This window comes from Geomonas sp. Red32 (genome assembly GCF_023652955.1).
Taxonomy (GTDB): domain Bacteria; phylum Desulfobacterota; class Desulfuromonadia; order Geobacterales; family Geobacteraceae; genus Geomonas.
Genome location: NZ_JAKLOY010000002.1, coordinates 1 through 57,671 on the forward strand (window position 1 = coordinate 1; position 57,671 = coordinate 57,671).

At 60.3% G+C, this 57,671-nt stretch carries 55 protein-coding genes (1 of these 55 running past the window's edge); 51 read left to right on the top strand and 4 right to left on the bottom strand.

What is annotated here, in order from left to right:
* Positions 1–192 precede the first annotated feature (192 nt).
* The 13 genes from L4X63_RS06970 (at position 193) to L4X63_RS07030 (ending at position 13,297) form a co-directional block, all read left to right on the top strand.
* Positions 193–621: a hypothetical protein gene (locus L4X63_RS06970; protein ID WP_250677896.1), complete on the top strand. Its 429-nt coding sequence runs from the start codon at positions 193–195 to the stop codon at positions 619–621.
* 187 nt (positions 622–808) lie between these two features.
* A complete protein-coding gene (locus tag L4X63_RS06975) occupies positions 809–1,228 on the top strand; it encodes a hypothetical protein (RefSeq protein WP_250677897.1) in 420 nt (139 codons plus the stop codon).
* A 200-nt stretch (positions 1,229–1,428) separates the two neighbouring features.
* Complete coding sequence (locus L4X63_RS06980; protein ID WP_250677898.1) at positions 1,429–2,103, top strand: DUF2845 domain-containing protein; 675 nt, start codon at positions 1,429–1,431, stop codon at positions 2,101–2,103.
* Positions 2,104–2,144: 41 nt separating this feature from the next.
* Positions 2,145–3,038 (top strand): hypothetical protein, encoded by an 894-nt coding sequence (locus tag L4X63_RS06985; RefSeq protein WP_250677899.1) that lies wholly within the window; start codon positions 2,145–2,147, stop codon positions 3,036–3,038.
* Between the two features lie 192 nt (positions 3,039–3,230).
* Positions 3,231–4,145 carry an aldo/keto reductase family oxidoreductase gene (locus L4X63_RS06990; protein ID WP_250677900.1) on the top strand — a complete coding sequence of 305 codons (915 nt, stop codon included), beginning with the start codon at positions 3,231–3,233 and terminating at the stop codon, positions 4,143–4,145.
* 390 nt (positions 4,146–4,535) lie between these two features.
* Positions 4,536–5,663 (top strand): toxin-antitoxin system YwqK family antitoxin, encoded by a 1,128-nt coding sequence (locus tag L4X63_RS06995; RefSeq protein ID WP_250677901.1) that lies wholly within the window; start codon positions 4,536–4,538, stop codon positions 5,661–5,663.
* Positions 5,664–5,852: 189 nt separating this feature from the next.
* Positions 5,853–6,857: an RDD family protein gene (locus tag L4X63_RS07000; RefSeq protein WP_250677902.1), complete on the top strand. Its 1,005-nt coding sequence runs from the start codon at positions 5,853–5,855 to the stop codon at positions 6,855–6,857.
* A gap of 287 nt (positions 6,858–7,144) precedes the next feature.
* On the top strand, positions 7,145–8,038 hold the full coding sequence (locus tag L4X63_RS07005; protein ID WP_250677903.1) for a hypothetical protein: 894 nt from the start codon (positions 7,145–7,147) through the stop codon (positions 8,036–8,038).
* A gap of 104 nt (positions 8,039–8,142) precedes the next feature.
* Positions 8,143–8,751, top strand: a complete 609-nt coding sequence (locus L4X63_RS07010; RefSeq protein WP_250677904.1) for a hypothetical protein — start codon at positions 8,143–8,145, stop codon at positions 8,749–8,751.
* Positions 8,752–8,849: 98 nt separating this feature from the next.
* Positions 8,850–9,446 carry a hypothetical protein gene (locus tag L4X63_RS07015; protein WP_250677905.1) on the top strand — a complete coding sequence of 199 codons (597 nt, stop codon included), beginning with the start codon at positions 8,850–8,852 and terminating at the stop codon, positions 9,444–9,446.
* A gap of 178 nt (positions 9,447–9,624) precedes the next feature.
* Positions 9,625–10,443 (top strand): hypothetical protein, encoded by an 819-nt coding sequence (locus L4X63_RS07020; protein WP_250677906.1) that lies wholly within the window; start codon positions 9,625–9,627, stop codon positions 10,441–10,443.
* Positions 10,444–10,673: 230 nt separating this feature from the next.
* Positions 10,674–11,885, top strand: coding sequence for a hypothetical protein (locus L4X63_RS07025; protein ID WP_250677907.1), 1,212 nt, complete (start codon positions 10,674–10,676; stop codon positions 11,883–11,885).
* Positions 11,886–12,286: 401 nt separating this feature from the next.
* The gene (locus tag L4X63_RS07030; protein WP_250677908.1) at positions 12,287–13,297 is read left to right on the top strand and encodes a transposase; all 1,011 of its coding nucleotides are present in this window, start codon (positions 12,287–12,289) and stop codon (positions 13,295–13,297) included.
* Between the two features lie 429 nt (positions 13,298–13,726).
* On the opposite strand, the gene L4X63_RS07035 is transcribed toward L4X63_RS07030, so the two are convergent.
* From L4X63_RS07035 to L4X63_RS07050, 4 genes are all read right to left on the bottom strand, one after another.
* Positions 13,727–14,923, bottom strand: coding sequence for a hypothetical protein (locus L4X63_RS07035; RefSeq protein ID WP_250677909.1), 1,197 nt, complete (start codon positions 14,921–14,923; stop codon positions 13,727–13,729).
* Between the two features lie 203 nt (positions 14,924–15,126).
* A complete protein-coding gene (locus L4X63_RS07040) occupies positions 15,127–15,543 on the bottom strand; it encodes a hypothetical protein (protein WP_250677910.1) in 417 nt (138 codons plus the stop codon).
* Positions 15,543–16,865, bottom strand: coding sequence for a vWA domain-containing protein (locus tag L4X63_RS07045; RefSeq protein WP_250677911.1), 1,323 nt, complete (start codon positions 16,863–16,865; stop codon positions 15,543–15,545). Before L4X63_RS07045 ends, L4X63_RS07040 begins: the two co-directional genes overlap by 1 nt.
* Positions 16,866–16,869: 4 nt before the next feature.
* Positions 16,870–17,931 carry a hypothetical protein gene (locus L4X63_RS07050; protein WP_250677912.1) on the bottom strand — a complete coding sequence of 354 codons (1,062 nt, stop codon included), beginning with the start codon at positions 17,929–17,931 and terminating at the stop codon, positions 16,870–16,872.
* 238 nt (positions 17,932–18,169) lie between these two features.
* Here L4X63_RS07050 and L4X63_RS07055 point away from each other — a divergent pair, with 238 nt between their 5' ends.
* The 38 genes from L4X63_RS07055 to L4X63_RS07240 all read left to right on the top strand — a co-directional run.
* Positions 18,170–18,523, top strand: coding sequence for a YtxH domain-containing protein (locus L4X63_RS07055; protein ID WP_250677913.1), 354 nt, complete (start codon positions 18,170–18,172; stop codon positions 18,521–18,523).
* A gap of 149 nt (positions 18,524–18,672) precedes the next feature.
* Complete coding sequence (locus L4X63_RS07060) at positions 18,673–19,104, top strand: Fur family transcriptional regulator (RefSeq protein WP_250677914.1); 432 nt, start codon at positions 18,673–18,675, stop codon at positions 19,102–19,104.
* A gap of 228 nt (positions 19,105–19,332) precedes the next feature.
* The gene (gene feoB, locus L4X63_RS07065) at positions 19,333–21,324 is read left to right on the top strand and encodes a ferrous iron transport protein B (protein ID WP_250677915.1); all 1,992 of its coding nucleotides are present in this window, start codon (positions 19,333–19,335) and stop codon (positions 21,322–21,324) included.
* A 66-nt stretch (positions 21,325–21,390) separates the two neighbouring features.
* Positions 21,391–21,582 (top strand): hypothetical protein, encoded by a 192-nt coding sequence (locus tag L4X63_RS07070; protein ID WP_250678330.1) that lies wholly within the window; start codon positions 21,391–21,393, stop codon positions 21,580–21,582.
* A gap of 108 nt (positions 21,583–21,690) precedes the next feature.
* Positions 21,691–22,335 carry a metal-dependent transcriptional regulator gene (locus tag L4X63_RS07075; protein ID WP_250677916.1) on the top strand — a complete coding sequence of 215 codons (645 nt, stop codon included), beginning with the start codon at positions 21,691–21,693 and terminating at the stop codon, positions 22,333–22,335.
* 208 nt (positions 22,336–22,543) lie between these two features.
* The gene (locus L4X63_RS07080; protein ID WP_250677917.1) at positions 22,544–24,319 is read left to right on the top strand and encodes a methyl-accepting chemotaxis protein; all 1,776 of its coding nucleotides are present in this window, start codon (positions 22,544–22,546) and stop codon (positions 24,317–24,319) included.
* A gap of 18 nt (positions 24,320–24,337) precedes the next feature.
* Entirely contained in the window at positions 24,338–24,700 is a 363-nt protein-coding gene (locus L4X63_RS07085) for an STAS domain-containing protein (RefSeq protein WP_250677918.1), read from the top strand.
* Positions 24,700–25,065 carry a response regulator gene (locus L4X63_RS07090; protein WP_250677919.1) on the top strand — a complete coding sequence of 122 codons (366 nt, stop codon included), beginning with the start codon at positions 24,700–24,702 and terminating at the stop codon, positions 25,063–25,065. The genes L4X63_RS07085 and L4X63_RS07090 overlap by 1 nt, the downstream gene beginning before the upstream one ends.
* Complete coding sequence (locus L4X63_RS07095) at positions 25,062–27,152, top strand: chemotaxis protein CheA (protein ID WP_250677920.1); 2,091 nt, start codon at positions 25,062–25,064, stop codon at positions 27,150–27,152. The genes L4X63_RS07090 and L4X63_RS07095 overlap by 4 nt, the downstream gene beginning before the upstream one ends.
* 10 nt (positions 27,153–27,162) lie before the next feature.
* On the top strand, positions 27,163–28,041 hold the full coding sequence (locus tag L4X63_RS07100) for a CheR family methyltransferase (RefSeq protein ID WP_250677921.1): 879 nt from the start codon (positions 27,163–27,165) through the stop codon (positions 28,039–28,041).
* Complete coding sequence (locus L4X63_RS07105; protein WP_250677922.1) at positions 28,038–28,532, top strand: chemotaxis protein CheD; 495 nt, start codon at positions 28,038–28,040, stop codon at positions 28,530–28,532. The genes L4X63_RS07100 and L4X63_RS07105 overlap by 4 nt, the downstream gene beginning before the upstream one ends.
* A 1-nt stretch (position 28,533) precedes the next feature.
* Positions 28,534–29,598, top strand: a complete 1,065-nt coding sequence (locus L4X63_RS07110) for a protein-glutamate methylesterase/protein-glutamine glutaminase (RefSeq protein WP_250677923.1) — start codon at positions 28,534–28,536, stop codon at positions 29,596–29,598.
* A gap of 67 nt (positions 29,599–29,665) precedes the next feature.
* Complete coding sequence (locus L4X63_RS07115; RefSeq protein ID WP_250677924.1) at positions 29,666–30,901, top strand: EAL and HDOD domain-containing protein; 1,236 nt, start codon at positions 29,666–29,668, stop codon at positions 30,899–30,901.
* 192 nt (positions 30,902–31,093) lie between these two features.
* Positions 31,094–31,849: a 3-deoxy-manno-octulosonate cytidylyltransferase gene (kdsB, locus tag L4X63_RS07120; RefSeq protein WP_250677925.1), complete on the top strand. Its 756-nt coding sequence runs from the start codon at positions 31,094–31,096 to the stop codon at positions 31,847–31,849.
* Positions 31,850–31,986: 137 nt separating this feature from the next.
* On the top strand, positions 31,987–33,591 hold the full coding sequence (pyrG, locus tag L4X63_RS07125) for a CTP synthase (protein WP_250677926.1): 1,605 nt from the start codon (positions 31,987–31,989) through the stop codon (positions 33,589–33,591).
* Positions 33,592–33,594: 3 nt separating this feature from the next.
* The gene (kdsA, locus tag L4X63_RS07130; RefSeq protein WP_250677927.1) at positions 33,595–34,416 is read left to right on the top strand and encodes a 3-deoxy-8-phosphooctulonate synthase; all 822 of its coding nucleotides are present in this window, start codon (positions 33,595–33,597) and stop codon (positions 34,414–34,416) included.
* A 52-nt stretch (positions 34,417–34,468) separates the two neighbouring features.
* On the top strand, positions 34,469–35,434 hold the full coding sequence (locus L4X63_RS07135) for a KpsF/GutQ family sugar-phosphate isomerase (protein WP_250677928.1): 966 nt from the start codon (positions 34,469–34,471) through the stop codon (positions 35,432–35,434).
* Positions 35,435–35,602: 168 nt separating this feature from the next.
* Positions 35,603–36,121 carry a KdsC family phosphatase gene (locus tag L4X63_RS07140; RefSeq protein ID WP_250677929.1) on the top strand — a complete coding sequence of 173 codons (519 nt, stop codon included), beginning with the start codon at positions 35,603–35,605 and terminating at the stop codon, positions 36,119–36,121.
* Positions 36,122–36,209: 88 nt separating this feature from the next.
* Positions 36,210–37,394 carry a GumC family protein gene (locus L4X63_RS07145; RefSeq protein ID WP_250677930.1) on the top strand — a complete coding sequence of 395 codons (1,185 nt, stop codon included), beginning with the start codon at positions 36,210–36,212 and terminating at the stop codon, positions 37,392–37,394.
* Positions 37,395–37,467: 73 nt separating this feature from the next.
* The gene (locus L4X63_RS07150; protein WP_250677931.1) at positions 37,468–38,457 is read left to right on the top strand and encodes a glycosyltransferase family 2 protein; all 990 of its coding nucleotides are present in this window, start codon (positions 37,468–37,470) and stop codon (positions 38,455–38,457) included.
* Positions 38,457–39,845: a flippase gene (locus tag L4X63_RS07155; protein WP_250677932.1), complete on the top strand. Its 1,389-nt coding sequence runs from the start codon at positions 38,457–38,459 to the stop codon at positions 39,843–39,845. Before L4X63_RS07150 ends, L4X63_RS07155 begins: the two co-directional genes overlap by 1 nt.
* A 54-nt stretch (positions 39,846–39,899) precedes the next feature.
* Positions 39,900–40,538 carry an O-methyltransferase gene (locus tag L4X63_RS07160; RefSeq protein ID WP_250677933.1) on the top strand — a complete coding sequence of 213 codons (639 nt, stop codon included), beginning with the start codon at positions 39,900–39,902 and terminating at the stop codon, positions 40,536–40,538.
* Entirely contained in the window at positions 40,531–41,286 is a 756-nt protein-coding gene (locus L4X63_RS07165) for an FkbM family methyltransferase (RefSeq protein WP_250677934.1), read from the top strand. Before L4X63_RS07160 ends, L4X63_RS07165 begins: the two co-directional genes overlap by 8 nt.
* On the top strand, positions 41,283–42,203 hold the full coding sequence (locus L4X63_RS07170; RefSeq protein ID WP_250677935.1) for a glycosyltransferase family 2 protein: 921 nt from the start codon (positions 41,283–41,285) through the stop codon (positions 42,201–42,203). The genes L4X63_RS07165 and L4X63_RS07170 overlap by 4 nt, the downstream gene beginning before the upstream one ends.
* Positions 42,191–43,063 carry a class I SAM-dependent methyltransferase gene (locus tag L4X63_RS07175; RefSeq protein WP_250677936.1) on the top strand — a complete coding sequence of 291 codons (873 nt, stop codon included), beginning with the start codon at positions 42,191–42,193 and terminating at the stop codon, positions 43,061–43,063. Before L4X63_RS07170 ends, L4X63_RS07175 begins: the two co-directional genes overlap by 13 nt.
* A gap of 227 nt (positions 43,064–43,290) precedes the next feature.
* On the top strand, positions 43,291–44,163 hold the full coding sequence (locus tag L4X63_RS07180) for a hypothetical protein (protein ID WP_250677937.1): 873 nt from the start codon (positions 43,291–43,293) through the stop codon (positions 44,161–44,163).
* Between the two features lie 40 nt (positions 44,164–44,203).
* Entirely contained in the window at positions 44,204–45,466 is a 1,263-nt protein-coding gene (locus L4X63_RS07185) for a glycosyltransferase family 9 protein (protein ID WP_250677938.1), read from the top strand.
* 310 nt (positions 45,467–45,776) lie between these two features.
* Entirely contained in the window at positions 45,777–47,276 is a 1,500-nt protein-coding gene (locus L4X63_RS07190) for an oligosaccharide flippase family protein (protein ID WP_284694535.1), read from the top strand.
* Complete coding sequence (locus L4X63_RS07195) at positions 47,273–48,295, top strand: methyltransferase domain-containing protein (protein ID WP_250677940.1); 1,023 nt, start codon at positions 47,273–47,275, stop codon at positions 48,293–48,295. The genes L4X63_RS07190 and L4X63_RS07195 overlap by 4 nt, the downstream gene beginning before the upstream one ends.
* Positions 48,296–49,477 (top strand): glycosyltransferase family 4 protein, encoded by a 1,182-nt coding sequence (locus L4X63_RS07200; protein WP_250677941.1) that lies wholly within the window; start codon positions 48,296–48,298, stop codon positions 49,475–49,477.
* Positions 49,478–49,479: 2 nt separating this feature from the next.
* The gene (locus tag L4X63_RS07205; protein ID WP_250677942.1) at positions 49,480–50,322 is read left to right on the top strand and encodes a class I SAM-dependent methyltransferase; all 843 of its coding nucleotides are present in this window, start codon (positions 49,480–49,482) and stop codon (positions 50,320–50,322) included.
* Entirely contained in the window at positions 50,319–51,560 is a 1,242-nt protein-coding gene (locus L4X63_RS07210) for a glycosyltransferase family 4 protein (protein WP_250677943.1), read from the top strand. The genes L4X63_RS07205 and L4X63_RS07210 overlap by 4 nt, the downstream gene beginning before the upstream one ends.
* Positions 51,557–52,636 (top strand): acyltransferase family protein, encoded by a 1,080-nt coding sequence (locus L4X63_RS07215; RefSeq protein ID WP_250677944.1) that lies wholly within the window; start codon positions 51,557–51,559, stop codon positions 52,634–52,636. The genes L4X63_RS07210 and L4X63_RS07215 overlap by 4 nt, the downstream gene beginning before the upstream one ends.
* Entirely contained in the window at positions 52,636–53,910 is a 1,275-nt protein-coding gene (locus L4X63_RS07220; protein WP_250677945.1) for a glycosyltransferase, read from the top strand. Before L4X63_RS07215 ends, L4X63_RS07220 begins: the two co-directional genes overlap by 1 nt.
* Complete coding sequence (locus L4X63_RS23595; RefSeq protein ID WP_284694537.1) at positions 53,907–54,536, top strand: acyltransferase; 630 nt, start codon at positions 53,907–53,909, stop codon at positions 54,534–54,536. The genes L4X63_RS07220 and L4X63_RS23595 overlap by 4 nt, the downstream gene beginning before the upstream one ends.
* Positions 54,533–55,690, top strand: coding sequence for a glycosyltransferase family 4 protein (locus L4X63_RS07230; RefSeq protein WP_250677946.1), 1,158 nt, complete (start codon positions 54,533–54,535; stop codon positions 55,688–55,690). The genes L4X63_RS23595 and L4X63_RS07230 overlap by 4 nt, the downstream gene beginning before the upstream one ends.
* Positions 55,680–57,026, top strand: a complete 1,347-nt coding sequence (locus L4X63_RS07235; RefSeq protein ID WP_250677947.1) for an O-antigen ligase family protein — start codon at positions 55,680–55,682, stop codon at positions 57,024–57,026. The genes L4X63_RS07230 and L4X63_RS07235 overlap by 11 nt, the downstream gene beginning before the upstream one ends.
* 30 nt (positions 57,027–57,056) lie before the next feature.
* Positions 57,057–57,671, top strand: partial view of a glycosyltransferase gene (locus L4X63_RS07240; protein WP_250677948.1) — the 5' end (the start) only. Its footprint extends 1,635 nt past the window's final position; only the first 615 of its 2,250 coding nucleotides appear in the window; it begins with the start codon at positions 57,057–57,059; its stop codon lies beyond the right edge, outside the window.

The window sequence follows — 57,671 nt, forward strand, 5'->3', positions numbered from 1 at the left end:
TGAGGCTTACACCTGAAGAAAGGTGCCAACCACAACAGGTGGAGGCGGTCTCCGCGGTACGGTGAAGTCGGCAAAGTTTATGAAAGTTAAGCCGCTTCGCCGCTCACCTGCAACCCGTTGGACGGGATGAACCTGTAGGCGAGTGGTCCTGTTCCTGCCTCGACCTGTACTATCCGAAAAAGAAAGATCTGTATGTGCCTTCTATTTATTGCGCAAATAGCACCAGATGCTCCAGCCCGAGTAAGTGCTCGACGACTGTCGGAAGTCTCTGGTCTTCGTATTCAGAAAATAAAAGTTTCTGGCGGTGGATCTGCATTGCATTTTTCAACAACAGGGGACTGCTCTTGTGGGCTGCTCGCAGACCATTATGAAATTGACGCTCCGATCTGGAAACTCGAAGAACGATATTTACCTGCGTTGGTTAAGGCATTGGAAGTTCTTGGCAGAGTAAGTAAAAAATTTAAAATGGTAGCAAAGTTTTTGGGAGGCGAAGTAGAGGAGACTCAGGCTTCTATCCAGTTGGAAGAGTTGCTTGATGCCGTCCTCCACAACCGTGTGCAAAACAATGTCGTGTACACGGTGACTTACGAAAGCCAAAAAGGAGCAGGCGGAAAAAGCTGAGGGGCCTCAGATGGGCTGGTAGCTTACGTAGGTCTTCGGAGCGAAAGAAGTAATCCCAACAAAAAAGTTGGACCGGTCCCAAAGCGGCCGGTCAACTTCCAGCCGTTGTGGGGGGCGATGGGACCGGGTGTTGATATGTGAATAACTTTCCTTTCCCGCCGGGGGGAAAGGTTACAAGAAGGGAGAGATGAAGTTGAGAAGGATTCTAATCGTCACCTTGGTAGCTGCAGCCTACCTCCTGGTCGTTTCCGTCATTCTCGTTTTTCTACCATTTTCAACTGCGCCGAAGCTTTTGCGGGCGGTCATTCCCCAGAGTCATACTGCGGCTCTCTTTTGGATGAAGCTCCGTCACATCGCTGTCGTTGGACTGGTTGCGGGGTTGGTTATGAAGTTGCCGGGTGCGGTGCGACATGATCAGAGAAAGGTGTTGACCGACTCTCTTGCGATCGGGACCGTTGCCGTCCTGTGGGGGATCTTTTTCAGGTCGATTCTCATCGGAAGTGCCGGCACCAGTTGGATTGAAATCACCGACTACCTAACGGTGTGGGCGGCCGTTCCGTTTTGGGCGTTGCTTCGGGTTACCACGAGGCCGAATCGGGCTACCTAGAGCGTGGTAAAAGAAGGCGGCGCCAATGCTTTTAGGATGTCATTCCGGGGACATAATCGGATTAAAGGACACATGAAGAACTGAAACACAGTCTTCAAGGAGTGAAGAAGTTATCGGCATTTTGTCTCCGGGGATTCCCACTTCGTTGAGTTAGTAGGGGCAGGTGGCGGGTAGTTGGTCCGGGGAGGGGCGACACTGATATGAGATGGTTACTTATTGCATTAACGCTTTGCTTGCTTATTCTGTATTTCTTGCTGCCGGCGCCTTACTTGAGCGAGCATGAATCCTCTCCACAACAGGACTCGCAGGTTGATGCGAGCAAGTCGGTGAGCCAGGAGGCTCAGCAATCGCCTACGGCTTCTCCTAGACCACCGACACCGGCGCCTATCAAAGAGTACTACGTACGAACAGATAAAAACGGTGTCATCCATCTGGGTAATACCAAGGGTGGTTCGACAGAGGCGCCGCGTCCTGAGATGCCAAAGAAAGTTGAGCCGCCGGTTTCCCCGACCAGGAATCAAGCAGTGCCTCCGTATGTCACTCCGCCGGTATATCAACAGGTAGCGCAGGGGAGGAGTGGGCAGCAAAAAGCAGTCCCGCCGAATATAACCTTGGCTATGAATGCTGCTGCAAATGCTAATTCAGGTCTCAACGCCTTCGAATCTTGTCGGTGTAAAAACGGGCTGGCAACGAACGGCGACTCAATGCAGGAGGTGATGCAGAAGTGCGACGAACCTGTTGCAAAAAGCGCTTCCTATAGAAGCGGGTGTGCTGAGATCTGGCTCTACAATTTCGGCCCCAACGAGTTCATGCAAGCTGTTTGCTTCCACCGTGGTCGTGTGAGCAAGGTTATCAGCCTTGATCACGGCTACTGATCCACAACGAAGTTCTGAAGGTGCACTTCCCAGAGGGAAGAATGCTGCTTGCTAAAATTATTTATTGGACGACGATGGCAATTCTTTTTTGCGTGCTGGTTAATATTGCCATGGTCGTTGTACTATCGAAGCGGGGGAGGGAGATTATGCTGAAGGCTTCCGTCATTTTAGTGATGCTCTGTCTGCATTTCAATGCCGCTGAAGCGCAGGAGTCAACCTCTCTTCCGGAACCATTTAAAGGTTATAACAAGGTCAGTGTCAGGGACGCTAGCTACCTTGGACCAACGGTGCTCATAGACCCGTCTCTCAAATATAAAAAGATTCACCAGGAGCCAGAGCCGGGCGTTGAGGGAGACTTTTCAGATGATGACTCATATCTGGAGTTCAAATGTGGCAATAATACTTTGCAAATCGGGTTCACTAACGGTCTGAGCGAAGATCCCACCTTCATCTTGCGTACCTCGGTTGGCCCCAAGAAACAAACGGTCACTGCCGATGGCACCTATCTCGCCATATCTAACAGCTGTTTCATCTACATCTCCGGTAATAGCAACCAGTTTTACAACGTAAGGCGAAAGTTCACGGTGAATTCGAAAGGTATAAGGGAAGTGCGCCAACCGTTGTATTTGGTCGATGAAGTCTGCGTAGCGTCGGCGCCAGTTGACTTGCGGACACAAAAATGTGGCAAAGGTGAGAGTGTCGCGAAAATACCTAAAGGCGAAAAGGTTCAAATACTTCTCGCTGAACGGTATTACCACGACGAAGATGGCGCTTCTACCCCAGCATGTCAAGACAGTGGCCTGGGCGTCTTCCCTTATGAAAATTACCTGGTTCGTTCACAGTTCGGTTTGGTCGGTTGGGTTGCGAACTCCGCTGGGTCTATCGCTGGCGAGCCCGGAAATCCTTTGTCATGCATCATCATGAATGGGGATTGATGGCCAGTCAGGAGCAAAGGCTGGGGTCAGGCTTGCAATGTTGCAATCTTTAGCGGTGACTTTGCAACTATGAAAGCCTGACCCCAGTTTCGCCCCCCATGCCGAGACAAGCGAGACTCGATCTGATGAGAGGTGGGGACATGCGATTGGCACCGTCTGACCACCGATTAACCACCTACAAGGGGGATCCCCATGACGACAAATAATAAAACAGTGAATGATGCCAAGCTTGGCGGTCGGTTTACGTTCTCCGGCACATCATTGTCGGCCCAACGAATAGGCTATGGCGCGATGCAGCTCGCAGGGCCCGGGGTATTCGGCCCGCCCAAGGATCATGACGCGGCGTTGGCTGTACTGCGCGAAGCCGTGGCGAGCGGAGTAAACCATATTGACACTAGCGATTTCTATGGCCCCCACGTCACCAACCAGTTGATCCGCGAGGCGCTGCATCCCTATCCCGAGGACCTCGTCATTGTTACCAAGGTCGGTGCCCGACGCGGCAAGGAAGGATCATGGTTGCCGGCTTTCTCACGCGAAGAACTAACACAGGCGGTTCACGATAACCTGCGCAACCTGGGCCTCGATGTGCTGGAGATCGTCAACCTCCGCGCCATGTTCGACGTGCATGGGCCTGCCGAAGGATCAATCGAAGCGCCGCTAACGGTTCTAGCCGAGCTCCAGCAAAAGGGCTTAATACGCCACATCGGTCTCAGCAATGTCACCCCCGCGCAGATTGAGGAAGGACGTCGGATTGTGCCGATTGTTTGCGTGCAGAACTTTTACAATATCGCTAACCGAAATGATGATGGCCTAATCGATTCTCTCGCTGCACAGGACATCCCTTACGTGCCTTTTTTCCCACTTGGTGGGTTCACGCCGCTACAATCGTCCACTCTTTTGGAGATTGCGGGCCAGCTTCAGGCTACGCCTATGCAAGTCGCGCTGGCGTGGCTACTGCACCGGTCGCCCAATATTTTGTTGATCCCTGGCACGTCGTCGGTCGCTCATCTCCGTGAGAACCTGGCGGCTGGTGAGTTGACGCTGTCACCCGAAACCCTGAAGAAACTGGATCGTATTGCCGCAACGACGGTGGCGCCGATGCATTGAGTACAGGAGTGCAAATAACTTTGGAGAACCTTGGTAAGTTGCGTCAGGTGCCGAGGTATCAAGAACTACGGCTTCAGCAACCTCAGATCGCTTGCTGATTCTACGGTGTTGGTCAGAGCGGGTGAGAGCCGATCGAGCCGACTGAAGTCGGGATAAAGGGCGAAACCGGTTCGTAAGAGTTGACGGAAGGCTATTGTCAACAGGACGCAGCACCGGACAAGCCGGTGTGCTTAGCGTTGGGCGAAAACCAGCACCAAAACCATATCGGGTATGACATGGACAAGATTACGCTTGGCAACATCTAATTCACTCCCGACAGCTTGAACGAATTTGATGTCCAGCAAATCATAGTTTCCATACCCGCTAGCCCTGTAGGGGATAGGAGAGTAAGTGTCTATAGTTGTCCGTACTTCTGTTGTCGTTTTTGGAATGGTTTTGTTGCTGTCCCTTTCAGCTCACAAGGGTTTTGGCGCCGATCAGCTTCCTGCGAGCGGCAGTGACGAGGACCAGGACGTTGAACTGTCCTGCCCCAAAGAAGACTCGTACATCGTCAAGGATAAGGGAACAAAGAAAAAGCTGCAGATTTGCTACTCTCCGAACGGCAGTCAAAACGGCGACATTTACGTGATGTTGGAGGAGGGTAAAAACAGCAGATCTGTACTCAGCGCCGGAGGCAGTGCGGCCGGATTCGCCCCCGGCAAGGCGGCCTATCCCGACATCGAGGTGTCCTGGCACTTCTCAGCAGATGAATCCCCTTCCACGCGGTACATCTGGAACGGTCATAATTATGAAGAACAAGCCGCGAAACCGGTGAAAAAGAGGGCAAAGAAGGCGCTCGAACTGTATAAATCAGGCAAAGTTGAGGAGGCAATCAAAATATGGGAGGAGGCTTACCAGCAGAGTGCAGCAAGTCTGTCCGCTGAGGACTACAACAACCTCGGGTTTGCCTATTATACCGTTGCAAAGCGTCAGAACTCTGCGGAAAACTACGTCAAGGCTCACACCTACCTCGATATTGCCCTGCAAGCTCAGCCAAAAAGGTGGACAGCGCATCTGAACCTCGCCGACCTCTATGCAGAGGAAAAGATGTTCACGGCCGCTATTGAGGAGTATCAAAAGGTTTTGGAACTGAAGCCTGATTACAAACACGCTGCAGCACTGCGGGATAAGATTTCTCAACTGAAGCTCGAACCGAGAGAGGTGGGGGTTGAGGTCGTGGCGCTGCGGCACGAGTCTGGGGGGAAGAACATTACCTTTACCAGGCTGGATGAACACAAGGTCATGAATAGAGGCTATTTCGAGAACGGGAAAACCAGATTTGAGGTCGTTCTTCTTGACGGCGCGGAAGACGGACCCTACCGAAGCTGGTTCGAGAACGGTCAGTTGTCTGTTCGCGGGACGCAGCGCATGGGAAAAGCGATCGGGACCTGGGAGTATTTTGATACAGCGGGGGAAGTAAGTCAGGTTCTTGTTCATTACCCCGATGGGTCCCTCAAGGACGTGACGCCGAAGCGATAGGCCAACCATCGGATGGTGCGGTGCCCCCCGCACACCCTCTACGCGTTGGAAGAAATCGAAAATACAAATATAGGCGGAGCGGAGAGAGACGTAGTTACTAACTTAAGTAACGCGGCCGTCAGGAGGCTCTCCAGCTATTCACAAATTCATAACTTTGCCGCAACACCACCGCGTTGAAATGGAGCCCAGATGAAATTTTCAGCAGAGGATAGCGACTCACCGACGACGGACTGGTCCGTCTCCGACGATTTGGCCGAAGAGAAACTCAAGGGTCTGAAAAAGTCATCCAAGGTCCTTGTTGGGTTCTGGCGGCGCTTTTTTGCGGACTTCCTGGACGCAATAATTCTCGGTATCCCAGGTTACGGAGTCGGGTACCTGTTCAGATACCGCATCAGCGCCATGGGAATACACGCCATATGGATCGGCCTGACCTGCAGCTTCCTTTACTATGGACTTCAGCATACCAGGCTTTGTGGTGGCCAGACTCCCGGCAAACGCCTGCTTGGCATCCAGGTCCTGCGTCGGGATGGAGAGTATCTGGGTTTCGGAAAATCCTTCCTTAGATACCTGGTTGTATCGTTCATTTTTTACAACGGGATGTATGGAAGCCTCCTCAGGTATATCCCCGATTCGACGATGATGGCCGTTGGTACCGTCTATATCCTGGTTGTTATTTGGGCTTTCTTCGCTTGTTTCCTTATGATCCCATTGCATCCGCTTAAGCGAGGACTGCACGATATGGCCGCAGATAGCATCGTGGTCTATAAAGATTGTTTTGACACTGAGACCCTGAACCGCTTGGAGGATTCCGCGAAAACGAAGCGCGCTTTGGTTATATTGACTGCAGTGTCCTGTCTCTTCGCTGGGGCTTTCGTGTGGGGGGTACAGAAGATCACTTCTGGGCATCCTGGTGACATGGCAGAAATGGGTGAAATTCAGGAGTATCTGGCAACGCAATACGACGGTGTTCAGGTAAGAGCCAACACCTTCAATGGCAAGGCGCAATCCTTGGCAGTGATAGTATATGTTCCCTTGGCCACATTCGATCAGAAACCAGAAAGGGAACGAATCCGGCAAGAAATCCTCAACAAGGTCAGTACGAAATTCAAGGATCTTGACCGGTTCGGCAAATTGCGAGTAGCTATTTCTTCTGGCTTCTGCCTTGGAATTGCCAATTATAATGTTGCAGACTGAGGGAGAGCTCCGGAGGGTCAGGGGCAAAGCAAGGGGGACGGTCAGTTGCATGCGTTTCTCCATGCAGGGCCGGTCTCGCCATCACGATGAAGGGTAGGTAAACGCATAGAACGCATGACCGTCCCTTCGACGTCCCCGAACGACGAGGTAACATAGCCAGGGCGTCCAACAGAGGCGTCCTTTGAGAATGCCCGAGCCGGATGAAGGGGAAACTTTCAAGTCCGGGTCTTAGGGGGGGGAGGGAGCCGCAAGGCTTCCGACCTACCCGGTGCAATATGAGGAAAATTATGGTAAAGCGCAAGCCAAAGACGAATAAAGCCAAAAGAGACATTACTGCTGGCTATTACGTTGTCGCTTTCGTGGATCTGCTCGGACAGCAAGGACATTTACGGAACTTGAAGGGACTTCCAGACAAGTCGGAACCAGCTGAGATGCAAGAGTTTATAAAGGCTCTTAAGAACACTTATGGTGTCGTTACTGGGATGCGGAAGTCTTTCTCCGAGTTCTTCACTGGATTCGCAAAAGAAAACCCATGGGCTGCGAAACTAAGACCTGATCAGCGGAAACTCTACAACCAGCTCACTAGCGAGCCGATCCAGTTTCAAAAGTTTTCTGATTCGGCCGTCGTGTATCTCCCATTAAGGACTAATAGATTCAAGGTCCCATGTAGCGGTATCTTTGGGGTGCTTGGTGCTACGGCAAGCACCCTGATTTTTTCACTTGCCGGTGGGCATCCTGTGCGCGGTGGAATCGATTTGGGCGTAGGGCTAGAAATTTCAAGAGGAGAGTTTTACGGTTCTGCCCTTGCCCGTGCCCACACGCTAGAATCTAAAGTGGCGTCATATCCAAGGGTGGTCGTGGGGCAGGAGTTGGTAAGTTACTTGACTCATACTGCACAGCAAAACCCAATTGACATCTACGGTCAAGCGAACAAAGATGCGGCCAAAATTTGTTTAGATCTTCTGGCCATTGACGAGGACGGATGTGTATTTATCGACTTTCTCGGTGCTGGTTGCAAAGAGCACATGACAACTGCATTACCTCCAGAGATAGTACAAGTTTGCTACGGCTTTGTATGCAACGAGCTAACAACTCATGAGCATAGAAAGGATGACAAGCTGATTCGAAGATATAAAATGCTGAAAAGTTACATAGAATCTCGGTTATCCCTGTGGCAATGAAAAGGAATTACAAAAAAATGTCAGAGCCAAACCGTTAGACCCAGCCGCCGGAAAAAGGTGGACTGGCGGGGTCAACGGCTGGCAGTTGTACGAGAGGAAAATGAATGACCATAGCTAATTTAATGCAGTCTGTGCCATCTCAAGCCTGGATTGCTCTAGCGACGGCAATTTTGTCATCAGGGATGACCCTTCTGGGTGTGTGGCTATCAAACCGTGCTACAAATCAAAGGCTTAAACTGCAATTGGAGCATGACCAAAAAATAAAGCATGAGGATCTCGTACGGAATCGACTCGAAGAGCTTTACGTTGAATCGAAGAGATACCTGAATCATCTCTGCTCCCACTACTTCCCCTACCGTCAAGTTATGCAAGGAGAGCTAACCTTCAACCAAGCACTGGACATGACGATTAGTAGTGGCGAAAAGGTGAAATTTGACCCAAACAGAGTGACACTGCTCATTCACATGTATTTCCCCGAAGTTCAACCAGCTTTCGATGACATAATGATCGTACGGGAACAACTAAATGAAATCATAAATGGCTACAAATGGCAGTACAAAAGTGGAAATACGGACGGAAGAAAATGGTTGCAGGCGTTTCAACCGCTGTTGGAGTTGCTTTCAAAAAAATGCGGAGACTTCGATGGCGAAGTCGTGAAGCTGAAGGATCGATGCACATCTATCGGCTCCACGGGTTCGCTTCGCGCCCCGTAAGCCTCAGCCTCTTGGGCAAACGGATCTGCTTAACTAGAATTAGAAGATTTTGGCGCGCACCTCGGCACCATACAACATTTATATTCAAGGGACGACTCATGGACTCTGAACTTCTAAAAACTATCACGTCAATTTCAACTGATGCTATAAAGATTATCGGCCCCGCTGCAATAACAGCTTTTGTTGGTTTTAAGGCGGGCAAGGTTCAACTTGAACTCAAAATTGCTGAAGTAGAACGCAATAATAGGTTTAAAGCACATGAATTGTTATTTAATTACTACAAGGACTGGCAAAGCCATGTAACAATGCGATACGATCAATTAGTAGAAATGTTTGGAACCATCTCTGGAGTGATAGCAGCTAGTAAAGATAAGGAAGAATTTCCTCTCAACACATACGTTCTGAAGTGCTTCGGCTCTTATGTAAAGTCCGCTCCATATGATGTTGATATTGCGATACGAGATTTTGACACCTTAAAGTTAGAATATCAATTGGAATATGAAATACTACAGGAACATAAACGATTAGCTGCGTCTTTACGCAGAATGGGTGATTTGGACCAGATATTTAGGACTATAGCAGATCTGATAGAAATATACGGCCACATCCACAGATGCGCTAATTTAATAGTAGGCGCGCAAGCAAAAATGGCATTAAATCCATATATATCTGGCAACCCCAATAACAGTCTTTGAGGAGTTGAAAGCAAACGTCCAACCCGCGCAAGCAAGGGGCAAAGCAAGGGGACGGTCATGCGTTGCATGCGTTTCTCTATGCAGGGCCGGTCTCGCCATCACGATGAAGGGTAGGTAAACGCATAGAACGCATGACCGTCCCCTTCGACGTCCGCCATTTACGAATCGAGGAGCAAGGATGAAATACACCACCTTCGTGTCGCAGTCCCTCCAAATGATTCGCTATGTCATATTGCTTGTCATCTTGTCCCTACTTGCCGCCACTGCGTTCGCACAAGGTGATGGTGCCAATAACGTAAAGGACAGTAAGAGCTATAAATTGCCAAGCAATATTAAGCTGTACTTCGAGGATAAGTATCAGAGCTTGGACGATATTATCTCTACTCTGCAGGAAACACCGAACGGTCCTTTGGGTCGGCTGCTTCTGAGCGGGAAACTGGTGCTGAAGAATGCACCGAATGCGGAGCCAGAGACAACGGAACCCCTAAGCGAGCGGGCGCGGCGGGTCGCAAGGCAGTTCATTGCACAGGAGGCTTCTTTCCTCGGCATCGAGAACCTGGGCGAGATACGGGAGAGGAAAACCTTCCAGGATGACTACGGCAACAACTTCACCTATGTGCTGCTCGACAGGTATATCGATGGGGTACCGGCGGAAAGCGGGGATTTTCGTTTCCTCGTCGATCCTGCAGGAAACATCGTCAGCGCACAAATTGAGCTGATTCCTTCCCCGCCCGAGCTGTACGCGGCGGCAAAGAAAAAACATCTTCCGGAAAAGAAGGTCATGGAGATCGTGGTAAAGGACCTGACGGACGCCGGCGAGAATGTGAAAGCGTTGAAGCTCAATCTTCTTCGAAAGTATGCGAAGCCGAAGCCCCCTTACGTCCGCTACGGGGTTACGGTGGTGTTGCCCGGAGTCCCCTCCAAGAAAATCAGTTTTCAGATCGATGCCATAACTGGCGAAATAATCACAAAAGCTGTGCATCACAAGGTGATGTGACTCCGGCGCGGCCGCGAAGATATTACGGGATGAATTCCAACAACGGAGTTGGACCGAGGCAAAGCACTGGGGGAATGAGGGGGACGCCCATGCTTTTATGCGTTTCTCCTTTCCCAAGACGGCAGTAACGCATAATTACATGGGATGTCCCCCTTCTTGGCCCAAGGCGGGGGCAACCGGACACGGGCGTTGTATATCCAGTGACCGTAAAGAATTGAGTGAGGAACATCATGAACTACAGGAAATCGGTTCTGCTTCTGGCGCTCCTTCTCCTTCCGTTTACCGGCACCTCGCGGGAGGCCTGCAGCGCAGTGACCGAGCAGGAGGTTGGCCGGGCATGCGTCGAGGCCCTCGAGGAGGCGTCTTCTTATTATTTGCAGAAGATCGTCGCGATCCGGGACAATGAAGGCCGGAAGGACCTGATCTTGCTGGAGGCGGGGCTCGCGGGCAGCGGCAGCACGTCGCTCGTTGCTCTCCTGAGGCTCCCGGACGGTTGCCGTATCGTCCTCAGCACCGATGGCAGGGGCATCGACGCAGAGCCGAAAAAAGGTAAAGGCTACCCCGACATCCACACGTACTATTTTGACGACGACGATCACAACGAAGCGATGCAAACCAAAGACGTCACCTACTTCTGGAACGGCAAGGAGTACGAAGACGTCACCCTCAAGAAACGAACCAAGAAGGGGAAAGGGCTCAATCAGAAAGCCCTCGATCTCTTCAAGCGCGGCAAGATCGAGGAGGCCATAGCTATCTGGAAAAGGATCGAACAGGAGCCAGATGTCGCCACTGCAGAGGTCTCGAACAACCTTGGCTTCGCCTATTACACCCTGGGCAGGAAGAACCACGACACCAGGCGCTATTCGGAGGATCCCGGCGATCCCGGGCCGATCGAATCGACTCCCTGGGACATGGCATTCTTCTATCTGAACAAGGCCTTGGAGAAAGAGCCGAACCGGTGGTCGGCCCTGCTTAACATGGCAGACCTGGAGTATGAGGAAAATGACTTTGTCTGGGCTTTGAAGCAGTATGAAAAGCTGCTTAAGGTGAAGCCGGACTATGTCCATGCCGATGTAATCAGAAAAAGGATTGAGGAATTGAAGGGAAAGCCGGAGAAAGTCGGCGCCGAAGTCGTCGTCATGAGCTACCGGACGGGAGAAAAGGACATAACATATACCAGGGTGAATGCCCAAAAAGTGCTGCGGTGCGGGTATTACCGGAACGGCAAACTGCGTTTCCGCGAAAGCATCGTGGACGGTCTGGAAAACGGGGAGTTCCGGTCCTGGTTCGACGACGGGAAGGTAAGCGTCGAAGGGCAGCAAAAAAACGGCGAAGGGACGGGGAAGTTTGTCTATTACCAGCCGGATGGCTCCATCAGTCAGGTCCTGATTCACAAGGAAGACGGGACCGTAGACGACGTCACGAAGGAGTATGCGAAATAGGAAGGAAATGGCAATGGGGCCAGGCTTCGAAGTTCTCAAGTTGGAGGTGGTGGATGTAGGGGAGGGGGGATTTACTCGTGGCTCCTTTTCGGCCAGCGTGATGGCTCTCCGGGCGTCGAACCTGAGGCACTAAAATGCACATTTGGCAAAAAAGCGGCTTAAGATGGCTTAAGCTGCCGGTATTGCATGGTTTTACCGAAAAAACCATCACGCCCCCACAGGCGTCCCCTCGGAGCGGGAGCAAATGGAGCTACTGCGGCTATTTACACGGAATTACTGGGTAATTTCTCCTCGCCAACAGGCCGGTAGATCCATGAGGGATAGGGACCTACCCCTTCAGGACCGTCTAAACGGGTACACCTTTCGGTTGCCCACGAGGGGAGGGCTGATAGACTTCCCACATGCCTACCCTCGCTCGCATAGACCAGGTCGAACTTCTCCAGCACGTCATCGTCAAAGCCGTCCCGGGCCAACGGCTCTTCGAGGACGACAATGACCGTGACATCTTCCTCAGGATACTGGAACCTCTCCTCGCCCAGACGGAGACCCAGTGCCTCGCCTGGGTCCTGCTCCCCGACCACTTCCACCTGCTGCTGCGCCCCACCAGGCAAAGGCTTACCACTTTGATGCTGCCGCTGCTGGTCGCCTATGCCCGCGGCTTCAACAAGCGGCACGGCCGGCGCGGGCGCCTGTTCCGCGGGCGCTACAAGTCGGTGGCCTGCGAGGACGAAACTGTCCTGAAGGAGCTCGTCCGCTACCTCCACCTCCACCCGTTGCGGTCGGGCGAGGTGGCGAGATACAAGGATCTCGAGAACCACCCATGGTGCGGCCACGGCGCGATCATCGGCTCGTCGGTGCTGAGATGGCAAAGCGTGGGCGAGGTGCTGGAGACTTTCGGCAGGAAAAAGGTCAGCCGCCTGCTGGCCTACCGCCGGTTCGTGAAGGCGGGCGCGGGTCAAGGGGAGCGGCGGGAGCTGGCCGGGGGAGGAAAACGGCGGGTGCGAAGGCTGGGGTTGGAGGCGCATCCGGCCCGGTGCGACGGGCGCACGCTGGGCACCAGCGCCTTCGTGCGCGGGATCGAGGAAGCGGAAGAGTGGCAACGGGCGCCGGTTCGTGGAAGGGCGGAGAACCTCTTCGGTGAAAGCCGGGCGGTGGTTTCGGTATCGGAAGTGGTCGAAAAGGTAGCCGCGGCGGTCGGGCTGAGCCCGGAGCAGGTTCGAGGGCGGAGCCGGCTTCCCGAGGTCCGGAGGGCGCGCAGCGCAGTCTGTTACGTGGCGTACGTACGGAATTGCCATCCCGGCAAGGCGGTAGCCGCCGAGCTGGGCATGGCCCACTCAACCATCTGTGCCGCAGCCCTGGCGGGAGAATCTCTGCTCCGCAACGACCTTCGCCTCTACCGCCTGCGGTGGTGACCCGGTTTTTTCAAGGGGAACTTCCAATATTGATTTCTGCCAAGGCAAATCCCCCCTGTCCCCCCTTCGCAAAGGGGGGGACGTGAGGCTGGCGGAAGGAACTCGTAGGTCGCGTTGAGGATACGAAATGCGACAGGCTTTAACAGGAAAAGGAAAGGGCGCCGGATTTCGGCGCCCTTTTTTCATTGATGCTCTTTTTTTTCGTCGTCTTTCCCCCGACCGAAGGAGCATGCCGGCGACATTCAGGTCTGAACGCCGAGCTTCGGCAGGATGAAGCGCTGAAGCACCACCCAGAAGACCAGGAACCCGCCCATAAAGAGAAATCCTTCCATGGTTTACCTCCTGAGACGTCTATACCATACATTCCAGTAAAAATATATATGGAAAACCCGGCCCTTGCCGCAGCCCATTCCAGAGGGAGCTTTTCCGCTACCCCACGTTCATGCTCCGCTGCGGGATCCCCACCACGCTCAGCTCGAGGATCAGATCCTCCAGGTGGGCGAAGGACTCGGTAATGGCCCCGGCCGGCTTCTGGATCTCGAGGTACCACTGGCCGCCCGGTGTCTGGAGGCCCAGCGGAGTGGCGTTGAGGAGCGTGTTCTCGCCGCTCATCTGCACCGGGTGGAGCGACTTGCGGTTTTCCACCCGCCCGAGCAGGCAGGAAGCCCGGCCGGACTGATCCACCTCGACCGATTGACCCCACCGCTCGTACACCCCTTCCTCCGGTACCCGCACCACCAGCGTCCAGGGAACCGCCCCGCAATCCCCCATCAGCCAGGCCCCGACCCCCCTCAGGTGGCAGTTGTCGTGCCCCTTGAAAAGCTCGGGCGGGAGGCGGAAGCGGGTCGAGTAACTCTCCCGCGACTGCTTGAGCACGGCCCAGGCGGTCCGCCCCATGAGGGCGCGCAGCGAGATCACCCGGGTGAACGTTTGCTGGTGCTGCTCGTAGCGGGTCAGCCATTCGCTGGCGCTCCTGATCCAGATGGCGAGACTGGTGAGCGATTCGCTCAGCGTTTCCGCCTCGACCGGCAGCGGGGATTCGAGCTCCTCGTAGTCGTAGATCTTTCTCAGCCCCTGTTCGCAGACCCAGGCGCGGTTGACCGTCTCCTCGTAGTCGCGGCAAAGCCTTTTCAGGGCGAGATCGCGCTGGTCGTTGAGGGCGAACGGCTGGCCGGGAGCGGAGAGTTCCCGCTTGCGTTTGACGGCTTCTAGTTGGAGTTCGAGGGTGGTGAGGGGAGGGGTAGCTTCGGCTTGGTAGGTTTCGTCCGGGGGCGCCTCGGCGGTCTCTTCTTCCCCCCGCTCTTCGACGTGAGCCTCCTCTTCGGCGGGCTCTTCTTCGGCGGCTTCCGCCTCTGCCATGAGGGCGGCCGCCTCGGCCTCGCCCGGTGGTGCTTCCGGTTCGGTGACGCGGTCGATATCTATCTGCTTTTCCTGGATCTTCAGACCGAGCTGGAACTGGGTCCACGCGTAGTCGAGGGATGAGTACTCCTTGAATTCGGTGAGGCACCGTTCGATCAGGACCGAGGCTTCATCGAGCAGGGCTTTCACGTGCCAGTTGCGGTACCTGGCAGAGAGTACTCTCAGATCCGGATGGTACATCGCCACGTTGCAGGCAGGCTTGCCCATGCTAGGCCCTCCTTTGCCTTTTTATACAAGTTTATCAAAACGGCAAGAATAGCGAAATGAACTACTTCGGCCGGTGGGTGGTCATAGAAAACCCTTGCCGGCCTCTGACAGTATTAAGCTATCACAGCCGGGCAAGGGTTCAAGGAGAGTGGATGAATCTAAGCGTGGGATAATGAGTGTATTGCGGCGGGTGGGGGCTCTTTTCAGAGATCGCCGGTCATCTCCTGCAGCAGGTAGAGCTTGACGTTGACTTTGCGGACACAGTCGATGATGGCTTTGAGCTGCTCTTCGTCCAGTCCGCACTCTTCCTCAACCCCCTGGAAGTAGTCGTACCCCTTGGGGAGCGGGGTGAGGGCGCCGTCCCTAAGGAGCATGACGTCGACCAGGTCGTTGACCCTTCCTTCGGTCTCCCAGGGGTCCCGGTAGTTGAATTGGCGGGCGACGACGTGGAGCGCCATGCCGTTGGGGAAGATCCCTTTGACCTCGAAGGAGAACTCCCTCGGTGCGCTGTAGTTCTCGCTGCGCCCGGAGCGGACCATCACCTCGGCGCCCGCCTCGCTCAAAAGTTCACCCACCGATTCGGCGGTCATCGGCTTGAATTCGGTTTCTTCGCTGTACATCACACCTCCAATCTCAATTCGATCCCCCAGGGGACCGGCTTTTCGCCTTTGGCGGTCAGCACCCAGAGCGTCGGCCATTCCATCTCCCCGGGAGCGGGGCCCACCCCGTCGGTGAGGTAGATGACGGCGGCCGGCCGCGGGTGCATGGTTTTGGCGTAGTCGAAGACCGGGCGCAGGTCGGTGAAACCTCCGCCGTCGTAGCGCTCGGGGACGAAGGCCGAGCCGGTCAGTGACTCCACCCTCTGGATGCGGCTATTGGCGTAGAGGACGGTTATGTGGGCGTCGCGCCCGCGGGCGATCTGCACGAGCTCGCGCCCGAAGGCCTCCCGCATTTCGACGATGTCGGTGGAATCGCTCACGTCGATCCCGACCAAAAGGTTCAGCCGGTGGCGCTTCCTGGTCCCCGGCGTGTTGTGGGAGAAACGGCGGTGCTCCCGCATCCAGGTGCTCTTCTTGCCGACCCTTCCGGCGGTGGCGACGAACTGGCGGAGGATCTGCCGCCAGGGAACGGAGGAGGGGAGCATGAGCCCATCCACCACCTCGCGGATCTCGGCCGGGACCTCGCCGTCGCTGCCGCGCAGGCTTTCCATGGTCACCGCCCGCACCATCTCCTCGGCGAGGTTCAGCGGCGTGCTGTCGGCGTCCTCCCAGATGGCATGGTCGTCGAGGGTGCTGGCCGCCTCGCCGCTTCCCGAGCCCGAGGCTCCCTTGCTGTCCTGTTCGGCGTCGCCGAAGCCGCTTCCTTCCAGGTTGCCCAGGTCGAAAGGGGGAACCAGCGCGTCGTAGTATTCTTCGGCGGCCAGGCCGTCGGGCATCTTGAAGTCGGCGGGGTAGGTGGCCCCCTCGGGGAGCCCGGGTGTGGAGGGATTGATGGCGAGATCGCAGGCGACGTCCCAGTCGTGCTGGTTACGCCCCTTGCGCCTGAGCAGGTGGAGGTGGAGCAGGTGCTTGACCAGGTGCTCCAGCACCGCGTGCTGCCCGGCCGCGGTCAGCTGGCCAAAGGCGGCCGGGTCGACCGCCAGGGTGGGGATTCCGTTGCGGATGGTGACGCCAGCGGGCTTTCCCTCCATCTTCCGCTCTTCGCGGCGGAGGTTGAGGATGAAGTGGCCGTAGAAGGGGCGCTCGCGTAAAAGCCGGACTACTGCGTTTTCGAGGGTAGCGCCCGAGACTGGCTCATGAGACCTCCCTTCTTGATGGGGAGGGGCGGGGGCGAGGCTCGATTCGGCACTCCGTTGGAGGCTTCCCCCGCCCCCTGTCCCCGGGGGACTCTCCTGCTTGAGGTGGGGCGACGGGATCATCGGTTTGTAAGGGTTCCCGGCCATCCGCTTAGTAGGCCTCTTTCCTGATCGCCTGGACGGCGTCGAACACCACGCTGTCGTACTTGTCCTGCACCAGGGCCAGGGCGACTTCGGGGATCTTGAGGAGGGTCTTGACGAAGCCGAAGCAGAGGTCGCGGGGGAGTACGGAGATGTAGGCGACCAGGTTCTCCTCCTGCTCCGCCTCCAGCACGGGCGATGCTTTGAGGGTGGCGGTGAGGTCGTTGATGGTGGCTGCCTGCTGGTCGTCGCGCTGGCCGCGGGCCTGATCGGCCACGGCGCTCCAGTCGTTCAGGACCTGCTGCGCGGTGAGCGGGCGCCCCTGCCGGTCGGAGAGCCAGCGCATGAAGGTGATGGCGGCTTCCTTCCCGATGATCCCCGCGTAGACCTCCATCTCCAGCTCGCGCGGCAGGCGGCAGCTCTTCCTCACCGTGCTGACCATCTCCCAGCCGCGCTCGGTCGGCTCCACCTGGAGGTCCATCGGCATCCCCTGCTTGGCCAGCATCCCGGTGTTGCCCGCCAGAAACTGCCTGACGTCGCCGGAGAGATCGCGCTTGGCCGCGTAATTGGACCAGCAGTTGAAGTCGGATTCGGTGTAGATCATCACCATCCGGTCGATGAGCGCCCGGTCCAGGGTGGCCACCTGGTAGCTCCCGTCGGGCGGGTTGATGCTGACCACCACCTTGTGCTTTTTGGAGAGATGATGGGTATGGAGCGAGCGGAGCATCCCCTCGGACGGGGGCTCGACGAACTGGAAGATGGCCTGCAGGGTGTCCTCTTGCTGGGCGCGGTTCAGTTCGTCGCAGTGGACGACGGTCTCGGGGTCGTCCTCGCCGGGGAGCCAGGAGGGGCGGGACCACTGCATGATGTCGCCGTTACGGAAAGGGATGCCGACCAGGTCGCCGACCTCCATCTGCCCCAGGCGAAGCGACACGTAACGGCGGCCGAGGTCGCGGCAGGCCTGGACGATGCCGGCCGTTTTGCCGACCCCGCGATGCCCGACCACACACGGAGTGAGGTCGGTCTTGGATATGATCTCCTTTACCACCAGTTTCATCTGTTCTACGTTCACGTTCTTGCTATCCTCCGGAGACGCCATTGGTATCGTGGCACTCTCATAGATGTAATCAGCCATACCGGTGCCGGATGGGATAGGGTGTAAGCACTGGCAGAGCAGGGACATCTTACACGAGAATCCGCAAACAGTGAACAGTAAAAGACAATTTTTATCCTCTTTGCGCCGGTTTGACAAAAACCAAAGTGTGGTAGTATTAGGCAGTGTTTTCAATACCCCCAGGGAGGAATGGGCTATGAGCCATGATAGAGAGTGCAGCTGTGAATCGTCGGATGTTGCGAAGATCGTCGTGGGCGGCCTGATCGGTGCCGGTATCGCCCTCCTGCTTGCCCCGCAGGCAGGGAAGAAGACCAGGAGGTACCTGTCCGACTACGCGAAGAACTTCGGCGGCAAGGCCAACGATGCCTGCAACGACTTCGCCGAGTCGCTGAGCGAGTTTGTCGATCACGCGGGCGAGCGGGCCAGCGAGCTTCTTCACGAGGGGACCGACCTCACCAACGAATCCAAGAAGGCGCTCTTGAGGGCGCTGGAAAAAGGGCAGGAGATCCTCGAGAAACAGAGAAAACGTCTCGAATCGATGATCGACTGATACAGCCGCTCCATCGCCTGTGACAGATAATCCCCCGCACCGATCCTTTGAGGAAACGGTGCGGGGGATTTTTGCATCTTGGCCAATTTTTCATTGACAGCGAACCGGCCGGTGGTCATACTGACTTGCAATTTCAACTTGGAGCCCTCATGAAACGAGCCAAGAAAAAGATCTTCGCCGACTTCATCGCACAGCGCGGGCTCAAGTCGACCAAGCAGCGGGATATCATCCTCGACAGTTTCCTCTCCAGCGACCGCCACCTGAGCATCGAAGAGCTCTACCTCAAGCTGCGGGCCAAGCACTCCAACATCGGCTATGCCACCGTGTACCGGACCTTGAAGCTTTTCGCCGAGGCGGGGATCGCACGCGAGATGCAGTTCGGCGACGGCCAGACCCGCTACGAGCACGTGGGGGAGGGGGAGCACCACGACCACCTGGTCTGCACCAGGTGCGGCAACATCGAGGAGTTCGAGAACGAGACCATCGAGCAGCTCCAGTCCGAAATCGCCGCGAGCCGCGGGTTTTTGATCGAACGGCACCGGCTGGAGTTGTACGGTTTGTGCGTAAACTGCAGGAAGTGATCCTCCGGTCCTCCGCCTTAATTCCCGCCTCGTCAACGGCAGCTCAGGCATCTTTACCCCATCCTCACCCCGACCCTCCCCTTGAAAGGGAGGGAGTGTTTAGGGAAGCGGATGAAAAGGGGATAAGAGGTTTTTATCATGAGAATCCGATGAAAGTGATTTTCATTGGCATAATAAGCAGGTTCTCACCTGCAGGCAAGACAAACAAGCAGAGGGGTCGTCGCAATCATGGCTTTATTCAAGAAAAAAGGTTCCTGTCACGAAACTCCTTCCGTAGCCTCCAGCGGTGCCCGCAAGGTCGCCCTGGTCGGTAACCCCAACGTCGGTAAAAGCGTTCTCTTCAACGCGCTGACCGGCGCCTACGTGACGGTTTCCAACTATCCGGGCACCTCGGTGGAGGTGAGCCGCGGCAATACGGTCATTAACGGCGAGCAGTTCGAGATCATCGATACCCCGGGTATGTACTCGGTGCTCCCCATCACCGAAGAGGAGAGGGTGGCCCGGGAGATCCTCCTCAACGAGCGCCCCTACCTGGTGCTCCACGTGCTCGACGCCCGCAACCTCGAGCGGATGCTCCCCATGACCCTGCAGCTGATCGAGGCCGAGCTCCCGGTGGTGCTGGTGGTGAACATCATGGACGAGGCCGCCCGCATGGGGCTCGAGATCGACATCGCGCTCCTCTCCGAGCGGCTCGGCATCCCGGTCATCGGGGCCGCCACCGCCAAGAAGGTCGGTCTCCCCGAGATCCGCGAGGCGATCTCCAAAGGAACCGCCGCGGCGGCCTGCCGCTTCAGCTACTCGAAATCGCTCGAGGCCGACCTCGGCCAGATCTCCGGGCTTTTGAAGGGGGAGTACATGCTCTCCAGGAAGGCGATCTCGATCCTGCTTTTGCAGGGAGACAAAGAGGTGGCCGAACTGGCGCGCGGGGCCGAAGGGGAGGGGTATCCCGCGATCGAGGCGGTCGTCAAGGAGAAGCGCTTCGAGCGGAGGGAATCGCTCCACCTCGACCTTTCCATGGAGAGGAAACGGGTGGTCAAGGGGGTGCTCGACGGGGCCTTCAAGGCGCCGGCCAAACGGGTGGTGACCCTGGCCGAGAAGATCTCCCGCCTCACCGTCCGTCCGGCCACCGGGGTTCCCCTGTTGCTGATCGTCCTCTACTTCGGCCTCTACAAGTTCGTGGGGGACTTCGGGGCCGGCACCCTGGTGGACCTCCTCGAGGAGAAGGGGTTCAAGGAGTTCTTCAACCCCTGGATCACCGGGGTGGTCAAGCACTTCGTCCCCTGGGAGATGATCCAGGAGCTCTTCATCGGGGAGTACGGCATCATCACCCTCGGCATCCGCTATGCGGTCGGTATCATCCTCCCCATCGTGGCCACCTTCTTTCTCTTCTTCTCGATGCTTGAGGATAGCGGCTACTTCCCGCGGCTGGCCCTCCTGGTCGACCGACTCTTCAAGACCCTCGGCCTCACCGGACGCGCCGTCATCCCGATGGTGCTCGGTTTTGGCTGCGACACCATGGCCACCATGGTGACCAGGACCCTGGAGACCGTGCGCGAGCGAGTGATCGCCACCTTGCTCCTCGCCCTCGCCATCCCCTGCTCGGCGCAGCTCGGGGTCATCCTGGCCCTTCTTTCCAAGGCGCCCGGGGCGCTGCTTGTCTGGTCCCTCTGCCTCCTCCTCATCTTCCTCTTCATCGGGCTTTTGGCAGCCAAGGTCCTTCCGGGCGAGACCCCCATGTTCTACATGGAGATCCCCCCCATGCGGCTTCCCCAGCTCTCCAACGTGCTGACCAAGACCTACACGAGGATGCAGTGGTACTTCATGGAGATCCTCCCGCTCTTCGTCCTCGCCTCGGTCCTTTTGTGGCTCGGCAAGATCACCAACTTCTTCGAGACCATGGTGCGGGCCCTGAGCCCGGTGATGGCCTCCCTGGGGCTTCCCAAGGAGGTGGCGGTCGCCTTCATCTTCGGCTTCTTCCGCCGCGACTACGGCGCCGCCGGCCTCTACGACCTGCAAAGCCACGGCCTTTTGAACCCGCGGCAGCTGACGGTCGCCGCGGTCACCCTGACCCTCTTCATCCCCTGCGTCGCGCAGTTTCTCATCATGAAGAAAGAGCGCGGCTGGAAAACGGCCTTCGCCATCGGCTTCTTCGTCTCCGCCCTGGCCTTCGGCAGCGGCTGGATGCTGAACCGCTTCCTGCTCTTCACCTCGATCCTGTAGCGGGAGCGTGTTCATTAGCAATTGGCACCACACGTTGTAAACTAGAGCGGTAACGAGGAATATGAGATGGCGGCAGGAGACAACCTTATCCGGTGCGGGTTTTGCGGACACGAGTTCGTCGAGGAACAGGGAAACGTCGGGTGCAAGAACTGCCCGATGTCGAGCGGTTGCAAGATGATCAAGTGCCCCCGCTGCAACTACGAGAATCCCCCCGAACCGGCGCTGGTAAAGGGGATCAAGAAGCTTTTACGGCGATAGCAGCTGGCCAGGTGCGGAATTATTCGCCCGCCAAGATACCGGTACCACCATTACGATCACCCCCTTAAGGGAATATGGCTCATGAGGAGCCGGAAAAAGGAGATGTATATGAAGCTCAGTGACAAGGCCGAAGAGATCCTGGAAGCCCTCTGGATCGAGTCCGAAGAGAACGGACACGGCTATGCCGAACTCGACCAGATGGAGTTCGCTCCCTCCGACCCCGCCTACCAGGAGCTCTCCTCCCAGGCCCTCGTGGAGATCAAGGGGGGGAGGATCTACTTCCGTCCCGAGGGGCGCGAGGAGGGGAGAAAGACCATCAGGCGGCACCGCCTTGCCGAGCGTCTCATGATGGACGTCCTCAACATCCGGGGCGAGAGCGGCGACATCAAGGCCTGCCAGTTCGAGCACCTCCTCAACGAAGGGGTCGACATCAAGGTCTGCACCATGCTCAACCACCCCTCCACCTGCCCGCACGGCAAACCGATCCCGGCCGGGGATTGCTGCGAGGAGGCCAGGAAAACCGGCGATCTCGGCGTCGTGCCGCTGACCGAGTTCAACTCGGGAGAGGAGGGGGATATCGCCTACATCCAGACCGAGGACAGCAAGAAGATGCAGAAGCTGATGGCCATGGGGGTCCTGCCGGGTAACCGCATCACCCTCTTGCAGTCGTTTCCCTCCTACATCTTCCGGGTCGGCTTCTCGGAATTCGCCATCGATTCGGCCATGGCCCGCGAGATCTTCGTCCGCCGCTAACCCCTCAGCACCACAACCCTTTTCCAAGCCCCGGCCTTCGGGGCTTTTTCTTTTTTACCCGCCTGGCTCCCCCCGCCGCTCTCCTTCCATCCTCTTCAAAAATGTATTCAAGAATTCATTACCGGGGTCGATACATTAAGACAGTAACTCCATGTGTCTCATAAGGATACCGCCGCACCACCGCCACCTCGGCCAAAAGGATAAAGGGATGACAGCTGCTGTTAACGAGGATTTTGTGACCACGCCCCCCGGGCAGGACGTTGCCGGACTGGCCGCCCAATGGGCACAGGTGCTGGCGGGGGTCGTCGAGGAGCTCGGGGTTATCTCCCGGAGCACCGAGGACGAATTCCTGGCCATCGGATCGCGGCTGCAGGACATCTACCAAGAGGGGACCGGCATCTCCAGCCTGGCCACCGGGGTGGTGGAGGAGGTCGCCGGCGGCAAGGTCACCACCTCGATGGCCGAGCTCGGCCGCGCCCTCGACGAGATGGAACGCTACGTCAACCGGGCCGGGGAAGAGATCGGGGCGAGCTCCGACACCCTGCGGGAGATCCTGACCCTCCTGGAGCAGGTGGCCACCCCGCTTTCCGGGTTCAAGAAGGTCAACAAGGTGCTGAGGATGCTCGGCATCTCCACCAAGATAGAAAGCGCGCGGCTTGGCCAGAGCGCCGCCGGGTTCGATACCCTGGCGAGCGACGTCGGGCACCTCTCGGTCCAGGTCAACGAACGGGCGGCGGACATCATCCGGAGAAAGGACGACCTTTCGATGGCCATCGGGGAGACCCTGAAGGGGGTCTTGAGCTCCGGCGCCCACCAGCACGACCGGGTCCTCGCCATCGTCAAGAAGACCAGGCAGCGCCTCGAAACGCTCACCGAGATCAACTCCCGCTGCTCGAACTCCGTCGCCGGGGTATCCGCCATATCGGAAGAGGTCTCCCGCGGGATCGGCGAGGTGGTCATGTCGATGCAGGCTCACGACATCGTGCGCCAGCAGATCGAGCATGTGGAAGAGGCGCTCGGCGACCTGCGAAGCGGCGTGCAGAGCGGGCTGGCGGGAGCCGACGACGCCGCCTGCATCTGCGAATTGCAAAGCGCCCAGTTGAAGCACGCCTCCTCGTCGCTCGACCAGGCCGCCAACACCATCATCGGGACGCTGAAGGAGATCGCCCGCAAGCAGGGGACCCTCTCGGCCGAGATCAGCGGGCTGGCGGGGGTGGCGGACCAGGCGGGGGGAAGCTTCTTCAAGGGGATGGCCGGCGACATGGCGGTGGTCAACGAGTCTCTTTTGGAAAGCGCCCAAGCCAAGCGGAGCCTCTGCGACGCGATGACCTCGGTGGCCGACACCATCCAGGAGATCGCCTCCTTCGTCGGGGACATCGAGACCATCGGCGAGGAGATCAAGCTGATCGCCCTGAACGCCCAGATCAAATCCGCCTACACCGGCGACGAGGGGGCGGCCCTGGGGGTGCTGGCCGAAGCGATCCAGCGGCTCTCCCTCGACGCCATCAACCATACCGGCGCGGTTTCCGAAGTCCTGCAGTCGATCATCTCGGTCACCGAACGCCTGAGCCGGGAGGCCTGCGGGCTCGACATGGAGGTGGAGGGGATGGTCACCACCCTCAACACCCTGGTCGGCGTCTTAAGCGGCGTCAACGAGACCCTGCGCGGCTCGCTGGCGGGGATGGACAGCCAGGCCGCCCTCTTGTGCGACGAGATCGAGCAGGTGACCTCCGGCTTCACGGTCCATCACAAGGTCACCCAGGTCCTCGACCGGGCGGTCCAGAAGCTCGGCGAGGTGATCCGCGAGGCCCGCCGGATCGCGCCGGGGACCGGCCAGGTCAGCCTGGAGGCCCTGGCCGAGCGCTACACCATGCAAAGCGAGCGGCACATCCACCAATCGCTCGTCGATAAAGCACCGGCCACGTCCGAACCGGCTTCCGCAGGCGGCGACGACGGGCTGGGCGACAACGTTGAACTATTCTAGTGAGTTGCGAGGAATCCCATGGATGAACTGACCCTGAAGCGGATAAAGCACCCCAAGAAGGATGGCATCGAGGAGCTGAAGGTCTCCGGAGGGCTGAACATCGCCGAGGCCGCCCGGTTTCGCGAGGCGCTCATCGACGCCCTGGCCGCGGCCCCGAAGACCTTGCAGTTGAACCTCAACGAGGTCACCGAGATGGACCTGACCGGGCTGCAGCTGCTCTGCTCGGCCCATCACAGCGCCCTCTCGGCGGGCAAGAGCTTCAAGATCGTCGATCAGAACGAGGTGTACATCCGGGTGGCGTCCGAGGCCGGCTTCGAGCGGCACGTCGGATGTCCCCGTGACAATAACAGCAGTTGTATCTGGGTGGGAGGAGCGCACTGATGGCAAAGGTAATAATGACGGCAGACGATTCCGCGAGCGTGCGGCAGATGGTGAGCTTCACGCTGAAGCAGGGTGGCTACGAGGTGGTCGAGGCCGTGGACGGAAAGGATGCCCTGCAGAAGCTCTCGACCACCAAGGTGGACATGTTGATCACCGACCTCAACATGCCCAACCTGGACGGGATCGGGCTGATCAAGGGGGCTCGCGGGCTCGCCAGCTGCAAATTCATCCCGATCGTCATGCTGACCACGGAATCCCAGGACTCCAGGAAACAGGAAGGAAAGGCTGCCGGCGCCACCGGCTGGATCGTCAAGCCTTTCAAACCCGAACAACTCATGGCGGTTGTTAAAAAGGTGCTCGGATGATCGACGTTCATCGACAGGCGTTCAAGGAAGAGGCCTACGAGCTCCTCTCGGAGCTGGAGAGTTCCCTTTTGGAGCTCGAAGAGCGGCCCGAGGACGAGGAGCTTATCGGCAGGGTCTTCAGGGCCATGCACACCATCAAGGGGTCGGGGGCCATGTTCGGCTTCGACGACATCGCGGCCTTCACCCACGAGGTGGAGACCATCTTCGACATGGTGCGAAACGGCAAGCTCAAGGTGACCAAGAAGCTGGTCAACCTCACCCTCCAGGCCCGTGACCTGATCAAGTCCATGCTGGACGGATCCGACCTCGGCAACGGGGGCGACCTCGACGCGAGCTTCCAGATCATCTCGGGACTGAGGGAGCTGGCCGGCGAGGCGCCCCCCGAGGCCCCGGCCGAGGCAAGCGACGAGCCGGTGGCCGTGCCGGTGGCGAGCGAAGCCACCTACCGGATCCGCTTCATCCCGGGACATCACCTCTTCACCTGCGGCTCGAACCCGCTGACGCTCCTGGCCGAGCTCAGGGATCTCGGGCCGTGCAACGTGGTGGCCCACACGGGAGGCTTCCCCTCGCTGGAAGAGATCGATCCGGAGGGGTGCTACGTCTTCTGGGACATCATCCTGACCACCAGCCGGGGGGAAGACTCCATCAAGGACGTCTTCATCTTCGTGGAGGACGACTGCGAGGTGAAGATCGAAAAGATCGCCGACTACGGCCCCGACGCCGACAACGCCGATTACAAGAAGCTCGGCGAGATCCTGCTCGAACGCGGCGAGATCAGCCGCGAGGAGATGGACTCGGTACTGGGCGAGCAAAAACGGTTCGGCGAGCTGGCGGTCTCCAAGGGGATCGTCGAGCAGCAGAGCGTCATGTCCGCCCTGGTCGAGCAGCAGCACGTGAAGGAGGTGCGCCAGGCGGTCCAGCAGGCGGAATCGGCCTCCAGCATCAGGGTCCCGGCCGAGAGGCTCGACGTCCTGGTCAACCTGGTGGGGGAATTGGTCACCGTCCAGGCCAGGCTCACCCAGACCGCCGCCTCGCGGGGGGACGCCGAGCTGGTCGCCATCGCCGAGGAGGTGGAACGGCTGACCGGGGAGCTCAGGGATAGCGCCCTCAACATCAGGATGCTTCCCATCGGCTCGACCTTCAGCAAGTTCAAGCGGCTGGTCCGCGACCTCTCCTCGGAGCTCGGCAAGGAGATCGAGATGACCACCGACGGGGCCGAGACCGAGCTCGACAAGACGGTCATCGAGAAGTTGAACGACCCGATGGTTCACCTGATCCGCAACAGCCTCGACCACGGCATCGAGCTCCCCGAGGTCCGGCAGGCGGCCGGCAAGCCCCGCCAGGGCACGGTCCATCTCGCCGCGGTCCACTCCGGCGACAGCGTCCTCATCACCATCACCGACGACGGGGCCGGCCTCGACAAGGAAGCGATCCGCGCCAAGGCGGTCGAGAAGGGGCTCATTACGGCCACCGCCGAGCTTACCGACAAGGAGCTCTTCAACCTGATCTTTGCCCCCGGCTTCTCCACCGCCAAGAAGATCTCTTCGGTCTCCGGCCGCGGGGTCGGCATGGACGTGGTCAAGAAGGCGATCGAGGCGTTGCGGGGGAGCATCGACATCACCAGCGTGCGGGGGGAGGGGGCCACCATCACGGTCCGCATCCCGCTCACCCTGGCCATCATCGAGAGCCTCCTCGTGAAGATCGGCAACGACTCCTTCATGATCCCGCTCGCCATGGTGGACGAATGCGTGGAGCTCACCCGCGAGGACGTGGCACGCTCCCACGGAAGAAACCTTGCCCACGTGCGGGAGACTCTGGTACCCTACATCCCCCTCAGGGAGCGCTTCAGAGTGGCGGGGAACCCGCCGGACATCGAGCAGATCGTCATCACCCAGGTCAACGGCACCCGGGTCGGCTTCGTGGTGGACAACGTGATCGGCGAACACCAGACGGTCATCAAGTCGCTCGGCCGGGCCTACAAGAACGTGGAAGGGATCTCCGGCGCCACCATCCTCGGCGACGGCTCGGTGGCCCTCATCCTCGACGTCCCCCAACTCGTGCAATCGGTAGAGGCCGAAGCGGCCTGATGGAGATTTCATGCAATCCGGAGTGAATTCAATGGCCGATACCGGCACCCTGATCGACCGACCGGCAACTCTTTCCACCAAGGATTTCAACCGGTTGAGCCGGTTCATCTACGACACCTGCGGAATCAAGATGCCCGAGGTGAAACGGACCATGCTGGAGGCCCGCCTCCAAAAAAGGCTCCGCGCCCTGGGGATGCACCACTTCGGCGACTACTGCGAGTACCTCTTCGATCCCCGCGGGATGGAGCAGGAACTGGTGCACATGCTCGACATGGTCACCACCAACAAGACCGATTTCTTCCGGGAGCCGGACCACTTCGACTACCTGACCCAGACCGTGCTCCCGGATTGGTGCCACCGTCATCCCACCGGCACCCTCTCCATCTGGAGCGCCGGCTGCTCTTCCGGGGAGGAGCCCTACACCCTGTCGATGGTCCTCACCGAGTTTGCCGAGCGGAACCCTGGCTTCGATTTCAAGATCCTGGCCACCGACATCTCCACCCGGGTGCTCGACAAGGCCAAGGCGGCGATCTACCAGGAGAGCCAGGCCGAGCCGATCCCCATGTTTCTCAAGAAGAAATACCTCTTAAGGAGCAAGGACCACTCGAGCGGGCTGGTCCGGATCGTGCCGGAGCTCCGGGAGAAGGTCCGCTTCCAGCGGCTGAACTTCATGGACGACGACTTCGGCCTCAGGGAGCAGATGGACATCATCTTCTGCCGCAACGTGATCATCTACTTCGACCGCCCGACCCAGGAGCGGCTTTTGCAGCGTTTTCACCGGCAGATGAAGCCGGGGGGCTTCATCTTCATGGGGCACTCGGAGACCCTGTCCGGGCTCGACGTCGCCCTAGCCAGCGTCTTCCCCACCGTCTACCGGAAGATGAGATGACCGGCGATGGCCGGACCGCCACGGTATATCTGAAGCCGGGGGGGCTGGTCATCGCGTCCAAGCCCACCATGGTGACTACGCTGCTCGGCTCCTGCGTGGCGGTCACCCTGTACTGTCCGAGGCTCAGGATGGGGGCCATCTGCCACGCCGTCCTTCCCGCCTGCCGCCGGTCACCCTGCCTGGAGTGCCAGCTGGAGGGATCGAAGTACGTCCTCTGCGCGGTGCGGCTCATGCTGCGGCACCTGGCGGAGCGGGGGGTCAACCGGAGCGAGATTCAGGCCAAGCTCTTCGGCGGGGCCGAGATGTTCACCTGCCGCGGAAAGAACGGGAGCGTAGGGCAGCAGAATGCCGAACTGGCCCTGCGACTTCTGCAGGACGAGGGGATCCGGCTGGTGAGCCACGACTTCGGGGGGGAGCGGGGGCGGAAACTGGTCTTCGACACGGACTCGGGCGAGGTCTACCTGAAGAAACTGAGGAAATCGGAGCACTGACATGCAGAAAAAGATTCGGGTCCTGGTGGTGGACGATTCCGCCGTCGTGCGCCAGACTATGGTGGAGATCCTCTCCTCCGACCCCAGCATAGAGATCATGGCGACCGCCGGGGACCCCTTCATCGCGGCCGACCGGATACGCCACGAGGTTCCCGACGTCATCACCCTGGACGTGGAGATGCCCCGCATGGACGGGATCACCTTCCTTCAGAAGATCATGTCCCAGCACCCGATCCCGGTGGTGATGTGCTCGAGCCTCACCGAGCAGGGGTCGGAGACCGCCCTCAAGGCGCTCGAATACGGGGCGGTGGAGATCATCCAGAAACCGCGCCTGGGGACCCGCGAGTTCCTCGAGGAGTCGCGGATGAGGATCTGCGACGCGGTCAAGGCGGCCGCCCAGGCGCGGGTGAGGCGCTTCGTCCCGAGCCGGGCGGTGGCTCCCAAGCTGACCGCCGACGTCATCATGGAAAAACCCAAAAGCCACGCCATGATCCAGACCACCGAGAAGGTGGTGGTGGTCGGGGCCTCCACCGGCGGGACCGAGGCGCTGAAGATCTTCCTCGAATCGCTTCCCGCCGACTGTCCCGGCATCGTCATCGTCCAGCACATGCCGGAAGGATTCACCCGTGCCTTCGCCTCCCGGCTGGACGGCCTTTGCCGGATCACCGTGAAGGAAGCCGCCGACAACGACACCGTGGTCCGGGGGAGGGCGCTTATCGCCGCCGGCAACCACCACCTGCTTTTAAAGCGCAGTGGTGCGCGGTATTATGTCGAGATCAAAGACGGCCCCCTGGTATCGCGCCATCGCCCGTCGGTCGACGTCCTCTTCCGTTCCGCCGCCCGCTATGCCGGCAAGAACGCGGTGGGGGTGATCATGACCGGCATGGGAGACGACGGCGCCCGCGGCATGCTCGAGATGAAGCAGGCCGGCGCCCTCAACATCGCCCAGGACGAGGCGAGCTGCGTGGTGTTCGGCATGCCCAACGAGGCGATCAAGATGGGCGGGGTCGACATTGTCAAACCGCTGGATGCCATCAGCCGCGAGGTGCTGAAGCTCTGCGGCTGATCCCCCATTCCGGGCCGCCGCAACAAACGTGGGGGAGGGCGGCTCCCCCGTATTCGAGGTTCCCATCATGGTGGACGAGCAATTCTTCCTTGGGCGTCAGCCCATCCTCGACCGGAGCCAGCGGCTCTACGGGTTCGAGATCCTGTTCCGTTCCGCCAGCAGCCTGAACTCCGCCGAGTTCATCGATGTCCAGGCGGCCAGCGCCTCGGTCATCCTCAACGCGCTCTCCGACTTCGGCTTCGAGGACGTCCTCGGCCGCCACAAGGGTTTCTTCAACGTCACCCGCGAAATGCTGATGACCGACGCCATCGAGCTCCTTCCCCGGGACCGGGTGGTGATCGAGCTGCTGGAGACCATCGCCGCCGACCAGGAGGTGGTGGAGCGCTGCCACGAGCTGAAGAGGCAGGGGTTCACCCTGGCCCTGGACGATCACATCTACTCGCCCGCCTTCCATCCCATCTACGAACTGGTCAAGATCGTCAAGCTGGACGTCCTCCAGATCGCCAAGCACGACCTTCCCGCCATGGTGGAAAAGCTCAGGGGGTGGCCGCTCACCCTTTTGGCCGAGAAGGTGGAGAGCGCCCAGCAGTATACCTTCTGCTCCGGACTCGGGTTCGAGCTCTTCCAGGGGTACTACTTCGCCCGGCCGGTGCTTCTGCGGCAGAACAAGGTGGACGTGGGGAAGGTCACCATGCTCCAGCTCATGCAGCAGGTGATGGCGGACGCCGACATCTGCGACATCGAGGAGACCTTCAAGCAGAGCCCCCCCTTGACCTACAACCTCCTCAGGCTCGTCAACTCGGTCGCCATCGGCCTTAGGGTCCGCATCAAGACGCTTCGCCACGCCCTCACCGTCCTGGGGCTCGAGCAGCTCAAGCGCTGGATCACCCTCGCCCTCTACGCGAGCGACAGCGAGGAGGGGGTGCAGGCGCCGCTGCTGGAGATGGCGGCCACCCGCGGCAAGCTCATGGAGCTCCTGGTCCAGTCCCAGGGGATGGCGGGGTGGCGGGAGCTTTCGGAGCGGGCCTTCATGACCGGAATCCTCTCGCTGATCGACGTCCTCTTCGAGGATTCCATGGAGGACCTGGTCGGCAAGCTCAACCTCGTGGAAGACGTCCGCGCAGCACTTTTACGCCGGGACGGCAACCTCGGCGCCCTCCTCACCCTGGTGGAAAAACTGGAACAGACCGACTTCGCCTCGCTCAACGAGCAGCTCGATGTCTGCCGTTTATCTCATGAAAAGCTTCTCTCCGCCCAGATCGCGACCATCGCCTGGACCGACCGCCTGACCACATCCATCTGATTTCACACCTTGACACGGCGCTTCCTTTTGATGTAACGTTTTACGTCCCGCCAATGAGGGACGGAGCGGCTTGCTTTTAAGGCGGCTCCCACCGGCTCGCATCGTACGTCCAGCCAAACGATCTCCAGATCAACAACGACAGAAGGGGACCTCCCGTCCGGGTTTTCCGGCGGGCTCCTCCACGAGAAGCCAATGAAAATTACCGCCGTTATTCCGGCCAGGTATGCATCCACGCGTTTTGAGGGCAAGGCATTGGCCGATATCATGGGCAAACCCATGGTGCAGCATGTCTATGAACGGGCGCTGAAGGCTTCTTTGGTCTCCGACGTGATCGTGGCAACCGACGACGAGCGGATCGCCTCCAAGGTGCGCGCCTTCGGCGGGAAGGTGGAGATGACCTCGGCCTCCCACGAGACCGGCACCGACCGGCTGGCCGAGGTGGCGCAGCGGATCGACGCCGACATCCTGGTCAATGTCCAGGGTGACGAGCCGCTGATCGACCCGGCCATGATCGACCAGGCCATCGCACCGCTCTTGGAGGATGCCACCCTCCCGATCGCCACCCTGAAGAGCAGGATCAAGACCCTGCACGACTTCCTCTCTCCCAACGTGGTGAAGGTGGTCGCCGACTTCAAGGGGAACGTCCTCTACTTCTCCCGTTCGCCGCTTCCCTTCTTCCGGGACAAGTGGAACGACCTGAAGGACGAGGCCTTCGTCTCCGGCAAGCTCCTCTGCTACAAGCACGTCGGGCTCTACGTATACCGGCGCGAGTTTCTCCCGGTCTTTACCGCACTGAAGCCGACCTACCTCGAACTCTCCGAGAAGCTCGAACAGCTGAGGGCCCTGGAGAACGGGTACCGGATCAAGGTCGTGGAGACCGACTTCGAGTCGATCGGGGTCGATACCCCGGCCGACCTGGAGAAGGTGCTCGCCAAGCTGAAAGGGTAGGGGAGCCGCCGCCGGTTTAAGGTGGCGGTCAGCAGTACGCAGCACGCAACACCAGATTTTCCAATCAGGCGGCATCGGCAGCCGGCGTCAATGAACGCGGCCGCGGAACCGGCCTGTTACACCGGGGGTTAGATACAGTGAAGACAAAATTCATCTTTGTGACCGGCGGCGTTGTTTCCTCGATAGGCAAGGGACTCGCCGCCGCTTCTTTGGGCGCTCTTCTCGAAGCGAGGGGGCTGAGGGTCACCATCCAGAAGCTCGATCCGTACATCAACGTCGATCCGGGCACCATGTCCCCTTTCCAGCACGGCGAGGTCTTCGTCACCGATGACGGCGCGGAAACCGACCTCGACCTTGGCCACTACGAGCGCTACACCTCGTCGAAGCTCTCCAAGAAGAGCAACTTCACCACCGGCCAGGTCTACTTCTCGGTCATCGAGAAGGAGCGCCGCGGCGACTACCTGGGGGGCACCGTCCAGGTCATCCCGCACATCACCGACCAGATCAAGTCGAACATCCTGGAAAACGCCAAAGGAAGCGACATCGCCATCGTCGAGATCGGCGGCACGGTGGGCGACATCGAATCGCTCCCCTTCCTGGAGGCGATCCGGCAGCTGAAAGGCGACCGCGGGGCAGGGAACGTCCTGTACCTCCACGTCACCCTGGTCCCCTACATCAAGACCGCGGGCGAGCTGAAGACCAAGCCGACCCAGCACTCGGTCAAGGAACTGCGCGAGATCGGTATCCAGCCGGACATTCTCCTTTGCCGCTGCGAGCAGGAGATCCCGCAGGACATGAAGGCCAAGATCGCCCTCTTCTGCAACGTCGACGAGAAGGCGGTCATCACCTCGCAGGACGCCGAGCACATCTACGCCGTGCCGCTCGCCTTGAACCGCCAGGGGCTCGACGAGCAGGTGGTCGAGAAGCTCAACATCTGGACCAAGGCCCCGGACCTCACCCACTGGCAGAAGGTGGTTTCCAAGCTGACCGATCCGGGCGACGGCGAAGTTTCCATCGGGGTAGTCGGCAAGTACGTCGACCTTAAAGAGTCCTACAAGTCGCTCTCCGAGGCGCTCACCCACGGCGGGATCGGTAACGACTGCCGGGTTAGAATCGTCTACTTCGACGCCGAGAAGCTCGAAGAGGAAGGGGCCGAGGCGGCGCTTTCCCAGGTGGACGGCATCCTGGTCCCGGGCGGCTTCGGCGAGCGCGGTACCGAAGGGAAGATCAAGGCGATCCGCTACGCCCGCGAGAACAAGGTCCCCTTCTTCGGGATCTGCCTCGGGATGCAGATGGCCGCCGTCGAGTACGCGAGAAACGTCTGCAAGCTTCCGGAAGCCTTCTCCAGCGAGTTCAAACCGGAGTGCACGAGCCCGATCATCCACCTCATGGAGGAGCAGAAAGGGGTCGAGCGCAAGGGTGGCACCATGAGGCTCGGCGCCTATCCCTGCTCGCTCACCAAGGGGACCTTCGCCCAGAAGGCCTACGGCGCCACCGAGATCTCCGAGCGCCACCGTCACCGCTACGAGTTCAACAACCAGTTCCGTAACCAGCTGGTCGAAAAAGGAATGGTGATATCCGGCCTCTACCGCGAAGGCGACCTGGTCGAGATCATCGAGCTCCCGGACCACCCCTGGTTCCTCGGCTGCCAGTTCCACCCGGAATTCAAGTCCAAGCCGCTCAACCCCCACCCGCTCTTCAAGGCCTTCATCGCGGCCACCAAGCAGCACCGCAAAGGGTAATTTATGACCAGAGAAGTAGCCGTAGGCGGAGTGAAAATAGGCGGAGGGAAACCGCTCGTGCTGGTGGCGGGTCCCTGCGTGATCGAAAACGAAAAAGCGACCATGCGCCATGCCGAACGTCTGATGACCATCTGCAACGGCGTCGGCATGCCGCTCATCTTCAAGGCCTCCTACGACAAGGCCAACCGCACCTCGGTGACCGCCTACCGCGGGCCGGGGCTCAAGGAGGGACTGCGCATCCTGGCCAAGGTGAAGGAATCCCTCGGCGTTCCCGTCCTCTCCGACATCCACTCCATCGAGCAGGTAGCGCCGGCCGCCGACGTCCTCGACGTGATCCAGATCCCGGCCTTCCTCTGCCGCCAGACCGACCTCCTGGTCGCCGCCGCCCAGACCGGGAAGGTGATCAACGTGAAGAAGGGGCAGTTCCTGGCGCCGTGGGACATGAAGAACGTGGTCGGCAAGCTCCTCTCCTGCGACAACGAGAACATCATCCTCACCGAGCGCGGGGCGAGCTTCGGCTACAACAACCTGGTGGTCGACATGCGGAGCTTCCCGATCATGCGCGCTACCGGCTGCCCGGTCATCTTCGACGCCACCCATTCCGTCCAGCTTCCGGGCGGGGAGGGGACCTCGTCGGGGGGACAGCGCGAGTTCGTGGAATTCCTTTCCCGGGCCGCAGTGGCTGCCGGCGTTGACGGTGTCTTCATGGAAGTCCACGAGGCTCCCGAGCAGGCGCTGTGCGACGGCCCGAACTCGGTCAGGCTGGACGACCTGCCGGCCCTTCTGAAGAAGCTGAAGGCTATCGACCTTGTGGTGAAGCAGTAGCGAGTTTCTTACGAATCGGCGCTGGATTTTGAGTCCAGTGCGGGAGATTTCTTTGATACTAGAAGAAGCGAAAAGGGTAATCAGGGTCGAGGCTGAAGCGCTCAGAAACCTCGAGTCCTCCATCGACGGCACCTTCGAGCGTGCGGTAGAGATGATCCTCGAGGCACCGGGCCGCGTGGTAGTAACCGGCATGGGGAAATCGGGACTCGTCGGCCAGAAGATCGCCTCCACCATGGCCTCCACCGGCACTCCGGCGTTCTTCCTCCATCCGGCGGAAGGGATCCACGGCGACCTCGGCATGATCATGAAGGGCGACGTGGTGATCGCCATCTCCAACTCCGGCGAGACGGAGGAGGTGATCCGTATCCTTCCGATCATCAAGCGCCTGGGCGCCTCGCTGATCGCCATGGCCGGAAACCCCAACTCCACCCTTGCTAAAAGCGGCGATCTCTTTCTCGATATCTCGGTGAAGGAAGAGGCCTGCCCCTTGGGCCTCGCCCCGACCGCCTCGACGACGGTGACCCTCGCCATGGGAGACGCCATCGCGGTTGCGCTGCTGGTTTCCCGCGGGTTCAAGGCCGAGGATTTCGCCCTCTTCCATCCGGGCGGGGCGCTCGGCAAGAAGCTTCTTCTGAAGGTCGAGAACGTCATGCACGCAGGGGACAACCTCCCGCTGGTGAAGGCGGACACCCTCATGAGGGAGGCGCTCTTTACCATCACCTCGAAAGGACTGGGGATCACCGGGGTCACCGACGACGACGGAGCCCTGGTCGGGGTGATCACCGACGGCGATCTTCGCCGTGCACTGGGTAAGGGGCTCGACATCATCAACCTCCCGGCTTCGGAGCTCATGAAGACCAAACCGAAACGGATCCGCAGCGACGAACTGGCGGCCCGCGCCCTTCAGCAGATGGAGCAGTACTCCATCACGTCGCTCTTCGTCTTCGCCGACGACGACAGCATGGCGCCGGTGGGGATCGTGCATCTGCATGACCTGCTTAAGGCGGGGATCGCCTAGCTGCAAATCCCCCCGGTCCCCCCTTCGCAAAGGGGGGGACCGGTTACCGAAATTGCAGGCTACCTGGACTTCTTCCGGCTCTTCCTCTTCTTCAAAGCTTGACCGCTGTAGCCTTGGCGGAGGCGGGGAGAGGGGGGGCGAGGATGGGGGTTCATTCAAGAGGTTCCCGTGGAAGAGAAACTGAAAAAGATCAAGCTGCTGATCCTGGACGTTGACGGCGTCATGACCGACGGACGGATCATCTTCGATTCCAACGGGGTGGAGAGCAAGTTCTTCAACGTGAAGGATGGCCACGGCATCAAGATGCTCCAGCGGGCCGGCGTCGAGGTGGGGATCATTTCGGGGCGCGAATCGCTGGTGGTGACCAACCGGGCCACCGAGCTCGGCATCAAGATCGTCTACCAGAAGTCGCTCAACAAGCTGGAGCCGTACCAGAAGATCTTGCTTGCCACCGGCCTCACCGATGAGCAGGTCGCCTTCATGGGGGACGACGTGATCGATATCCCGGTCCTCAAACGGGTCGGGTTCGCCGCCGCTCCCGCCGACGCCATCGCCGAGGTGCTCCCCCACGTCCACTACGTCGCCAAGGCCCGCGGCGGCTGGGGTGCCGTGCGCGAAATCGCCGATCTCCTCATCAAGGGGCAGGGGCTCTGGGAAGAGATCACCGCCCGTTACAACCTCAAATAGCTTCACGCTGCTGTCTCTGACAACATGACATGCCGGTTTGCCTGGACAGGCCCCGCGCCTTTCCTTTTGATACTATGGAGTGGAATCAATGACCCACGATCAGTACGATGAGGATATGCCCGAAGAGCAGGAGACCAGCATCTGGGAGATCCTGCATCTGCTCGCCAAACGCAAGATCTTCATCCTCTCCGTTTGTTTCATCACCGCCGTAGCTGCCATCGGCTACACCCTCACCCTTCCCAACGTCTATACCGCTTCCACGCGCGTACTCCCTCCCCAAAAGGAGGCAGGCGGCGGTCTCTCCGCTCTCCTTGGTCAGGCCGGCGGCCTCGCCGGACTCGCTGGAGGCCTCACCGGCGGCACCGACCTCTTCATCGGCATCCTTAAGAGCCGTTCGGTAGGCGACGCGGTTATCCAAAAACTGTCTCTTCAGAAGGTGTACGGTCTCCCGACCATCGAGTTGACCCGCGCGCAACTGGACCTTTCCGTTAAAGCCGCCGCCGGCACCGACGGCATTATCGTCATCTCCGCCGACGCCGCCGATCCCAAGCTGGCTGCTACCATCGCCAACGCCATGGCTGAAGAACTGGGCCGGACCACTGTACGTCTCAACCTGACCAAGGTCAGTAACGAACGCATCTTCCTGGAGAAGAGGCTCGATGTCGTCCGGGGGGAACTGAAACAGGCCGAGGAGGAAATGAAATCCTTCGCGGAAAAGAACAAGATGGTCCAGTTCGAGTCCCAGACCAAGGCCTCCTTTGAGAGTATCTCCATCCTCAGAAACCAACTCACCACCAAAGAGATGCAGCTCTCTACCCTGCGCGCCAGCCTAACCGACGAAAGCCCAGAGGTAAGGAGCCTGAAGGCCGGCATCGCTCAGCTTCGCTCCCGGCTCGCCCAGATGCAGGGGGGAGGGGGCGGGGCCGACGCCATCCCCGCCTTCGGCAAGGTGCCGGAGTTGGGCGTCGAGTACGCACGCCGCATGCGCGACCTTAAGACCAGGGAGGCGGTCTTCGAGCAACTTAGCAAGCAATACGAAGTGGCAAAGCTCAACGAAGCCAAGGACGCGTCCGCCTTCCAGATCATCGACCCTGCCATTCCCCCGGCGGTTAAGACCGGCCCCAAGCGCGGTCGCAGCGTGATCTTGGCTACCATCGTGGCCTTTTTCGCCTCGGTGGTCATCGTCCTTGTCCGGGACCGCTTCGAGAAAATGCCGGAGGAGAGCAGGAAGTCCTTATTAGAGGTGAAGCAGCAGCTCTTTTCCTTGAGGTAGGCCGTCCGGCGGGCTATCTTCTTTCCACCGCTCCTGCCTGGCTCCCGTCCGGGAACCGGCATTCTGGAGATCGATGCAGAATAAGGCTTTGGCAACCAATGTCGCGGCAGCGCACGACAGGTCGGACCGGGATGTCGTCATCTCGGTCATCCTCGTGTGCCTCAACGCCGAGCAGTGGCTCGAGGAAGCGTTGCAAAGCCTTTTCAGCCAAACCCATCGCAGCGTCGAACTGATCGTCATCGATGGCGGATCGACCGATCGCACCCTCCCCATTCTCACTCAATACCGGCAGCAGATCGCCACGCTCGTCAGCGAGCCCGACCAGGGTATCTACGATGCCATGAACAAGGGGCTGTTCCTTGCCGGAGGGGAGCTTATCTATTTCCTCAACAGCGACGATGCCTTGTACGATGACGGCGTGCTGGCGGCTTTGGCCGCTGCCTCGGTGGCATATCCCGATGTGGACGTCTTTTACGGCGACGCGCTGCTGGTCTACGAGGGGGGGAGGGAGGTCCTTTCCCGCTACCCGAACATCCTCCTCTGGGAGTTTTTCCGCGGGAGGACCCTCTGCCACCAGGCAACCATCGCCAGAAGGAGCGCCTTCGAGAGGGTAGGCGGTTACGACCCCGGCTACCGGCTGGCCGGGGACTTCGCCTGGATCCTGAAAAGCCGGTGGGAGCACGACCTTCACTACCGCTACCTCCCTCTGACCATCTGCCGGTTCCGGATGGGGGGGAGCCACGGAACCCCCTCCAGCACGACGCTGCTTCGCTCGGAACGGGAGCGCGCCGTGGCAAGCCACGTGCGGGGCCGCTACCGGTTCCTTTCTTCCCATGACGACCGGCGCGTCAGCCTGCGGGGACTGCTGGTCGGCGATCCCGCCTACGCGGTGAGGAGTAACGGCCGCGGCATTGCCGGTCTCCTCGCCTCGCTCGCCAACAATATCCGCCAGACCAACCGGCTTCGCTGGCATCTGCTCAAGGTGTGGGGATACCGGATGCTGCGCGGCTCCTCCGGTCCCGTCCACTCTACAGACCCGGGATGCCGCCAGGAGGGACGCTGATGGCGGATATTGACGGCGGTGCGCCGGGCGCCTCCCAGGCCACCGGGCGCTCTTGGCTGGCCATGCTTCCCGCCGCACTCCGCAGCCGCGTGGAGGGCCGCCCCACCCTGCAAAGGGTACTGGGCAACATGGGATGGCTGGTGCTGGACAAGGTGCTGCGACTGACTGTGGGGCTGGTGGTCGGTGCCTGGATCGCCCGTTACCTGGGGCCCGCCCAGTTCGGGCTGTGGAACTACGCGCTCGCCTTTACCGCCCTTTTCGGCGCGTTCGCCTCCCTTGGCCTCGACACCATCGTGGTGCGGGAGATGGTGAAGTTTCCCGGACGGGAGGCGGAGCTCGTCGGCACCGCATGGGGGCTCAAGCTGGCCGCCGGTACGGTTACCTTAGCCGTCACCGTCGGGGCCGTCACTCTGCTGCGTCCGGACGACAGCCTGACCCGCCTGCTCGTCGCCATTTCCGCCGCCGGATTTGTCTTCCAGTCTGCCAATGTCATCGACCTGTATTACCAGGCGCAACTGCAGTCGCGTTACACCGTGGTAGCCGGCAACCTTGCCTTCGCTGCGGTCACCGTGGCAAAGATCGTCCTCCTTGCCGTCAAAGCCCCTCTGGTAGCCTTTGCGGTGGTTGGCCTCGGGGAGATGGTGCTCACCTCGCTCTTCCTGGTGATCTTCGCTCTGAAAAGCCGGGTTTCGCTACGGGCCCTTTCCCTCGACCGCAAGCTGGCCAGGAGGCTCCTCAAGGAGAGCTGGCCGATGATGTTTTCGGGGCTCGCTGTCATGATCTACATGAGGATCGATCAGATCATGCTTGGCCAGATGCTGGGAGACCGGGAGGTGGGGATCTATTCCGCCGCGGTGCGGCTGAGCGAGGTCTGGTATTTTGTCCCTACTTCGGCGGTGACCTCTGCTTTTCCGGTTATTGTCGGGAAGAAACGGGATGGTGGGGCCGCCTATCTCGACAGCCTCCAGACCCTGTACGATTCCATGGCCCTCCTCGGCGTAGCGGTTTCTTTGCTGGTCATGCTGGTCAGCCCGTTGGTGGTCTCTCTTCTTTACGGCAGCCGCTATGCGGAGGCGGCCGGGGTGCTTTCCCTGCATGTCTGGTCCGGTATCTTCGTCTCCCTTGGTGTGGCCAGCGGCAGTTGGCTCGCCGCCGAAAACCTGCCGAATTTCAGCATGTACCGCACTTTGTTCGGTGGCGTCGTCAACGTCGTGCTGAACGTGTTCCTGATTCCGCGGTACGGAGCTATGGGGGCCGCCTACAGCACACTCATTGCCTATGCATCTGCCGTCTATTTCGTGCTATTTTTCCAACGCACGAGACAGTGTGGAACCATGCTTCTGCTTGCTTTCATACCTTTTAAGAAATATCTGCTCAAGAGAGGCTGATTTGTGATAGGTTGGCTGGCAAAAAAGATACTTCCCCAGACTGCGGTGGATACCTTGAAGTGTATCCGCAAGCAGGTGAAAAACTGCCGGACGCTTGCCTTCGAGTACGGGCAGTACCGGACTATCCGCCGCTGGTCGTGTCTCGATCGGTCCGGCGCCCCCTTGCCCTGGTATACCTATCCTGCCATCGAATACCTTTCCAGCCTCGACTTTACCGGGAAGAGGGTTTTCGAGTACGGCTGCGGCAATTCGACTCTCTGGTGGGAGAGCATGGCCGCCGAGGTCTATGCCGTGGAAGACTCTCCGGAGTGGTACCGGAAGATCTCGGCGCTAAAATCCGCTCGAGGTGCTTTTTACCTGGAAACCGAGCAGGCTCACTACGTCGGCAAGATTCGCGAGACCGGCCAGCGTTTCGATGTCGTCGTCATCGACGGCAAGCACCGCCTCGACTGCTCGCTGATCGCCGGCGATCAGCTCGCGGAAAACGGCATGATCGTCCTCGATAACGCGGACTGGAACCTGGAGGCCGCCCGCAATCTCAGGGAGCGCTTCGATCTCGTGCAGGTCGATTTCCACGGTTTCGGCCCCATCAACGACTACACCTGGACCACTTCGCTCTTCCTGAGCCGACGCTTCGATTTCGGCAGTCGCGGGCAAAGGCCGGCGCGTTCCATCGGCGGTATCAATGGTTAGCTCCCTTCTCCGCGCCTTGCTCCCCAACTCCTGGTATGCGTCTTTGCAGGAGAACAAACGCCGCCTCTGCGGGGAGTATGCCGCCTCGTCTTTTTCGCAGGAGGGGGAGGACCTGGTGCTCGCCAGGCTCTTCGAAGGGAAGGCGAACGGTTTCTACGTCGATGTCGGCGCTTTCCACCCGATCAAATACTCCAACACCTACCGCTTCTACCGGCTCGGCTGGCACGGGATCAACATCGACGCCATGCCGGGGAGCATGACCCTTTTCAAAAAGTGGCGGCCGCGGGATGTCAACCTCGAGGCCGCCATCGCCGAAAAGGAGGGGAACCTGGTTTACCACGCCTTCGCTGAGGCCGCCCTCAACGGCTTTTCCCAAGAGCTTTCCGAGCGCAGGATCGCCAACGGCTCCCGTCTCCTCTTTAGACGTGAGGTGCCGGCGCGCACCCTGGCCAGCGTGCTGGAGGCAGAGCTTCCCCCCGCGACTGCCATCGATTTTCTCTCCGTCGACGTGGAGGGGCTGGACCTGCCGGTACTGCGCTCCAACGACTGGAACCGTTTCCGCCCTGCCGTGGTGCTGGTCGAGTCGCTGCACCTGGGGCTGGAGGATATTGCCGGAACCGAGGTCGCCCGTTTCATGGCCTCCCAGCGTTACCGTCTGGTGGCCAAGACGGTCAACACCCTCTTTTTTGCCGCCGAGGAGTCGGCCGGGAAACTCCCCGGTCTGGCGGTGGGGGAGGGGAGGGGATGAGCGGGGTAACTGTTCCGGTCCTTTTCCTGGTTTTCCAACGGGTGGAAACCACTCTCCGCGTCATGGAAGCGATCCGGGAGGCGAGGCCTTCCCGCCTTTATGTCGCCTGCGACGGACCCCGGCCAGGTGACGCGGCGCAAGCCAGTCGCGTCGAGGAAGTCCGCCGCCGGGTGCTCTCTCTGGTCGACTGGCCGTGCGAAATCAAGACCCTGTTCCAGCCTGGCAACCTTGGCTGCAAGGTTGCCGTGAGTCGCGCCATCTCCTGGTTCTTCCAACACGAGGAGATGGGGATTATCCTTGAGGATGACTGCCTGCCGGCGCCTACCTTTTTCCCCTTCTGCGAGGAGCTATTGGAACGCTACCGGGAGGACTCCCGCGTCATGCAGGTCTGCGGGTCCAACCTGGTCGGCGCCGGGAGCCGCCGGGGAGACAGCTACTTCTTTTCCGCCTACGGCCCCATCTGGGGATGGGCCTCCTGGCGCAGGGCGTGGGAAAGCTACGATCCCGACCTCGTGCTCTGGCCGAAGTGGAAGGAGGAAGGGAGGATGAAGGATTTCGTTCTCCATCCCGAAGAGCTGCGCCAGCGCAGCCAAATTTACGATAGCGTGCATGCCGGTAGCATCGACACCTGGGATTACCAGTGGGGAGCCTCCAAGCTCTTCAACAGCGGGCTCAGCATCGTTCCCTCCCGGAACCAGGTCGTCAACATCGGGTTCGGCCCCCAGGCCACGCGGGAGGTGCCGCGTCCCTCCTTCGCGCCCACCTCGATCGATTCCCTTTCCTTTCCGCTACGGCATCCTTCCTGCCTCCTGCGGGAACGCGAGTTGGATCTCGATTTCGTCCGTAAGGTGATGGCCCCGCCTAACCGCTACCGTTCCCCTTTCCGGCGACTCTGGAGGCTACTGTGCCGAGCGTGAATCCCTCCCCGGCGCGGGAGATGTTCCGTGTCGCCGATAGAGTTGCCAAGCACTTCGCAAAGGGGGCCGTGGTAGCGGCGCTCATCCCCGTCGATTACACCCGTACCAGGGAGATCCCGCTTCTTCTCGAAACGAGCGGCATTCTGGCTCGTAGAGACGAGCCGCTCACCATTCTCGACATCGGCTCCCCCCAGATCCTCGCCCTGACCCTTTGCAGTCTCTCCCCTCACTGGAAGGTGCGCTACATAAACCCCTACGAGCCGGAATTGAGAGATCTGACCTGCAAGCAATCCCTCCTGGGGATTCCCAATCTTGATATTGCCCGAGGCGACATAACCGATCCTGCCTCCCTTTCCAGTGTCGGTCCGTTTGACTATGTCTTTTCCTGTTCGGTCTGGGAACACATCCGTCCCGAGTCAGACGGTGACATAGTTGCGTCGGCCAACGTGTCGAGACTGCTCAAACCATCCGGTAGATTCATCTTTTCCGTTCCCTTTTATCGCACGGCCTTCAACGAGTACGTCGACGGCGGTGTCTACGGCGCCGAGGGGGGAGGGGCAAAGTCCTTCTTCCAGCGATTTTACGATCCGCCGTCGCTTAATCGGAGGGTCGTCGAGCCCAGCGGCCTTACCCTCGAGTCGGCCCGCTACCTCGGGGAGCGCTACTGTTCCCCCCGGATTACGCGGAGAATTTCCTCGCTGGTCGACACCGGATTCAGGCGTTTCCTGCTGGGAAGACTCTTTGCCCTTATCTCCAGGCTCTGTATGGTGGAAGCCGCCACTCCCGGTGATCTCAAGAAGCCCTATCTCGCTGTCTGTTCACTCCGAAAGCCGGAGTCGATTGGTGGGTCAACGCTATGAAAATCTCCTTCATAACCACCTGTGACCATAACATCGGGGACGATTTTGTCAGGGAAGGGCTCAAGTTCTTGCTTCGGCAGCATTACCGGGGTCGCGAGCTTGAGTTCCTGAACGTTCACAAGCACTCTCCGATATCCGCTCGGGTCGGCTATCAGCGGCACCGCGGAACGTGGTCCAACCGGATGCTGGATCGGATACTTCCCTTGAGCACATCTGGGGACTTGATCGTGGCGGCGGATCTGGTCGTCCAAAGCGGTGCCCCGGTCTATTGGTGCCACCCTTCGACCAAAAGTCACTGCGCCGACAACGAGTGGTTCAAACCGCTGGTCAAACGACGGTTATCCCAAAGGAACCAGCCTTTTGGCAACCTGGCGGCGGGAACCTGCCAGGGCTACCATTCCGACGGAGCGGAATTTTGCCGTTGTCCCAAATGTGCATCCTACATCAAGGAGCTCTCCGCCCTGTCGAAGGTGACCACGCTGCGGGATTCCTTGGCGAGTACGGTGTTCGACTCGCTCGGGCTCTCCGCCCCGGTCATCGCGTGCAGCTCGATCTTTGCCGTCGACGAATATGGACTGGCACCCGGCGGCGACGATTACGTCGTGGTCAACTTCATGGGGCTGGGGGGACATTACGACTTCAGGGAGGGGATCGACCCCAACCGGTGGAGAGGCGAGTTCGCCAGTTTCTACCAGCAGCTCGTTCGCCAGGAAAAGGTGATCTTCTGCTGCCATGACGAAAAAGAGGTAGGCGAGGCGAAGGGGATCGATCCGGGAGCCGAGATCTTCTACCCGGGCGGGGACTTTCTCGCTGCGATGAAGTTCTATGCGGGGGCAAAATACGGTATTTTCAATCGGGTCCATGGTGCCTTTATGCTGGCCAGTTTCGGGAAGCCGGCGGTCGTGATCGGGAACGATTCCAGGGCACGCATGGCCGCCGAGATCGGCCTTCCCCACTTTTTCATGGGAGACGTCGATGCAGAGCTTCTTTGCGATCGTTGGCGGTGGTTGGCCGCGGGTGGCGATGGCTACCGCGAGCGCTTCGCCGAGATCAAACGCCGCTCCCTGGACGACTACCTCGCGGCCCTGGCCTCCCTGTAGGAGTGCGCATGCAACTGCCAGCCACCCGTTTCTCCCGCCTATGACCTTTCCCCGCTTCCTCAAGGAGTTGCTCACCCTCCCGTTTTCGCCGGCGGCTGTCAGGCTCTTGTTTGCCCTCAGCCCCCCGGGGGAGGCACAGGCTCCTCGTTCGGTGCTGGTTGTCAAGCTGGACGCGATCGGCGACTCGGTCCTCAACTCGCCGTTTCTGCGTGGGCTCCGACAGCGCTACCCCGTTGCGCGCATCACCCTGGTGGTGAATCCGTCGGTGTATAACCTGGTGGAGCTCTGCCCCTACGTGGACGAGGTACTGGCCTTCGACGGCGCCTGCCACCCCCGGATCGCCCCGGCTGTCCGCCCCCTCAGGGCTTTTCGTTTCGCCCGTGAGAAACTGTGGGAGAGGAGATTCGACCTTGCCGTCATACCCCGGTTGGATACGGACTTCTACCATGCCACCTACCTGGCCTATTTTTCCCGGGCCACTCGCCGGGTCGCCTTCTCCGAAAAGACCGGTCCCCTGAAGGCGCGGAAGAACCGGGACTACGACCTGCTGCTGACTGACGTGGTGGTTTCGCCTCCAGGTGCCCATGACGTGATTGTTAACCTCTCCCTTCTAGAAGCTCTTCCTGCCGGGGCTGGTGCATGCAGTGGCGAAGGGGGAGGAGAGGCGAGGCTTGAGGTGTGGCTATCGGAGGAGGATCGGGCACGGGCTGCCTCCCTGCTCGGGAACCGTGGCGTGGTGGCGCTGGCACCGGGAGCCAGCGCTTCCCACAAGCAGTGGCCGGTGGAGCGTTTTGCCGAGGTGGCCACCTGGTGCCTGGAGCGGTACGGTGTTACGTCGGTCGTGGTCGGCGGCCCCTCCGAAAGGGAGATCGGCGCCACGCTCTGTTCGCTGGTCGGTCCCCATCGATGTCTGGACCTGACCGGCAAAACCTCTCTGCGCGAGACAGCCGCGGTCCTGGAGCGGTGCGCACTGTACATCGGCAACGACACTGGCCCCAAACACCTGGCTGCCGCCACGGGGACCAAGGTGGTGGAGATCTCCTGTTTCCCGGCGGGTGGCGACCCGCGCCACCCGCAGTCGCCGGCTCGCTTCCGTGCCTGGGGCACCAGCGAGGTGACGCTTCAGCCTTCGCGTCCGGCTGATGGGTGCGGTGATGCCTGTCTGGCGGCCAAAGCGCACTGCATCCTTGGGGTCGAGGTACGGGAGGTCCAACAGGCGGTGCTGGATTTGGAGAAGACGGACGAAGACAAATCCGTGCAACCGGCAATGTGTGAATCCTTACCCATTTGCCCGGTTAGTTAATCCTCGTTAAATGTCGTGCACGGTTGCGGCAACCAAACTGGAAATGTCAGGCGGGGCGTTGTCGAGTGACGGGCGGTGACGGTACGGTCACCGCCGGCAGTGGTTGTGGCAGTACGCCATTTAGCAGTTGCATGTCCGCCGCTTTCATGTTAGCTATTACCAGTTCTTAATGACAGCATGAAACGTTGTCATCTAACAAAGGGAAGTTCTCTACATTTTGATCAAGACCACGGTCTGCGTTTTGCCTTGTCAGGAGGCGATATTGGACGGGACCGGGGTTTCGATAGCCGCTTGATTGACCAGGATTTTGATGACGTTTTTCGCGGCGCTCAAAGCCAGACTACAGAGTTCCCCAATTGCGTACCGGCTTGCGCGGGGAGCCTTCTGGTCGTTGGTCGGGGGAGTGATCTCCCGCGTCCTCACCATGGTCTCCGCCATTTTGGTGGCCCGCCTGCTCGGTAAGGAAGGGTACGGCGAGATGGGGATGATCCAGAGCACCATGGGGATGTTCGGCGTATTGGCGGGACTTGGCCTGGGGGCCACCGCCACCAAGTATGTCGCCGAGTACCGTCAGAAGGATCCCGTGAGAGCGGGGAGGATTACGAGCCTAACCCTGGTGACCTCCCTGGTTTCGGCCGGCGGTATCGCCCTTTGCTGTTTCCTCCTGGCGCCCGAGTTGGCGGCCCGTACCCTCAACCGGGGCGAACTTGCCCCCCTGCTGGTGGCCGGTGCCGTCCTATTGTTCGTCTCCACCCTGGGCGGGGTACTCTCCGCGGTACTTTCTGGTTTTGAATCCTTCAAGGAAATCGCCGTCATCAACCTCTGGCAGGGGGTCTCGACTCCGCTCCTCTCTATCCCGCTTGTCTACTGGTGCGGAGTAGAGGGGGCCATCGCATCCTTTACCATTAATGCCGCCCTTGGGCTGATCCTCACCGCTATCGCGGTCAGGCGGGAAGCCCGCCGGTATTCCATCCCGCTTGGCTTTGACCGGGGGATCTGGCAAGAGTGGCGTCTTCTCTGGAGCTACTCGCTCCCGTTGACCCTAGCCAACCTTTTGGTGGCACCGGTGACCTGGGTCACCAACAGCATCCTGGTCAACCAGCCGGGAGGGTACGGCGAACTTGGGCTTTTCAACGCCGCTAACCAGTGGCGTAACGTTATTGTGTTCATCCCCGCGCTGCTTAGTTCCGCCATGCTTCCGGTCCTGTCGGAAACCCACGGACGCGAAAACAAGGACGACTTCTCCCGCACCATCGTGCTCAACCTGCGGGGGACCTGGCTGGTTGCCTTTCCCCTCACCGTGGTGGTCATCCTGCTCGGCAAACCGTTGGCCATGCTTCTTGGCAAACAGTTTGCCGGTACCGATCAGATCATTTCGGTGCTGATGGTGGCAACTTTTCTCAATGTGGTGAATAGCGCCGTCGGTTGCGTACTGGTTGGGGCGGGGCGGATCTGGATCGGAACCTTGATGAACATGTGCTGGGCGGCCGTTCTCATTGGCGTCTCGTACCTCCTCATTCCTGGCCACGGGGGGACCGGATTGGCGATCGCCTACCTGGCCGCCTACCTGACCCATACCGTCTGGCAGATGGCTTACGTGGAGTTTAAGCTCGCTCCCGGATCGATCTCCACCCAGTTGAAGACCCTGTCCTTTTCGGCGGTGGTGCTGGTGGCGACGCTGGCGGTGGGCGGTGCCGGCAGAGGATTCCTTGCCTTGAGTCTCGTGTTGGTGGCGGCTTCGCTACTGCCGTTGCTATTCACTCTGAAAGCGGCCCTCCCTCTGCGCGGGGCCCAGCAACCTCTGGGATGACCATGAACGATACCTCCCTGAAATTGCCTGCCATCCCGCGGCTGAAAGCGCCCGAAGGGGAGCCGGTGCCGAACTGGGACCCGGAGAGGATGGTTCGCCGCGGTTGCCTGGTCTGCGGTGGCGAGGAGCACCGTCCGCTCTGTTACCGTCCGGACGGGCTATTGGTTGCCAGTTGCGCAGCCTGCGGCTGCACCTACCTTCCGCTGGTCCCCGACGCCGGGGAGCTCCAACGCTACTACGACCGCTACTCCGATACCAAGCTGTACATCCAGCACAAGGTGCAGCAAGCCCCCCCTTCGCTGGCGTCTCGGCTCCGGGCTTGTGCCGCCCGAACCGTAAAGACCGTTCTCGGCCCTTCGCTCACCAATGGAATCAAGAGGCGGGGAGAGCCGATCTCCGACAGCTGCGAGATTCTGATCAGGACCGGCGGGCTGGAAGGGAAGAGGATTCTGGAGTTGGGCCCCGGCAGGTTCGGCGGAATCCTTCCCGAAGCCACGCGGTGGGGAGCTAAAGGGGTGGCGGTCGAGGTGGACGCCGCTGCCGTGGGTTCTATGCGGGAGATGGGTATCGAGGTCTTCGACTCGCTTGCCAAGGCTCCCTCCGGGCTCGACATCATCTACGCCGGCATGGTCCTCGAGCACGTGAGTGACCCGGCTGCGCTCCTTAAAGAGGCCGCCGCCCTGGCCGCTCCGGGAGGACGCTTCCTGATCAGGGTCCCCAACGGAGGGCAAGCCAAGAGCGTCGGGTACAGCTGGATCGGCTTCCGGGTCGACCTCGAGCACTTGAACTACTTCGATGCCGCCTCCTTGAGCACGTTGTTGGCGCAGGCTGGCTTTCAGACCGAGTGCGTGTGGCAGAGCGCCCAGCCGGTCTTGCCGCAGTACCTTGCCATGGCCGATCGCAACAGCTTCCTGCGCTATGCGCGCGAGCGATTCAACCGCACCATCAGCCTGCAACCCGATACCATTTTCCAGCAAGGAGAGTTCATGCTGACCGTGCTGGCCAGGAGAGAAGAGTAGATGACCAACCACGGCGACACCATCCGCCCCCCTCGAGTCAAGCTGGCCACCTCCTGGGTCTACCCCCACGTCGGAGGGGTCAGCTCCCACATGTCCCTGTTGGCCCGCCAGCTTGGCTTGGCCGACCACGAGGTGATCTCGGCCAACCATGCCACCGCCGGCAAGTCCGCCCCTCTCACCCGCGTCCGTAACGGCCTGAGACGGCTGGCTGCCAAGTCCTTCAACCTGGAGACTATTTCCCTCCATGCCCGTGGCCTCATGCCGGCCTTTGCCTCTTTGGAATGCGACATCGTTCACTGCCACGACGTCATGGCCGCCTGGGCCGCCCTCAAGGCGAGAGAAGCATCCGGCCGGTCATTCAAGGTGATCGCCACCCTGCACGGTCCCATCTCCAACGTGATGGTGGAAGAAGGGCACGCGCCTGATTCTCCTGACGTCTGCATGGTGCGCCGTTGCGAGCTGGAAACCTGGAGGAGGTGTGACGCTCTCATCGCGGTAGACACCCTTCAGGGGGAAATAGCCGTGGAGCAGGGGGCTGACCCGGCCCAGATCACCACCATCCCTAACGCGGTGGATGTCGAAGAGGTCAACCGGCTGGCCACCACCCTTCCGTTGGCCAAGAAGGAGGGGGAATGTTGGATCCTTGTTCCCCGCCGGATGGCACCGAAGAACGGGATTGAGATGGCGATCCGGGCGCTTCCCCTCATGAAGAAAGCACCTCGCCTGGTGATTGCCGGCAACGGACCGGAAAGGGATAACCTCGAACAACTGGCCCACCAACTGGGGGTTGCTGCCCAGGTGGTCTTTCTCGGCGGCCTGTCCCATACCGTCCTAATGCCGCTCATGGGGCTGTGCGACATGGTCACGGTCCCCTCCATCCCCATCCACGGCATCGAGGAGGCAACCTCGATATCGGCCATCGAGGGGATGGCCCTTTCCCGCCCGGTAGTGGCCACTGCCATTGGCGGGCTGCGGGAACTGATCCTCTCCGAGGAAAACGGCATCCTGGTCCCACCGAAGGACCCTGGTGCGCTGGCCGAGGCCTACGACCGGGTACTGGCCGACCCGGAGCTTGGCCGCCGTCTCGGTGCCGCCGCCAAGCAGACCGTTATCGAGCGTTTCAGCGTCGACCTCTGGTTCGGGCGCCATCTTACCGTCTATTCCAACACCGTGGGGAGATGACTATGTCCGGCACCGCCTCCGTCCTTAGCTGCCCCGTTTGCAATCAGGTAAGCGCCCTCGATGGTCGCCATCTGGGTGGCTACGCCCTGATGGCCTGCCCCGGTTGTGGCTATCGCTTCTTTCCCAAGACCGAAGGGGTCGTCGCCGACTATGACGAGGTCTACCAGGGGGAGGAATACTTCAACGAGCAGATCCGCTCGCTACAGGAGAGCCGAGATAGTGCCGATTTTATCAACCATCCCACCTACCGGAGATTCTTCTCCCGGCTGCAACCGCAAGAAGGCCCCCGCCTCCTCGATATCGGCTGCGGGGTAGGGCGGTTCTGCCAGGCGGCAGCATCGGTTGGCTGGCAGGTGGAAGGCATCGACCTCTCCGAGCGTGCCATTGCCATCGCCGCTGCCCACCATCCCTTTCCGGTTCGGGTGGCTACCGTAGAGGCGCTGGCTGACCAATCGGCAAGCTACGACGTGATCACCGCCTTCGAGGTGCTGGAGCATCTCGATAACCCGCGTGCCTTCCTTTCCCAGGTTGCGCTCCTTCTTCGGGATGGCGGCGAATTCTTCTGTACGGTTCCGAACTGGGACTGTCAGGCGGTACAGAGCGCTACCCGCCCCGACTGGGTCCCCCCTGTGCACGTCGGCTTCCATACCGTCTCTTCCCTTAAGACCCTCGCCGTACGATCCGGATTCGCCGAGGCTGACTGCGGGGTTATCTGGACCGATCCGTTCCCGTTTCATCCGATGAACGGGTTGCGGTGGCTCAGGCGCCGGTTGCGGGGGGCCGAGAACGCGCCGCTCGGGCTTTGGCTGCACGCCCGGAAATCGGGTGCGGGGAGGCAGGGGTGAAGATCGCCCTCGTCACCTATGCCCTCCAAATCGGAGGGGTGGAGACCTTCCTCCGCCGGCTGGCCCGTTATTACCGGGCAAAGGGGCACGACGTCTGCTTCCTGGAGACCACCGAGAAGGGGCGCTGGTCGGACAGTTTTCAGCAGGACGGGTTCCGGGTGGAGAGGATTTTACCGAACCCCTGGCGCTCCCGGCGCGAGCATGCATTGGCCATCGGTGGGTTCCTGAAGGACTTCGATCTGGTCCTTCTCAACGACGCACCTTTTGCCCAGGCGGCCCTCGGCCTCCTTCCCGACCGGGCGGTGGCGATTCCGGTTCTCCACATGTACCTCACCTCCATGGTGAAGACCGCTTCCGCCAACGCCGGGAATTGGGATGCCCTCGCCGCGGTCTGCCCGGCCGGCGCCCGCAGTGCCATCCATCACGGGGCCGATGCCGGACGCGTTTCGGTGATCGCCAACGGAGTGGAGGTGCCGGAAAGCTTTCCCCGCGAGTCACGCGGACGTGAGGCCGGCGGCCCCCTGCGGATCGGGTACATCGGTAGCCTCAACCATTCCCAAAAGGGGATCCTTTACATTCCGGCCATCGTCGAACGTCTCCTCGCCGAACAGGTCGACTTCTCGCTGGACGTGATCGGAGCGGGACCGGACGCCGAGGCGCTGGCCCGGGGGCTGACTCCGGCCGGAGAAAGGGTCGTTCAGCACGGGCCACTTCCCAACGACACCGTGGTGGGAATGCTCGGCCAGCTCGACGTTCTCCTGATGCCCTCCCACTTCGAGGGGCTTCCGGTCGTTCTGTTGGAGGCCATGTCGCGGGGAGTGGTGCCGGTAGTGTCCCGGCTGGAAGGATGCACCGACTTTGCCGTCACCGATGGCAGGGACGGCCTCCTCATTCCGGTGGGGGACGTTGAAGGGTTTGCCTGCGCCCTCAAGCGGCTGGCGACGGAAAAGGATCTTCTCGCCGAGTTCGGGAAGGCCGCATGGCGAACTGCCAGCGAGCGTTTCTCGTCCCAAGGAACCGCCGAGGGCTACCTCGCCTTGGCAGATGACTGCTTGCAAAGGAAAAAGGCAGGGAAGGGGATCAGGCGCTCAGGGACCGTTGATGACGCCACCCTTGATGACTTTCCCTACCTTCCCGTCAAGTTGGTCCGCCCTGCGCGCAAGGTGCTAAGAACCTTGAGGCTCATGCCGCCGCACCGGCCCGAGCCCTTTCTCTATGTTGTACCGGGGGAGCCATGAAAAACGCCAAGATCGGTAGCAACATCCCGGCGCTGGACGGCCTGCGTGGGGTCTCGATACTCGCGGTGATCGGATTCCATGGGGATTGGCCCGGTTTTTCCGGCGGGGGGAGGGGAGTCGACCTTTTCTACGTGATCAGCGGCTACCTGATCGCCTGGCTCCTCCTTAAAGAGAAGGAGAAGTACGGGGCGGTCAGCCTGAAGAAGTTTTACTATCGCCGGATGCTCAGGATCCTGCCGGCCTTCTATGCCTTTCTGGCCGGCTATTGGATCATCTGCCAGATCTTCTTCACCGATCTTCGCAAAGACCTGCACGAATCGATGCTGATCGCCGGCACCTACTCGACCAACTTCATGATGGGGTGGTTCAACCGGAACGTGCTGATGGCGCATACCTGGTCGCTTTCCCTGGAGGAGCAGTTTTATCTCTTCTTCCCGGCCATGATCGCCTTCCTTTCCCGCCGGCAGGCCACCTTCATGGCGGCCTTGGTGGTCGTCGCCACCCCGTTGTACCGGCTGGCCATCTACCACCCGACCCTCCTCGATCGCCTGCCGCTTCGCTTTGCCTACAGTCCCGACACCCGCTTCGATACCATCATTTGGGGCTGCCTGATCGCCCTCATCATGCGGGACGAGAAGGGAAAGCAGTGGCTGGAGGCGATCTTTTGCCGGCCGGTGACGGTGGCGGCAGCGGTACTGGTCATGGCGGTCAATTGCTATTTTTCCTCGATCTCCAAGGGATTCATGGCCACGGCCGGCTACTCGCTGAGTGCGGCAAGCTTCTCCTTCCTGCTCCTTTTCATCCTGGTCCGCGAGGATCATTTCCTTAATAAGCTAATGTCCGTGAAACCGATGCAGGTGACCGGCCGTCTCTCCTACGCCCTCTACCTCTGGCATCCGGCTGCCCTTGGGATTTCCTCCAAAATAGTCCACAAGCTGCACCTCCCCGCCCAACCGGTGAGCGAGGTTTGCCTGTACCTGCTCCTTTCCTTCTCGCTGGCCGCCGCCTCCTACTGGATCATCGAGCAGCCCTTCCTCAGGCTCAAGGACAAATTCACCCTGGTAGGTGCTGCCTGATGACGGGAAGTTTGCCGAGGTACCGGATCCTGATGTTCGCCCCCGCCTTCGCCCCCTTTGCCAACCCGGAGGCGATCGTCAACTCCAAGCTGGCGCTGGCCTTTCTCCAGGCGGGGTGGGAGGTGGACGTGGTGACCCGGGACCTCGCGGCGGAGTCGAGCTACAACTACGGCTCCCAGTGGATCGATCCCTGGCTCCCGCTCAAGGAGCGGACCTATTTCGTCACCTATCCGGCTGGCGGACGGCTCGCCAGGTTCTGCGATACCGCGGTCAGCATGCTGAAGGTTGGCTCTGGGCTGGAAGGGTGCCGCTGGGCGGCCCATGCCCTCGAAACCGGGCTTCGACTCCACCGGGCCAAGCCATACCAGGTGGTTCTCTCTCGTTCGCTCCCGGATTCCGGACATCTCCCGGGCTTGGCCTTTGCCCGCCGGACCGGAATCCCGTGGGTGGCCAACTGGAACGACGCCACTGGCGAAAAGAACCTGGCTCCCTACGGAAAGGGTGCCGCTGGTAAGTTACGCTTTTTCGAGGAGAGGCTTTTGAGGGAGGTCTCAAACAGGGCGGACCTGCTTACCTTCCCCTCCGAACGGTTGCGGCGCCATGTTTGCGGCTATCTCCCTTCGTCCTCCACATCAAAAAGCACGGTGGTGAGACACGCGGCGTTATCCGGTACGCCCGCCCCGACCGCCGGTAGCGAGCGCTTCGTACTTTGCCACGCCGGCCATCTTTCGCGCTTCCGCAGGCCCGAGCTCTTCCTGGAGGGGTTGTCCGATTTCCTCGCCACCCTGGCCGACCCCAGCGATGTCCGCTTCGACATCATCGGCATCCAGGACGAGGACCTGATGAAGGTGGCCGAAACCTTTGGCATCGGCCGCCACCTGAACTTCATCGGCTGCCTCTCCTACCGGGAGACCCTCGAAAAGCTCGCTCAGTCCACCGTCAACGTCATCGTCGAGGCGGGAATCGAGGAGGGAATCTACCTGCCGGCCAAGTTCGTCGATTACGTGCAGGCTGGCCGCCCCATCCTCGCCATTATGCCCCCGCAAGGGGAGGTGGGGGACCTTCTCAACCAGCACGGCGGCGGTATTGCCGTCGATTGCACCTCCCGTGAGAAGATCGCCCAGGCGCTTGGCGATCTGTATCGGCGCTACCTGACCGGCGAGCTCTTGAACACCTTCGGGCCGGGCTGTCTTTACCCCCTCCACGCCCCGGAAACCATTACGGAAACCTATGGCGGGATCTTCGCCCGACTGCTTAACGGGAGGGGGGCATGACGCAAGGACAGCAACCGCCGGTCGCCGCCAACCGCCACCGCATTCGCCAGGGAATCCAGCGACGCACCCGGGTTTTCTTCGAACGGCTCCGGGCCATCCGCCATCGGCTGGGAGGCGTCGACATGGGAAGCGGCTGCTGCATCCAGAAAGGCGTGGAGTTCCTCTACGGGTGGCGTGTGAGGATGGGGGACGGCTGCATCGTGGATGGCTACGCGCAGTTCAAGTGCCCGACCTCCAACGCCCCCGGGCGCCGCTACAACATCGAGCTCGACGACCACGTCTTCATCGGGCGTAACGTCATCATCGACTCCAACCTCGGGATCAGCATCGGGAAGTACACCTTCGTGGCCCCCAACTGCTTCATCACCGACACCAACCACGCCTTCGCCGACCCCCTCACTCCGGTCAAGCACCAGGGGTGCACCTACGAGCGGGTCACCATCGGCCAGGACGTCTGGATCGGCGCCCATGTCGTGGTGGTGGCGGGGGTCACCATCGGCGACGGAAGCATCGTGGCCGCCAACTCCACCGTCACCCGCGACGTCCCTCCGGGCGCCGTCGTGGGGGGGAGCCCGGCCCGGGTCATCAAGTACCGTCCCGGTCTCGAGCCTGGGGACGCTCGATGAACAAAAGCTTGCCGCACGTGATGATCGCCATCCCGCTCTTACAGGTGGGAGGTACCGAGATGCAGACCCTCCACCAGGTGCGGGCGCTCGTTACCGGAGGCTTTCGCGTTTCGGTCTGTTGCTTCTATGAGCACCATCCGTCGATGGTCGCGGCCATGGAAGAGGCGGGGGCCCGCGTCATCCTGATGGGGCTTGACCGCGCACAGGGATATGGCCACCTGCTCGGCCGGCTGCGCACCCTTTTCCGGGAAGAGCAACCGCGGGCAGTGCACGTGCAGTACATCTCTCCGGGGCTGATTCCCATCCTGGCTGCACGGTTGGCCCTGGTCCCCTTCGTGTTCGCTACCGTCCACCAGCCGGGGCGGACCTACGGCGCAAAGCCGCACCTTTTGTTGCGGTTTGCTGCCGCGCTCTGCGACACCTTCTTCTGCAACTCCCTGTCGGTGGAGCGCTCCTGGTTCGGCACTGCCTCCCTTTTCACGGCGGGGCAAAGCCGCCTGAAAGGGCACTGCACTATCTACAACGCGGTAGACGTCGAAACCATCGCGCGCACATCTGCCCAGGCTCCGGCCAGCGCCATCAAGGGCGAACTAGGTGTCGGCGACGTGCCGGTCATTGCCGTCGTTGGGCGCCTTCGTTGGGAGAAAGGGCAGGGGGTCGCCATCGCCGCCCTGGCCGAGGTGGCGCGAGAGTACCCTACGGCCACCTTGCTGATGATCGGAGAAGGGCCCGATCGCGAAGCGCTTGAGCGTCAGGCGCAGGAGCTCGGGGTGGCTAACCGCATCGTCTGGCGGGGAAGGCTCGACAGCGGCCAACTCTTCCGCCTTCTCGGGGGGGTCGATCTTTTGGTGGTTCCCTCGCTGTTTGAGGGATTCGGGCTGGCAGCCGCCGAAGGGATGGCCGCCGGGCTGCCGGTGGTTGCCTCCGGGGTCGATGGTCTGGCCGAAGTCGTGGAGGACGGAGAGACCGGACTCTTGGTTCCCCCCAACGACTCCCGGGCACTGGCAGGCGCCATCGCGAGCCTTTTGGCCGATCCCGCCCGTCGGCTCCAGATGGGAGAGCGGGCGCTTTCCCGGGTGGGGAGTTTCTTCTCTTTGGAACGTTACAACCAGCAGACGCTGGCTTTCTATGGACGGGTAGCTGATGGGCAGTGAGCAGAAAACGGCGCAGCCGGCCAAACCGAACCGGAAGGGGAGCTTCCAGGCCGCCTTCAAGCGCCTGCCGGTACTCCTCAAGCTGGTCCTGGTCTTCATGATGATCATCTTCATGTGGAACTCGTCCATCCTTGGGTTCAACCTGGCCGGTCTCGCCTGGGTCTTTCCTTTCGGGCTATCCCTCCTGGTGCTGATCCAAAAGCCGAACCGGGTGAGCTTCCCGGTTTGGGTCTGGCTCCCGTGGGCGGCACTCCTTTTGGGTTACCTGATCCTCGCCGACCGCTCACTGCTCGACCCTCGCGTCAATCCGCTGCAGCGGACGGCGCAGCTCCTTTGCCCGCTGTTGATCGCCATGGCGGTTTCCACCTGCCGCCCTTCGCCCGCGGTGATGGGCGCCGTCTTGCCCGCCATGCGCGGGTTTGCCTACCTTTTGTTCGGGATTATCGCGCTCAAAAGCGGGGTGCTCTTGACCGGGCAACTGCCGGAATTCACCGACCTGGCGCCGGAGGCGATCTCCGTCACCCTCCTGTGCACGCTCTTCATCAACTCCCACCTGGTCACCGGCAACCGGCGCGACCTGGTGGTTTGGTGCGTGCTGGCCGCCATCCCGGTCATCTCGCTCACCAGGATGGCGATGGCCGTTTCGCTACTAACCTTCCCCTTAGCCTTGGGGCCCATGCGCCTATCCCGGCGGTTGGCTGCCTGCCTCCTTATCGTGGTGATCGCCGTCGCGCTCTTCTTCTCGCCCAGGGTTCAGCACAAGATGTTCTACTCGGGGAAAGGAAGTTTGAGCGACATCGGAGGGAAAGGGTTCGCCACCTCCGGCCGCAGCTTCATGCTGGCCACCATGTCAGCCGCCGCCAAGGACAAGATGCTCACTGGGCACGGAACCGGGGCCGGAGAATCCTTCGTCTACCGGCTGACCAAGTTTCTCGCCTATCCCCACAACGACTGGATGTTGACCTTCTACGACTACGGGGTGCTTGGGGTGGGGACGCTCCTTCTCTGCATCCTTTCCATGATGGCCCATGCTTTACGGCAACTGCGGCGCGCTCCCGACCCGACGACACGCATTCTGCTATTAACCGGGGCGGCCGGCTTTCTCCCGTATTGCCTGATGATGCTGACCGATAACGTCATGGTTTACTCCTCGTTTTTCGGTAACCTCCAGTTCGCCCTCTTTGGACTGGGGTACGCCTCCCTCAAGGCGAATGCGGTACCTGTGCCTGCCAAACGGAAGGTGAAGGCCCGGCCCAGAGGGGGGGAGGGGGTGTCCGGGAATGCTGCCGGGCTTCCCGCCGCGGTATGCCAGACCGCTGGCACCGACGGCAACTGATTCGAAAAATTCACTACCGGCAAAGAGGCTATGAACGATACCCAGACCGAACAACCGCAGCCCCGAGTGATCGTGGTCTCCGGCGATTTTCCCCCTCGCCACAGCGGCGTGGGCGATTACGCCTGCCACTTAAGCCGTGCCATCCAGAAGACCGGCCGTCCCCTCCATGTCCTCACCACCGTGACCCAGGAACCACCCGAGGAATGGTCGGGGATGGATGTCAGGGCGGTGATGGACGGCTGGAGCTGGGGAGAGATCCGCCACCTCCTCAACCTGATCCGCGAGGCGCCGGGCGAGACGGTGGTCAATATCCAGTATCACTGCCCGATGACCTACGGGCGGAGGCTGCTGGTCAACTTTATCCCCCTGCTTCTGCGGATCTTCTCACCGGGTACCCGCTGCGTGGTCACCATGCACGGCTTCTGGGAGCAGTCCCGCCTCTTCCAGCGGCGAACGATCCCGATGCTTCGCTGGGCGCACGGCATCGTCTACGTCGATTCCGTCAACCGTCCGCTCCTCTCCCGCTACAGCGGGCTTCCCGGGGAGCGGCTCAAGCACGTCCCCATCGGCGGAAACATCGTGCCGGTCGCCTGCGACGACAACCTCCGGGCCAGTTGGCGGCACGAACTGGACCTGAAGGAGAAC

Bases quoted from the DNA above. Each gene is read 5' to 3' on its own strand.
- L4X63_RS06970 (WP_250677896.1), top strand. From the start codon at position 193: ATGTGCCTTCTATTTATTGCGCAAATAGCACCAGATGCTCCAGCCCGA.
- L4X63_RS06975 (WP_250677897.1), top strand. From the start codon at position 809: ATGAAGTTGAGAAGGATTCTAATCGTCACCTTGGTAGCTGCAGCCTAC.
- L4X63_RS06980 (WP_250677898.1), top strand. From the start codon at position 1,429: ATGAGATGGTTACTTATTGCATTAACGCTTTGCTTGCTTATTCTGTAT.
- L4X63_RS06985 (WP_250677899.1), top strand. From the start codon at position 2,145: ATGCTGCTTGCTAAAATTATTTATTGGACGACGATGGCAATTCTTTTT.
- L4X63_RS06990 (WP_250677900.1), top strand. From the start codon at position 3,231: ATGACGACAAATAATAAAACAGTGAATGATGCCAAGCTTGGCGGTCGG.
- L4X63_RS07000 (WP_250677902.1), top strand. From the start codon at position 5,853: ATGAAATTTTCAGCAGAGGATAGCGACTCACCGACGACGGACTGGTCC.
- L4X63_RS07005 (WP_250677903.1), top strand. From the start codon at position 7,145: ATGGTAAAGCGCAAGCCAAAGACGAATAAAGCCAAAAGAGACATTACT.
- L4X63_RS07010 (WP_250677904.1), top strand. From the start codon at position 8,143: ATGACCATAGCTAATTTAATGCAGTCTGTGCCATCTCAAGCCTGGATT.
- L4X63_RS07015 (WP_250677905.1), top strand. From the start codon at position 8,850: ATGGACTCTGAACTTCTAAAAACTATCACGTCAATTTCAACTGATGCT.
- L4X63_RS07020 (WP_250677906.1), top strand. From the start codon at position 9,625: ATGAAATACACCACCTTCGTGTCGCAGTCCCTCCAAATGATTCGCTAT.
- L4X63_RS07025 (WP_250677907.1), top strand. From the start codon at position 10,674: ATGAACTACAGGAAATCGGTTCTGCTTCTGGCGCTCCTTCTCCTTCCG.
- L4X63_RS07030 (WP_250677908.1), top strand. From the start codon at position 12,287: ATGCCTACCCTCGCTCGCATAGACCAGGTCGAACTTCTCCAGCACGTC.
- L4X63_RS07035 (WP_250677909.1), bottom strand. From the start codon at position 14,923: ATGGGCAAGCCTGCCTGCAACGTGGCGATGTACCATCCGGATCTGAGA.
- L4X63_RS07040 (WP_250677910.1), bottom strand. From the start codon at position 15,543: ATGTACAGCGAAGAAACCGAATTCAAGCCGATGACCGCCGAATCGGTG.
- L4X63_RS07045 (WP_250677911.1), bottom strand. From the start codon at position 16,865: ATGGCCGGGAACCCTTACAAACCGATGATCCCGTCGCCCCACCTCAAG.
- L4X63_RS07055 (WP_250677913.1), top strand. From the start codon at position 18,170: ATGAGCCATGATAGAGAGTGCAGCTGTGAATCGTCGGATGTTGCGAAG.
- L4X63_RS07060 (WP_250677914.1), top strand. From the start codon at position 18,673: ATGAAACGAGCCAAGAAAAAGATCTTCGCCGACTTCATCGCACAGCGC.
- feoB (WP_250677915.1), top strand. From the start codon at position 19,333: ATGGCTTTATTCAAGAAAAAAGGTTCCTGTCACGAAACTCCTTCCGTA.
- L4X63_RS07070 (WP_250678330.1), top strand. From the start codon at position 21,391: ATGGCGGCAGGAGACAACCTTATCCGGTGCGGGTTTTGCGGACACGAG.
- L4X63_RS07075 (WP_250677916.1), top strand. From the start codon at position 21,691: ATGAAGCTCAGTGACAAGGCCGAAGAGATCCTGGAAGCCCTCTGGATC.
- L4X63_RS07080 (WP_250677917.1), top strand. From the start codon at position 22,544: ATGACAGCTGCTGTTAACGAGGATTTTGTGACCACGCCCCCCGGGCAG.
- L4X63_RS07085 (WP_250677918.1), top strand. From the start codon at position 24,338: ATGGATGAACTGACCCTGAAGCGGATAAAGCACCCCAAGAAGGATGGC.
- L4X63_RS07090 (WP_250677919.1), top strand. From the start codon at position 24,700: ATGGCAAAGGTAATAATGACGGCAGACGATTCCGCGAGCGTGCGGCAG.
- L4X63_RS07095 (WP_250677920.1), top strand. From the start codon at position 25,062: ATGATCGACGTTCATCGACAGGCGTTCAAGGAAGAGGCCTACGAGCTC.
- L4X63_RS07100 (WP_250677921.1), top strand. From the start codon at position 27,163: ATGCAATCCGGAGTGAATTCAATGGCCGATACCGGCACCCTGATCGAC.
- L4X63_RS07105 (WP_250677922.1), top strand. From the start codon at position 28,038: ATGACCGGCGATGGCCGGACCGCCACGGTATATCTGAAGCCGGGGGGG.
- L4X63_RS07110 (WP_250677923.1), top strand. From the start codon at position 28,534: ATGCAGAAAAAGATTCGGGTCCTGGTGGTGGACGATTCCGCCGTCGTG.
- L4X63_RS07115 (WP_250677924.1), top strand. From the start codon at position 29,666: ATGGTGGACGAGCAATTCTTCCTTGGGCGTCAGCCCATCCTCGACCGG.
- kdsB (WP_250677925.1), top strand. From the start codon at position 31,094: ATGAAAATTACCGCCGTTATTCCGGCCAGGTATGCATCCACGCGTTTT.
- kdsA (WP_250677927.1), top strand. From the start codon at position 33,595: ATGACCAGAGAAGTAGCCGTAGGCGGAGTGAAAATAGGCGGAGGGAAA.
- L4X63_RS07145 (WP_250677930.1), top strand. From the start codon at position 36,210: ATGACCCACGATCAGTACGATGAGGATATGCCCGAAGAGCAGGAGACC.
- L4X63_RS07150 (WP_250677931.1), top strand. From the start codon at position 37,468: ATGCAGAATAAGGCTTTGGCAACCAATGTCGCGGCAGCGCACGACAGG.
- L4X63_RS07155 (WP_250677932.1), top strand. From the start codon at position 38,457: ATGGCGGATATTGACGGCGGTGCGCCGGGCGCCTCCCAGGCCACCGGG.
- L4X63_RS07165 (WP_250677934.1), top strand. From the start codon at position 40,531: ATGGTTAGCTCCCTTCTCCGCGCCTTGCTCCCCAACTCCTGGTATGCG.
- L4X63_RS07170 (WP_250677935.1), top strand. From the start codon at position 41,283: ATGAGCGGGGTAACTGTTCCGGTCCTTTTCCTGGTTTTCCAACGGGTG.
- L4X63_RS07185 (WP_250677938.1), top strand. From the start codon at position 44,204: ATGACCTTTCCCCGCTTCCTCAAGGAGTTGCTCACCCTCCCGTTTTCG.
- L4X63_RS07190 (WP_284694535.1), top strand. From the start codon at position 45,777: ATGACGTTTTTCGCGGCGCTCAAAGCCAGACTACAGAGTTCCCCAATT.
- L4X63_RS07195 (WP_250677940.1), top strand. From the start codon at position 47,273: ATGACCATGAACGATACCTCCCTGAAATTGCCTGCCATCCCGCGGCTG.
- L4X63_RS07200 (WP_250677941.1), top strand. From the start codon at position 48,296: ATGACCAACCACGGCGACACCATCCGCCCCCCTCGAGTCAAGCTGGCC.
- L4X63_RS07205 (WP_250677942.1), top strand. From the start codon at position 49,480: ATGTCCGGCACCGCCTCCGTCCTTAGCTGCCCCGTTTGCAATCAGGTA.
- L4X63_RS07215 (WP_250677944.1), top strand. From the start codon at position 51,557: ATGAAAAACGCCAAGATCGGTAGCAACATCCCGGCGCTGGACGGCCTG.
- L4X63_RS07220 (WP_250677945.1), top strand. From the start codon at position 52,636: ATGACGGGAAGTTTGCCGAGGTACCGGATCCTGATGTTCGCCCCCGCC.
- L4X63_RS23595 (WP_284694537.1), top strand. From the start codon at position 53,907: ATGACGCAAGGACAGCAACCGCCGGTCGCCGCCAACCGCCACCGCATT.
- L4X63_RS07230 (WP_250677946.1), top strand. From the start codon at position 54,533: ATGAACAAAAGCTTGCCGCACGTGATGATCGCCATCCCGCTCTTACAG.
- L4X63_RS07235 (WP_250677947.1), top strand. From the start codon at position 55,680: ATGGGCAGTGAGCAGAAAACGGCGCAGCCGGCCAAACCGAACCGGAAG.